Here is a 56,987-nt window from a genome sequence, read left to right as displayed (position 1 = left end):
GCGCTTCCACTCCTTGCGCAGTTCGGAGCGGACGCGCGCGTCGGTCTTGGCGACGATCCGCTGGTTCTCGCGCAGGAGCTTGCGGTAGCTCTCCAGCCGCCGCTCCGGAAGCTCGCCCGAGTCCAGCGCGGCCAGCACCGCGCAGCCCGGTTCGGCCACGTGCGCGCAGTCCAGGAACCGGCAGTCACGGGCCAGTTCCTCGATCTCGGCGAACACCTGCCCGACCCCGCTGCCGGCGTCGAAGAGCCCGACGCCGCGCAGGCCGGGGGTGTCGATCAGGACGCCGCCGCCGGGCAGGACGAGCAGGTTGCGGGTCGTCGTCGTGTGCCGGCCCTTGCCGTCGACGTCGCGGGCCGCCTGCACGGTCAGCACGTCCTCGCCGAGCAGCGCGTTCGCGAGCGTCGACTTGCCCGCGCCCGACTGCCCGAGCAGCACGGACGTACCGCCGGACACGAGGGCGCCGAGCACGTCGAGGCCGTCGCCGTCGGTGGCGCTGACCGGCAGCACCTGGACGCCCGGCGCCGCGGTCTCCACGTCCTGCACGAGGTAGCCGAGGCCCGTCGCGTCCGGTACCAGGTCGGCCTTGGTCAGCACGACCAGCGGCTGCGCCCCGGACTCCCAGGCCAGGGCCAGGAACCGCTCGATGCGGCCGAGGTCGAGCTCCACGGCCAGGGACACCGCGATGATCGCGAAGTCCACGTTGGCGGCGAGGATCTGGCCCTCCGACCTCTTGGAGGAGGTGGACCGCACGAAGGCGGTGCGGCGCGGCAGGTACTCCCGTACGTAGCGGGGGTCCCCGCCGGCGTCGACTACGGCCCAGTCACCGGTGCAGATGACCCGCAGTGGGTCGTTCGGGGTGACGAACTCGGTGTCGACCCGCACGAGTCCGCCGGCGGTGACCACGTCGCACTGCCCGCGGTCGACCCGCACGACCCGCCCCGGTACGAGGCCGCGGTCGAGGTGCGGGGCGAACGCGGCGGCCCACGCCTCGTCCCAGCCGTAGGGCGCGAGCGGATGGGCCGCGGAACCGGCGGCGGAGGCCGGAGAAGCGGAAGGAGAAGCGGAAGGAGACGAAGAGGGAGACGAAGAAGAGAAAGACAAGGGGTGACCCTTCGAAGGGTGGCCCCGGCACCGCGCCCACTGGCGCGGAAGGTGAGAGGTCAGCCGGAGACCACGGAGGTGGATTCGATGAACTTCCGGATGCGGGCAGCGCCCATCTCAAAGACAGCCATCGTTCACACCTCCTGTTCTCGTCCGGCCGACGGCGGGGGCCGACGGGCCACCGCGTGGAGCAGCACTCACCCTAGGGGCGCACGCGTGCGCGTGCCACCGAATATTCAGCGGCCGTGGGCAGCCGCGAGGAACGCGTCGTGGGTGTCGTGCACGCGCGTGGTGACCTCGGTGGGGGTGAGGGGGCGGGGTGCCGTGGTGAACAGGTCCGCGAGGGCCTCGACCGCCCGGTCGGCGCGGGGCCGCCAGGTCGCCACCCAGCCGTCGAGCACGCCGGTCAGGGCCGGTTCCCGTTCGACCGCGTAGCCGGTCAGGGCGCGGGTCCACTCCCGGCTGCGGCGGGCGTCCCTGCCGAACTCGGTGCACAGCTCGGTGAGGAAGCCGTCCCCGTTGGCCTCGGCCAGGTGGCCGAACACCTCGTCGACGAGGACGTCAAGCGCGGGTTTGACCGCGAGGTTGAGCGCGGTGAACGCCTCGCCCCAGTCGTAGGCGATCAGGAGGTTCTCCAGGGCCCGGCGCAGCGGCTGCCAGGCGGGGCCGTCCTCCCAGGCGCCGCGGGCGGTGGCGGTCCGGGCCAGGTCCTCGCCGTGGGCGTCGGCCAGCACCCTGGTCCAGTAGGCGATCCGCTGGATGCGGCGCAGCTCGTCGGCGGCCTGGAAGTGGGCGCAGTTGGTGATGTAGGAGGAGGGGGCCATCTGCCCGACGTACAGGGCGGTCATCTGCAGGACGTGCAGCGGGAAGCGCAGGGGGACGAACAGCGTCCGCAGCGTGTCCACCCAGCCGGGGTCGAGCGCGGCCGCGGACCCGCTCTCCTCGTGCCGGTCGACGAGGGCGTCCAGGTAGACCTCGCGGTCGTGCTGGAGCGCCACGTAGTCGCGGTAGGTCAGTGCGGCGGGGTCGCGGAAGTCCTCCCAGTCGGCCACCTGGAAGGGCGATCCCTCGCGGTGCGCGAGGTACCACTTGTTCAGCGTCCACTCGGGGTCCATCTCGAACGGGACCGGATCGCGCCGGAAGTGGTAGTGGAACCCGCCGGTGACCACCTCGTAGGGGGTCGGCCTGCGCCGTACGTCGCCGAACCTGCTCCAGGTCCTGCGGCCGCGCCCGCCCGATGCGTTCGTCACGGCTCAGTCCCGCCTCTCCAGGTACCAGACCCACTGCTCCTCGGTCTGCCGCAGGCGTCCGGCGAACGACGCCAGCGCGGGCTCCAGCGCGCTCAGCCGGAACTCCCGGCCCAGCTCCTCCTCCAGGCTGCCGCGCGTCAGCACGCAGCGCCGCGGGACGGCGATCCGCACGTAGCCGCCCTGGTCGTCGACGACGACCTGCGCGTCCGGGTTGTCCCTCTCGATCGCCGCGGCCACCGCATCGGCGAGCTCTCCGTCGGTGCCGCGCATCACGGGTCCCACCGCCCTTCCGGTGCCTGCGCCCGTGCCCACCCCTGCGCCCGTGTCCGCCCTTGTGCTTGCTCCTGTGCCTGTGCCGGGTGCGGTCATCGTCTCGTCCTCACAGTCCTCGGCAGCGGTTGTGGTGGGTCCCGCCGTCCTGCGGGATCCCGATCCGCACCGTGCCGTCGTCGATGGCCCGGACCGGGTACCGGTAGAGCCGGCAGCCGGCCGGATTGACGCCCGTGCCGGAGTCCAGGTCGAACCGCCAGCCGTGTCCGGAGCAGGTCAGCGTGGCCTCCTCCTCGTCCCACACGCCGTCGGCCAGCGGGAACTCCTGGTGCGGGCACATCCCCTGGTACGCGGCGAAGGACCCGTCGAGGCGGTGCACGACCAGCACCCGCTCCCCGGCGACCTCCGCGTCGACGAGATCGCCCTCCCACAGCCCCGCCGCCTCCGGCACGTCGAACCACCGCACCGGGGCGTCGCTCACGGCACGTACCCCACTTCCACCACGTCCAGCGGCCGCATGCCCGCGCTCACCGCGGTGGCGTCGCCGGGCAGGGTCCTGCCGTCGTGCCGGACCCGCAGCGGCCGGTCCTGCGCGGCCACCCGGTGGCCGACCACGTGGTGGGCCACCTTGTCCGCGACCACGGTCATCGGGTCCGTGTCGTCCACCGGCACCAGCAGCACCACCAGGTCCCCGTCGAACACGGCCTGCAGGGGGAACAGCGCCATCGTCGGGCCTTCCTTCCGTCCGGTTCGTCGGTCGCGGTCAGTCGCGGGGACCCGTGCGCCCGTGCGGCGCGGCGTGCGCCCAGGCGTAGCCGGTGGCGTCCTGGCCCGTCTCCTCGGGCGACAGCCCCATGTAGGCCAGCGCGCCCTCCATCGTCGGGGGCTGGACCTGCCCGCCGAGGAACCGGTCGATGAGGGTGGTGTGCCCCTGGAACCGCCGGGGGGCCTGTTCGAAGACCCACCGGCAGGGCGCGGAGCAGAAGACGTAGCGGCGGCCGTTCCGGTCCAGGACGTACGGCCGCGGGCTTGCGAGCCTGCCCGCCAGGTATCCGGCGGGGGCCACCACCGGGATGTGGCACAGGTGGCAGATCATGGGGAACGTCTCGGGCAGCGTGGCCTCCGGGCGGCCCGCCCGGAGGTTGGCGGCGACGACGTCCCAGTACCCGCCGAAGGTGTCGTTCCAGCCGGGGTACTTCCGCTCCAGCCACTCCCGTTCCTCGGGGGCCACGCCCGCGTCGGGGTTCCACCACACGGTCGGGCGCCAGTACCAGATGCCGAGCTGCAGGGCGTGGTGGTACCAGTCGAGCTCGGGCAGGAAGTGCTCGTCCCAGTACCAGGGCTTCTCCAGGCCGAAGTCGCGGAACTGGTCGAGGAACTGCTTGCAGATCCACTCCCGCATGAACTCCGCGAAGGAGCGGCCGCGGTGCTCCAGCGGTGTGTAGTAGTCCATCGACAGCCCGGTCAGCAGCGCGAAGAGCCGCCACGAGCGCCAGAACATGTGGTCCACCAGCCGCTGCGCGACGTCCGCGCGGCCGTGCTCCACCAGGAGCCCGATGGTCGGTTCGCCCTGCTGGGAGTGGCGGGCCTCGTCGGTCTGGATCGAGGAGATCAGCGCCCCGAAGTCCACGTCCCCGACCTTCATCGCGTCCGCGGCCATGCCGAGGAACTGCAGGTTGGTGAACCCGGTCTCGAAGGTGAAGGTCAGCTGGACGGCCATGGACACCGCGTCGTTCGCGGTGAACATGTCGTCGAACAGGCTGCGGGCGGCGATCACGCCCCACTCGTTCGTGTGCAGGGCCTTGTGCGCCCAGTCCGCGCGCGGCTCCTGGGGCAGGAGCCCGTACGGGAAGTAGGTCTGGATCTGGCCGTGGCGCAGCTCGTCGAGGGCGCCGAAGGTCGCCATGTTCCGCCACGCCGCCGCGCGTCCGAACCGGCCCATCCGGGACTCCCCGAGGGAGGCCAGGTACTCGGGGACCGCGATCACGCCGTAGTGCGCGAGGATCGCCGACTTCCACCCCGGGTCCAGCCGCTCGTACATCCGCGACCGTCCGACGACCGCGTTGACGGCGTAGACGCTCGCGTCCTTGCCGTACTGGTTGTGCACGTACTCCGGGTACGTGACCTTGTACGGCTCGTCCCACGCCCACCAGGCCTCGGCCGGCAGCCCGAAGCCGTCGGAGAGCTCGGCGGGCCAGGCCTCCTCCTCCTTGACGTAGGAGAGGGTCCAGTTCATGTCGCGGGTCAGGTCGTACCACTCGGAACGGGCAAGACGCGGCACTTGTCGTCTCCCTCCGCTGGTGGGCGAAGCGCCGGTGCTGCGGGTGACGTGGAGCCGGCCGTGTCCGGTCCGGCCGTCGCCCGGCGACGTGCTTCATGGCTATCACCGCGACGGTGCCCGCGCCATATGCGGACCGGCCCCCGCTCCCGGCGGGCCGGCCGGGGGCTCAACCCGAGTGCGTACAGGTGCGCCCGTTGAGCGTGAAGTCCACCGGGGTCGAGTTGGCGTCGTGCCACGAGGCCAGGAAGCCCACCGCGAGCGAACCGCCCGCGGCGACGGACTTGTTGTAGTCGGCGGCGCTCGCGGTCAGGCGCGAGCCCTTCTGCTCGAAGCTCCCGTCCCACATCTGGGTCACCTTCTGGCCGTCGCGGAAGGTCCAGCCGACGCGCCAGGTGTCGAGGGCGTAGTCGGAGCTGACGGTGACGGTGGCCTGGAACCCGTCGGGCCACTCGCTGACCAGGTCGTACCTGGCGTGACAGACGGCGGGCTCGCTCGGGTCGGGCCGGGCGGCCGCGTCCTGTCCGGCGTCGGAGGAGGCGTCGCCCTGGGGCTCCTTCTGCGAGCTCTGCGCGCCGCGGCCCGCGTCCGCGCTCGACTTCGGGGTGCGCGGGGCCGAGGTGGACGAGGCCGATCCGCCCGCCGATCCGGAACCGGATCCGGACGGCAGGGCGTCGAACGACGGCACCTCGTCGCCCACGGGCTGCCGTCCCGCCGTCTCGGCGGTGGCCTCGGAGCCGTCGGAGCCGTCGTCGGAGCCGAAGGGCACCAGCGTGACGGCGAGCGCCAGCAGCGAGACGCCGGCCGCCGCGGCCAGCAGTCCGGCGCGTCCGATCCGGACCCTGCCGCCGCTCCCCTGCGCAGGGCCGGCCGTCCCGTACGGGTCGTCGTCGGCGCTGCGGCTGAGCCCCGACTCGACGGCGCGGCGCCGCCGCTCCAAGTAGGCGAGCCCGCCCCAGCCGATCACCCCGCCCGCGAGCGCTCCGGGCAGTCCGCCCCCGGCGTGCCGGAGGRAGGCGGCGGCCTCCGCGCACTGGACGCAGCGCGCCAGGTGCCGCGACAGGTCCTCGGGCACGTCGGCGGCGGGCGAGCGGGTGACCGCGTCGAGCAGCCGCGCGTAGCTGCGGCACTCCTCGGCGAGCGGGGTGTCGAGGTGGTTGCGGTGGCAGCGGTCGCGGAACACCCCGCGCACCTGCTGCAGTTCGTCGGTGACGCCCGCCGGGTCGAGGCCGAGCCGCCGGGCCACGGCGGCCGCCGGCATGGCCTCCACCTCGGCCAGCCAGAGCAGCGCGGCGTCCGGTTCCTGCATGTCCCGCAGCCCGCGCAGGGCCAGCGGCCGGTGCAGGGGCGGACCGGAGAAGCGCTCGGCGGCGTCGGAGTGGAGCCACAGGCGCAGGTCGGGGTCGAGGCGGCCGCCCTGTCCCTTCGCCTCCCAGTCGGCGGCCGTGCGGCGCACGGCGGTCAGCAGGAGCGGTATGCGGGGCAGCCGGGGCGTGCGCGACCGGCGGCCGAAGTGCCTGCCCCCGGTTCCGGCCTCCGCGGCACGTGCTTCGCGGATGCCGCGGGAGAAGGCCTCGGAGGCCAGCGGGCGGGCGTCGGCGGAGCCGGCGGTGCAGAGGTCGGCGTAGGAGAGGACCGCGTCCCAGCACTCCGAGAACAGTGTGGCCTCGGCCGCGTCCTGAGGGGTCGGCAGGTCTGGCATGGGTGGGGGGTTCACCTGCATCCACAAGGGGGGTCAACTCACCTTTTGAATACGGGAGTTGCGGGGGATGTCTCACGACGGGGCGAGCTTTTCACGAGCCCTGCACAACTGACAAGCGGCACCGTCAAATCCGGTTGCCGCCTGCCGCTCGCCCCACCGGGCCCACCAGCCCCACCCGTCCCGGACTCACCGGGCCCGGCCTCACCGAGCTCGGGCCTCTCAGCCCACGGAGACCTTCCCCTTACCCTCTTCCTCCGTGCCCGACCCCTCCTGCGCCGGGAGGCTGTCCATGAACGAGCTCACCGAGAAGACGGCGTTGCCCGGTCCGGGCGGGCCGTAGCCGGGGGGCGAGGAGAGCCCGAAGTCCTCCATCGTCTGCCGGTACGCCTGGAGCAGCCGGATGTGGTACTCCAGCGGCGCGCCGTCCGGATTGGTCTTGCCCAGCGGGGTCGTCGGCTCCGGGCACCAGGTGGTGAAGCGGGGCGTGATGCCGTGCGACATGAAGAACCGCAGCCCCTCCGTGGTGGACGCGATGGCCTCGTCGACCGTCTTGAAGCCGAAGGGCTCGGCCATCTCGACGCCTGCGACGAAGTTGGGGATCACGTTGCGCGCGCCGAAGACCTCGGCGGAGTCGAGGATGCGCCTGTGCCACTCGTCGCGGCCGACGTAGCGCTCCTTGCCGGGGCAGTACATCTTGAACAGGTACTCGTCCCACACCTCGTAGTTGGGGTGGTAGATCTGCACGCCGTAGTCCTTGAAGCGCTGCACGTCGTCGCGGGGCAGCGCCTGGGCGACGACCTTGCCGATCCACCGGCCGGGGAAGTGCTCCTCGATGGCCTTGGCGTACATCCCGTAGAAGTCGGCCTCGTCGCGGCCCTGCAGCTTGGAGGTGATCGCGCCGCCGGTCAGCGTGTAGGCGGTGGACGCCTTCGCCGTGTCGTAGCGGTCGATGATCTCCAGCGCCTCCAGGACCTCGTCGACGTCCTTCACCCCGGTGTAGGGGCGGCCGGCCGCCTTGTGCTGGCGCCAGTTGTGGTTGATGTCGCAGTACTGGCACTCCTCCTTGGCGCCGAAGTACTGGCAGACCCGGAAGACCGTGAGGTAGATGAGGTAGCCCCACTGGATCGTCGGGGCCACCTCCATGACGGACTTCCCGTTGGAGAGCTTGTGCCGGTAGTACTCCGGCATCGGCGGCACCCCGACGTCCGAGATCCGCTTCCCGTCGAGGTACAGCCCGAGCAGGCCGTCCGGGCCCGCGGCGACCCGGTAGGGCGAGGACGGATTGACGCGTACGGAGACCACGGTGCGCCGCAGGTCGTACGGGCCGCCGGTGAGGATGATCTCCTCGGGCGGCCGGCGCAGGGCGGCCTCGCCCAGCTCGGGCAGGGTGCCGTGGTCGAAGGAGAAGATGAAGTACGACTTCGGCTTGACGTCGCCGCCCTCGTTGTCGCTGAGCGCGGAGTCGTCGAAGGCCACGCCTCCGCGCAGGAGGTCCTCCTTGAAGACCGCCTCCCGCGGTACCTGCGGGAACCTTTCCATCAGGTCCTCGACCAGCGCGGTTCGGCTGCCCATCCCGTCCTCCTCGCTCCCGGCGACTGCTCGTGCGGTGCTTGTGCGGTGCTCGTGCGGTGCTCGTGTTCGACTCCTCACGGTATGCCCCGCCTCCGACAGGGGTGGGGGCGGGGCCCCTGATCAGGGGCGAGGTAGGTTCCCCCTGATCAGGGGCGAGGTAGGTTCCGGAGGGGCCGTCCGTCCTGGGCACGGCACCGTCGGGAGGGATGAGGGATGGGCGAGGGTCTGAGGAACTGGGCGGGGAACGTCACCTACTCCGTGGCGGAGCTGGAGCGGCCCGGCTCGCTCGGCGCGCTCCGGGAGCTGGTGGCGCGCAGCCGGCGGGTGCGGGTGCTCGGCAGCGGGCACTCCTTCAACCTGATAGCCGACCCGGGCGACGGGGGCGTGCTGCTCTCGCTGACCGCGCTGCCGCCGTCGGTCGAGGTCGACACCGCGGCCCGTACGGTCCGGGTGGCGGGCGGGGTGCGGTACGCGGAGCTGGCGCGGGCGGTGCACGAGCGGGGGTTCGCCCTGCCGAACATGGCCTCGCTCCCGCACATCTCGGTCGCCGGGTCGGTGGCGACCGGCACCCACGGCTCGGGCAACGCGAACGGCTCGCTGGCGTCCCCGGTACGGGAGGTCGAGCTGGTCCTCGCCGACGGGTCCGCGCTGACCGTCGGCCGCGGCGACCCCCGCTTCGACGGGGCCGTGACCTCGCTGGGCGCGCTCGGCGTGGTCACCGCGCTCACCCTCGACCTGGAGCCGGCCTTCGAGGTCGCCCAGCACGTGTTCGGGCGGCTGCCGCTGGCCGGGCTGGACTTCGAGGCGGTGTCGGCGTCGGCGTACAGCGTCAGCATGTTCACCGACTGGCGGCAGCCGGGGTTCGTGCACACCTGGGTCAAGCGGCGCACCGACGCGGCGTGGGACGGGTTCCCGTGGGCGGAGCCGGCCGCGGTGGCGGTGCACCCGGTGCCGGGGATGCCGGCCGTGAACTGCACGCAGCAGTTCGGGGTGCCCGGGCCCTGGCACGAGCGGCTGCCGCACTTCCGTCCCGAGTTCACGCCGAGCAGCGGCTCCGAGATCCAGTCGGAGTACCTGCTCCCCCGGTCGTACGCCGCCGACGCGCTGGCGGCCCTGGACGCCGTGCGCGACACGATCGCGCCGGTGCTGCAGATCTGCGAGGTGCGGACGGTGGCCGCCGACCGGCAGTGGCTGAGCCCCGCGTACGGGCGGGACACGGTGGCGCTCCACTTCACCTGGGTGGACGACGCGCAGGCGGTGCTGCCCGTGGTGCGGCGGATCGAGGAGGCGCTGGCGCCCTTCGGTGCGCGGCCGCACTGGGGGAAGGTGTTCGCGGTCCCGGCGGGGGCGCTGCGCTCGCTGTATCCGCGGCTGGGTGAGTTCGCGGCGCTGGCCGGGGAGCTGGATCCCGAGGGGACGTTCCGGAACGCGTTCGTGGACGAGGTGCTGGGCGGGTAGCGGTGTCCCTGCGGAGGTGATGTCGGGTGCGGGTCCGTGGGGGCTGGTCGCGCAGTTCCCCGCGCCCCTAAAAGACTGCGCCGTTGCCCGCAGCCCTGAAGACTGCGGCGTTCCGGGGTCCTTCGGTGGTTTCACCTGGCGTCTGTTCCGGCAGTACTTTCTGGGGTTCCTCGAAGGACTCCGCCGTGTCCGTCCTGTCTCCGGTACAGGGAGTCGCGCGGGCCGGCGTCAAGGGCTGAGCTAGGAGAACGATGTCTTTCCGCACCACCGGTTCCGTCGGTGTCGGCTACGTCGAGGACGTCTCGCCCGGGAGCGGCGCGCTGCCGCCCCGTGCGTGGTACGCGTCCTCGGACGCCGCCTCCCTCTCCCTGAACGGCAGCTGGCGGTTCCGGCTGTCCCCGACGGCCGACGCCGAGGACGACGCGTTCGCCGGGCCTGGGTACGACTGCGCGGACTGGGCGGAGGTGACGGTGCCCGGACACTGGGTCCTCCAGCAGGACGGACGCTTCGGCACCCCGGTCTACACCAACCACCGCTACCCGTTCCCGGTCGATCCGCCGCGGGTCCCGACGGAGAACCCGACCGGCGACCACCTGCGGTTCTTCGACCTGCCGGACGACTGGCCCACGCTCCTGGCGAAGGGCGCGGACGCGGACGCCGGCGGGAGCGACAGCGCGGTCCTGCGCTTCGACGGCGTCGAGTCGTGCGCCCGGGTGTGGCTGAACGGGACGGAGCTCGGCGACTTCAAGGGCTCCCGGCTGCCGCACGAGTTCGCGGTCGGGCACCTGCTGCGGCCCGCCGGGAACGTCCTGGCCGTGCGGGTCCACCAGTGGTCGGCGGGCTCGTACCTGGAGGACCAGGACCAGTGGTGGCTGCCCGGCATCTTCCGGGACGTCACGCTGCTGCACCGGCCGGCGGGCGGCGTCCGCGACTTCTTCGTGCACGCCTCCTACGACCACCGCGCGGGCACCGGGACCCTGCGCGTCGACTCCGAGGTGGAGGGCCGCGTCCTCGTACCGGCCCTGGACATCGACGTGGAGACCGGGCAGGTCATCACCGTGCCGGTGCGGCCCTGGACAGCCGAGACGCCGTACCTGTACGACGCCGTGCTTGCCACGCCCGGCGAGCGGGTCCCGCTGCGCATCGGCTTCCGCACGGTCGTGCTGGAGGACGGCCTGATCAAGGTCAACGGCAGGCCGGTGCTCTTCAAGGGGGTCAACCGACACGAGTGGCACTCGGAGCACGGCCGCGCGCTGGATGCGGGGACCATGCGCGAGGACGTGCTGCTGATGAAGCGGCACAACGTGAACGCGGTGCGCACCTCGCACTACCCGCCGCACCCGGCCTTCCTCGACCTGTGCGACGAGTACGGGCTCTGGGTGATCGACGAGTGCGACCTGGAGACCCACGGCTTCACCGAACAGGACTGGCGCGACAACCCGGTGGACGACGACCGCTGGACCCCGGCGCTCCTGGACCGGGCGGCCCGCATGGTCGAGCGCGACAAGAACCACCCCTCGGTCGTCATCTGGTCGCTGGGCAACGAGGCGGGCACCGGGCGCGGCCTGACCGCGATGGCCGGGTGGATCCGCGGCCGGGACGGATCGCGGCTCATCCACTACGAGGGTGACTGGAACTGCCGTGACACGGACGTGTATTCGCGGATGTACGCGGACCACGCGGAGGTCGACCGGATCGGCCGGGGCCTGGACGGCGGTCCCGCCAAGCGCCGCGAACTCCCCTTCATCCAGTGCGAGTACGCGCACGCCATGGGCAACGGGCCGGGCGGACTCGCCGACTACCAGCGGATCTTCGAGGCGCACGACCGCATCCAGGGCGGGTTCGTCTGGGAGTGGATCGACCACGGCATCAGGGACGAGCGGTACGGCTTCGCGTACGGCGGCGACTTCGGCGAGGAGCTGCACGACGGGAACTTCGTCTGCGACGGGCTGCTCTTCCCGGACCGCACCCCCTCCCCCGGCCTCCTGGAGTACAAGAAGGTCGTCGAGCCGGTCCGCATGGAGGGCGACGGCGTCGACGGCGTGGTCCGGATCACCAACGGGTACGACTTCGCGGACCTGTCGGGGCTGGCCCTCCGGTGGTCGTACGACGTCGACGGCGAGGCGGTGGGGACGGGCACCCTGACCGTGCCCGCGCTCGCCCCGGGCGAGTCCGCCGACGTGAAGCTGCCGGAGCCCCCGGTGGAGGCGGGGTCGGCCGCGCGGGGGACGGAGGACAGGTGGACGGTCCGGGCGGTGCTCGCCGGGGACACGGCCTGGGCCCCGCGGGGCCATGTGGTGGCGTGGATACAACTGCCGATCTCACCGAGGCAGTTGTTCGGCGTCACGGCGCGCAGCCGTCCCGTCGCCGACGGGCGGGGAGGCATCGCGCTCGGTCCGGCCGTCTTCGACGCCCGGACGGGAGAGCCGGTGAGCATCGGCGGGATCGACGTCACCGGCCTGAGGCTGGACGTGTGGCGGGCCCCCACCGACAACGACGAGGGCGCGCCCTGGCAGCCGGACACCCGCCTCGGCCCGCTCTGGCGCCGCCTCGGCCTGCACCGGATGCGGCACCGGGTCGACGCGGTGGAGCCGGGCGAGGACGCGCTGACGGTACGCACCCGGGTGGCGCCGGCCGCCACCGACCTGGCGCTGCGCACGGTCCACCGCTGGACCTCCGACGGGCCGAGGCTGAAGCTGAGCGTGTCCGTGACGCCGGAGGGCGACTGGCAGCGGGTGCCGCTGCCACGGCTCGGCATCCGCTTCGGTCTGGCCGCCGGCGACCGGGCACGGGTGCGGTGGTACGGCGGCGGCCCCGGCGAGGCGTACCCCGACACCGGCTCCGCAGCGATGCTGGGGCGCTGGGAGTCCACGGTGGACGACCTGCAGACGCCGTACGTCCGGCCGCAGGAGAACGGCGCCCGCGCCGACGTCCGCCGGGCCGAGATCAGCCGGGGGCCGGGCCTGCCGGTCCTGCACGTCGAGAGCGGGCGGCCGTTCTGGTTCACGGCCCGCCGCTGGACGACCGAGCAGCTGGACGCGGCCGGGCACCTGACGGACCTGACGCCCGGCGACACGGTGTGGGTCAACCTCGACCACGCCCAGCAGGGCATCGGCTCCCAGTCCTGCGGCCCGGGCCCGCTGCCGCAGTACCACCTACCGGTACGCCAGACGGAGTTCTCGTTCGTGTTCTGGGTCCCGGAGCAGGGGGACGGCTCCTAGAAGCCGCCCGGCCGGACACGGTCCCCGTCCGACCTGAGAGGACGGCGGCCGTCCCTGCCCGGGCGGCCGACGCGGGGCTGCCCGCCGTGGGTCTGCCCCGCCAGGAGGCCATCCCGCCGGGGCTGCTCCGCCAGACGGCTGCCCCGCCGGGGACAGCTGTGGGAGCGCGGGGTCGCGAGCGCAGACATCATGCCCGCCCCGCGCCCGACCGCTGGGACCCCGGCGGCCCCGGCGCCACCGGCACCGCGCGCGAGCCCGGCCACGGGCGAGTGCGTCAGCGGGCGATGAGTCTGCGTGCCGCTTCCTTCATCGAGTCGCGCAGCCGCTTGGCGTCCGCGTCCTCGCCGCCGACGAGGATGCGGGCCATCTGCGGCACGAAGGACGCCCAGTTGGCCATCGCGACCAGCAGGAACAGCAGGTCGGGGGCCGGGATCGCGCTGCCGACGACGCCTCGCTCCTGGCCGTCGCGCAGGGCGGCGACCTTGCGGGAGTAGTGCTCCTGGCGCTGCTGCTCGTGGGGCAGCTCGGAGGTGCCGTACTCAAGCCCCTCCCAGAAGAGCAGGCGCAGCAGCTCGGGGTGCGCGGCGTGGTAGTCCATCAGCCGGTCCAGCCAGCCCTCTATGTCGTCGGGGTCGACGGGGACGGCCGCGGCGAGGTCGACCATCGACCGCTCCAGGACGTGCGCGAAGAGCTCCGCCTTGTTGCCGAAGTAGGCGTAGATCAGCTGCTTGTTGGCCTTGGCCGACGCCGCGATCCGGTCCACACGGGCGCCCGCGATGCCGTGGTCGGCGAACTCGGCGGTCGCCGCCTCGAAGATCCGGGCCTTGGTGGCCTCGGGGTCCTTTGCTGCCATGGGTACAGCGTAGCCCCACCGCCCACAACCAACTAGTTGGTTGACAGATTTCCGCAGGTGGTCGCATACTCGCTACGCCAACCAACTGGTTAGTTGATACACAAGGAGTCACCTCAGTGATGCCGCCAGCCACCCCCGTACGGGAGGCTCGGGCCGTGAGCCGGGAGACGGCCGGCCCTGTCTCGCGCCTCTTCCTGCCCCTGATCGCCCTGTGCACCGCCGTCACCGTCGCCAACGTCTACCTCGCGGCGTCACTGCTCCCCCTCATCGCCGAGGACTTCGGCTCCACGGCCTCGGGCGTCGCGTGGATCGCCTCCGTCGCCCAGCTCGGCTACGCGCTCGGCCTCCTCTTCTTCGCACCGCTCGGCGACAGCTTCAGCCGGCGCCGGATGGTGGGCGTGCTGTCGCTGGTCACCGGCGCCGCGCTGTTCGTGGGCGCCGTGTCCGGCGGGACGCACGTCCTCGCCGCGGCGGTGCTCGTCGCCTCGGCCGTCACCGTCGTCCCGCAGCTGCTCGTGCCGCTCGTGGCCGAGCGCGCCCCCGCCCACCACCGGGCCCGGCACGTCGCCGCCGTGGTCGCGGGCCTGTTCCTGGGCATCGTCGCGGCCCGGGTCCTGGGCGGCGTGCTCGGCCAGGCCTTCGGCTGGCGGGCGGTGTTCGCGGGCGCGGCGGTGCTGACGGCCCTGACGGGTGTCGTCACCTCGTTCGTGCTGCCCGTCGAGCGGCGCCGCCGCGAGGGCCCGCTGTTCGCGGGGCTCGCCGCGATGCCCGGTCTGGTGCGCCGCTCCCCCGGCCTGTGGCGCGCCTGCGTCCGGCAGGCCGGCATGTACGGCGCGTGGAGCGCGATATGGACCTCGCTGGCCCTGCTGCTGACGAACTCCTCCTACGGCCTGTCCACCGCGACGGCCGGCCTCTTCGGCCTGTTCGGTCTGACGGCCAGCGCGGTGGCCCCGCTCGCGGGCGGGCTGGTGGACCGCTTCGGCGCGGCGAAGGTCGTCGCCGTCTCGTACCTGCTCGCGGCGGTGTCCGTGCTGCTGTTCTGGCTGGGCGGACACGCGATGGCGGCGCTGTGCGCGGCGGCCGTCCTGGTCCACGCTGCGCTGGTGGCCTCCCAGGTGGCCAACCAGACGCAGGTCCTGACCACCACCACGGCCCCGGCGACCGCGAACACCGCGTACGTCGTCTCGGCCTTCGCGGGCGGCGCCCTCGCCTCCGCGGCGGCCGGGCCCGCCTACGGCCACGGCGGCTGGGGCGCGGTGTGCGCCGTGGCGGGGGCATGGCTGCTCCTGTGCTGGACGGCGACAGCGGTACGCCGCCGCGCTTCGGCGGGGGCCGTGCCGCAGGTCTGACGGCGCCCGGTCGGCCGACACCACCGGCCGGCTGACCGCCACCGGGTTTGGTGCGGCGCGGACCGATCCGGTTTGCACCGGTCCGCGCCGCACCGACCCACACCGAGCCGGGCTCCGCCGGGCCGGACCTGGACGGGCTGCGGCGCCCGGTAAGCCGACGGCCACCGGTCCGGCTGCCCGCCGCCGGGACTGGTCCGCCGCGGACCAGTCCGGTTCACACCGGCCCGCACCGCACTGAGCCTGACTGGGCCGGACCTGGACGGGCCGGGCCCAGCCGGGCTGCGGCGTCCGGCCGGACCTCGCCTCGCCCGGCCGGGCATGGCCGGCGCCGACCGGTCGGCGGGGCGCTGCCCGCGCCGGGCGTCCGGATGTCGGTCGCGCCGGTTGGCGGGCGGAGCCGCCCGCACCATCTGCTCAGCTCAGCGCAGCGCACCGCACCGCGTAGAGTGCGGCGCCGTGTCTGACGTATCGGCCCGCCGCGGCCTCTGGAACGACCCGCAGTTCCTGCTGCTCGCCTCGGCGCGGACCGTCTCCGTCCTGGGCAACGGATTCGCCCGCGTGGCCCTCGGGTTCGCCGTGCTGGCGCTGCCCGGCGCGACCCCGGGCCGGCTGTCGCTGGTGCTGGCCTGCCAGGCGCTGCCCCAGCTGGTGTTCGTCCTGCTGGGCGGGGTGATCGCGGACCGGCTGCCCCGGGCCCGGCTGATGGTGGCCGCCGATTCGGCCGGCGCCGCCGCCTACGCCGGGCTGGCCGCCCTGGTGCTGTCCGGGCACGCGCCCCTGGCCGCGCTGTGCGCGCTGGCAGTGGTGGCGGGCACCGCGACCGCGCTGTTCTCACCGGCGATGGACGGCCTGGTGCCGCTCGTCGTCCCGGCGGACAGGCTCCAGCAGGCCAACGGGCTGCTGCGGGTCGTGACCAACACCTCGCTCCTGCTCGGCCTGTCCCTCTCCGGGGTCGTCGTGGCCTGGCTCGGGGCCGGCTGGGCACTGGCCGTCAACGCCGCATCCTTCGTCGTCAGCGCGGCCCTCACCGCCCGTCTGCGCGTCACCGCACGGCCCCGGACCAAGGCGTCGTCGGGATGGGAGGACCTGAAGGAGGGCTGGCGCGAGTTCGCCTCCCGGCAGTGGCTGTGGGTCGTCGTCGCGCACTCCGCGGTGGTGGTCGCCGGCCTCAACGCGACCGTCGGCGTCCTGGGCCCGCTGGCCGCGCAGGAGCACCTGGGCGGCGCGCGGGCCTGGTCGCTGATCGTGGCGGCGCAGGCGCTGGGTACCGTCGCCGGTGCGGCTCTCGCGGTACGGGTCCGGGTGGAGCGGCCCGTACGGACGGCGGTGCTGGCCACGTTCCCGGCGGCGCTGCCGATCGCCCTGCTCGCCGCGTCCGCCCCACCCTGGGCGACCGCCGCCGCGATGTGCTGCTCGGGCGTCACGACGGCGGTCGGCGCGGTGCTCTGGTCCACGGCACTGCAACGGGCCGTCCCCGAGGAGGCCCTGTCCCGCGTCAGCTCGTACGGCTGGTTCGGCGCCCTGGGCTTCGCCCCGCTGGGGCTGCTCGCGGCGGGGCCGGTGGCCGGGGCGCTGGGCGTCCGCGGGGCACTGGCGTGCTGCGCGGCCCTGGTGGCGCTGGCCGCGGCCGGGGCACTGCTGTCACCGCAGGTGCGCGAGGGCGCCCCGACGGCCGGACCGCCCGCCACCGAACCCTCGGCGGCGGAGCGGAAGACGGCCTGACCGGGCCGGTCCGGCAGGACGTGCGACCCGGCAGGACGTGCGGCCGGTGCCGAGGTCACAGCAGCTTGGCCTGCACGGCCAGGGTGTGCGCCTTGTTGCCGCCGGGTTCCAGGTTGGTGAGCGAGTTGTCGAGGAGTGCCGGCAGGAGGCTGTCACGCAGCTCCTGGAACTGCTGGAAGTCGCCCTTCATCGTCAGCACCTGGGGCTCCAGGTCCTTCGGAACGTGGTACGGGCGGGTGTAGTTGGACTTCCAGCTGCTCATACCGGCCTGTGCGGCGCCCGTGCTCTGCGCCACGATCAGGCCGGGGTGGCCCACACCGACCTCGATGGTGTGGAGCGTGTGCGGGGTGCCGTCCAGTTCCGCCCGGTCGAGGCTCAGTTCGACGGTCGTGCCGTTCTCCAGCTCGAAGGAGCACTTCGTCCGCTTCGACTTCAGGACGAGGACCGGACGCAGGCGCGCGGCCTTGAGGTCGGCGACCTTCACCTCCGCGTTCTCCAGGGCATTGCAGAGAATGCGTCCGAAGGCGTTGTCGGTCGAGTCGTCCAGGCAGAAGGCGGTGACCTCGGACGCCGTCAGGATCGCGGCTACTTGCCGGAGCGTCAGTCTGCTCGTGGCGTCTATGCGCGTCAATGCGGAATTACCCCGCGAAAACACTGCGCGGATTGTACCGACCCCCTCTCCTCACCCCGGCCCACCCGGCGCACCGCCGGGACACCGGATGGCGCTGGGGCGGTGCGGCATCGAGTGCCGGGGACCGCGTCGTTCTCGGTAGGGTGCGTCGATGTCGTCGATCAGGCAGTTCCAGGTCACCTTCGACTGCGCGGAACCCGAGCGCCTCGCCCGCTTCTGGTGCGAGGTGCTGGGGTACGTCGTGCCACCGCCCCCGGAGGGATTCGCCACCTGGGACGAGCACAAGCGCTCCCTGCCCGCCGAGCGGCAGGACGCGTGGTTCGCGTGTGTCGATCCCTCAGGGGTCGGTCCGCGTCTGTTCTTCCAGCGCGTCCCCGAAGGGAAGGCCGCGAAGAACCGGCTGCACCTCGACGTGCGGGTCGCCACCGGACTCGTGGGCGAGGAGCGCCTCGCCGCCCTGGAGGCCGAGTGCGCCCGGCTGGTCCCGCTCGGCGCGGTGCACGTGCGCACCCTGTACGACGGCGAGGACGCGTGCATCCCGATGCTGGACATCGAGGACAACGAGTTCTGTCTCGACTGAGCGCCTTCCGACGGGTACGTCGATCTCCGCCCACACCGTCTTGTACGCGTCCCCCGGGCAGGAGACCGTCCCCCAGCGGGCCGCCAGCGCGGTGACCAGCAGCAGGCCCCGGCCGCCCTCGTCGTCCTCGCCGGGCGACTCCTTCGGTACGGGCAGGCGGTCGGTCGCCCCGTCGGCGACCTCCACCCGCACGGTGTCCTCGCCGGTCCGCATCAGCAGCCGTACGCGGAAGTCGCGGCCCCTGACCCGGCCGTGCCGCACCGCGTTGGCCGCGAGCTCGGCGACGACCAGGGTCACCGTCTCGCTCGCCGCGCTGTCGTACGCGTACCCCCACGCGTCCATCCGGTTCGCGACCAGGCGCCTCGCCAGGCGGGCCCCGCGCGGGGTGCAGCTGAAGAGCTGGGTGAACGTACGTACGGTGACGGGGACTTGGACCCCGGTTTCTCCTCGCATGGGTCAAAGGTCCCGGGTGGCACGGCCGTCGACCAGGCCCGACACCCGTACGCCCCATCCCGTACGAGTTCACTCCGTGGACAGTCGGAGTGACTTTCCGTGACGATGGCTCCATGACCAACAGCACGGCGAACGAGCCCGAACCGTCGGACAGTCTGAAGACGTTCGGTCTGGTCCACAAGGCGTTCCGCAAGCGGGCGGGTCTGACGCAGGAGGAGTTCGCACCGCTGGTGCGGTACCAGCCGGCGACGGTGGCGTCGATCGAACAGGGGAGACGGCTGCCGCCCCGGGTGTACGTGGAGCGGGCGGAGGAGGTGCTGGACGCGTTCGGGGTACTCCGGGCGGCCGCGAAGTACGCGACGCGGCAGCCGGGATTGGCTTCCTGGTTCAGGAGATGGGCGGATCTGGAAGGGCAGGCGATCACCCTCTGCACGTTCGAGAACCGGTTGGTGCCAGGACTCCTCCAGACCGAGGCGTACGCCTACACCTTGTTCAACGAACGGCTGCCCGTGCTCACCGATGCGCAGATCGACGCCCAGCTCGCGGCTCGCGCCGACCGCCAGCACCTGCTGACCGAACTGCCCAACACGGCGTTCAGCTTCATCGTCGAAGAGCACGTCATCCGGCGCGGGACCGGCGGTCCGGACGTCACTCGCGAGTTGATCGACCGCCTGCTGGAGGTCACACAACTACGGAACGTGGAAGTGCAGTTGATGCCATCGGCCCGGAACGTGCACGCCGGGCTCGACGGACCCATCCAGCTACTGGAGACCCCTGAGAACGAGTGGTTCGGCTACTGCGAAGGACAGGAGAGCGGCCAGTTCATCGCCAGCCCACAAACGATCAGTGTGCTGCAGCTCCGCTATGCGAAACTGCGATCACAGGCTCTCACCCCGGACGATTCCCGGAGCCTGCTGGAGCAGACGCGAGGAGCGCTATGACCACCAGCGAGCTGAACTGGTTCAAGAGCAGCTACAGCAGCGGCAGCTCGGGCGACTGCGTCGAGGTCGCCGCCCACCCCGCCGGAGGCGGCCCCTCGACCATCCACGTCCGTGACTCCAAGAACGCGCGCGGAGCGCAACTCACCCTCTCCCCCGGCGCCTGGGCGCACTTCGTGCTCGGCGTCAGTGGTCCGCGCAGCACGGCGTAGGGTCCGGGACCTCGAAGGGGACCAGGGTGCCCCCGACCGCCGGCATCGCGGACAGGACCAGCCCGCCGTCCTGCCACAGCGGACGGACGTGCTCGCGCGTCACCAACCGCGCCTCCGGCGCGGGGTCGCCGCCGCCCAGGACCGTCACCCGGTCGATCGCGGAGCGCGCGAGCACCTCGGCGACCGTCACGGTGCCGGTCAGGGCGGCGACGCCCGGATAGAGCACCGCCCGGCCCACGGCGTCCGGGAGGCCGGGCGACACGGCGTGGCCGCCGGCCGTGAGCCGCTCCCGGGCGAGGCCCAGGAGCGGCTCCGACGGGAAGGCGAACGACAGGACGACCCGCGGCCGGTCGTCGCGCACCAGGTGCGTGCAGCCGAACGCGTCCTCGGGGAGGTCGAGTTCGGCCGCCAGTGCGTGCAGCAGGTGATCGGCCGCGCGCAGGTCTCTGACCTGCGCGCCGGCGTCCACGGTGAGGGCGTGCGTCACGAGGGCAGGACCCACACCGGGTTCGCGTAGAACCACAGGTCCTTCCACGGGTCGGCGTCGCCGACGACGTCGATGGCGGGGCCCGCCGGGTCGACGGCCGCACCCCGCGCGCCGACGGCGGAACGGTTGCCGTCGGTGCCGCGCAGACGGACGTAGACCGGGTGGTCGACGCGGCCGAGGTCGTAGGTGAGCCGCACCGTGCCGGTGGACTTGCTGACGTCGTACGACCTGGTCACCCGGGCCGTCGGGGCGGTGAAGGTGTCCTTGTCCTGCACCAGGCCGGTGACGTCGCCCTGGATGACGTCGACGCGGGCGAGCTTCGGCTGGAAGCCGGCCCAGTTGGGGCCGCCGGCCGGGGTGACGTCCACGGTCAGCGTGACCCGGGTGCCCTTCTTGACGTGCAGGGCGCCGCCGAGGGTCGCCCAGCGGCCGCCGCCGGAGACCCGTACGTCCAGGGCGTCGACGAGCTGGCCGTGGTCCACCCAGATGCGGCCCGCGCGGATGCCGTCCATGACGGCGGCGTAGGAGAAGCCGTCGGAGCCGACGTGGGTGCGGCTGTACTGGCCCGGGAAGAAGTCTCCCTGGGTGATGTCGATCTTGCCGCCGTAGACCGGGTCGTCGTACCGGCCGTTGGCGTTGAAGTCACCGCCGCCGCGGACCGCGGTGTCGGCGTAGACCTGGTGGGAGTCGGAGTTGGCGGTGATCCACCAGGGCCGGCCCTCGGCGAGGAGGCTGTCCCAGAGGCCGCCGACGGTGGCGGTCATCCAGTCGAAGCCGCCCCAGGTGCGGTAGCTCTCCAGCGGGTAGGCCGCGAAGGAGTCGGCGCCGGGGCTGTTGTCGTAGATGCCGCGGGCGCCGCCCGCGCCGAGCGGTGCGGGCAGACCGGCGGCCTGGTGGCCGGGGGCGCCCTCGAAGCCGACGGCGATCCGGTGGCTCGCGGGGGTCGCGTCGCGCCAGGCGCGGATCTCGTGCGGGGAGTCGATGCCCTTGCGCGCCGGGTGGTTGGCGAGCATCAGCGCGTCCTTGACCTTGCGGCGCTTCACCTGGTCGGAGAGGAAGGCGAGACCGGCGACGGCGAGCGCCTCGTTGGCCGGGGAGGAGCCCGAGGCGTTCTTGACGCTGCCGTCGTAGCCGTTCTCGAACTGCTTGAGGACGGCGACCTCGTTGCTGCCGGGGTGCACGAAGACGGTGCCGTGCTCGGCGGCCGGGATGTTCCACTCCAGGCCCTGGAAGACGAGGGTGTCCGCGTGGGCGGCGCGGGCTTTCTTGATGTCCGGGTTGACCTTCTCGACGCCGATCTTGGCGTGCGCGGCGCTGCCGTGGTCGGTGATGACCAGCCAGTCCATGCCGTTGCGGGCGCCCTGGCGGACCTGGTCGACGACGCGGTACTTGCCGTCGCTGCTGTACTGGGTGTGGATGTGGTGGTCGCCGGCCAGCCAGAGGAAGCCCTTGCCCTTGCGGCCGGCGGAGGAGCTCCGCGCGCCGGACGGGGTCTGCGCGGCGGCCGTCCCGCCCGCCATGCCGCCGAGCACGCTCGCCGAGGCCAGACCCGCGCCGAGCAGGCCCGCGCGGCGCAGCATGGACCGGCGCGAGCGCTGATCGGGGCTCAGGGCCTCGTCGGGCACGGAGGTGTCGAAGGCGGCGGGGAGAGGGGCGCTCCCGTGGTCGTGGTCGTGACCGTGGTGGTGGTCCCCGTGACCGTGCCCGTGTCCGTGGCTGTGCCCGTGCCCATGACTGTGTCCGTGCCCCATGTCGGTCTCCTGTGTCCGGCGCCGCCGGTGCGGTCGCGCGCTATGGAGACTCGATGCGGGACATGAACACCGGACGACATAGGGGTGATCTCCGGACGACTCCGGCACGGCGGATCGTCCCTGCTCTCACAGTTTTCTCAACTGGCCTGATAGAGCAGACTAGTTGACTCGCACCTCCGCTGTTCTCCCCGTCACCCGGAGGCACCCCCACCATGAGAAGACTCATCGGCACCCTGCTGGCCGGCACGCTGGCGGTCACCGGACTCACCGCGACCACGGCCGCCGCCGACGTCGGCATCGCTGCGGATACGGTGACCGCCGCGCCCTCCTCCGGCACCTTCGACGTCCTCACGTACAACGTCGCGGGGCTGCCCGACGGGCTCAGCTCCGGCAACCCGTCGGTGAACACCCCGCTGATCTCCCCGCGGCTCGGCGCGTACGACATCGTGAACGTCCAGGAGGACTTCAACTACCACGCGGCCCTGTACGCGGGCGACGATCACCCGTACCGCACGGCGACCAGCGGCGGCGTCCCCTTCGGCGACGGTCTGAACACCCTGTCCGACCATCCCTTCGAGGACTTCGAGCGGGTGCGGTGGAACGACTGCACGGGCACCAACTGCCTGACGCCGAAGGGGTTCTCGCTCGCCCGGGTGCGGCTCGCGGAGGGCGTCTTCGTCGACCTCTACAACGTGCACACGAACGCCGACGACACGGCCGACGCCCTCGCCGCGCGCCGTGCCAACATCCAGCAGCTCTCGGACTTCGTGCGGGCGAACTCGGCCGGCAACGCGGTGATCGTCATGGGCGACACCAACACGCGGTACACCCGCGCGGGCGACAACATCCGCACCCTCGTGAGCGAGAACGGGCTGACCGACGTCTGGGTCCGGCTGGTGCGGGGCGGCAGCGCGCCCGCGCAGGGCGGCGACGCGCTGGTCTGCCCCACCAGCGCGCCGCCGGACACCTGCGAGGTGGTGGACAAGATCCTGTACCAGGGCAGCAGGCTGGTGGACCTCTCGGCGACCCGGTACGCGGACGAGTGGGCGGCGTTCCTGGACGCGGCGGGCGGCAACCTGTCCGACCACTTCCCGCACACCGCCGACTTCTCCTGGACCCTGCCCCCGGACCTCCGGGCCAGCGACTTCTTCGGCGGTCCGCACGGCACGGCGTTCAACGACGCGGACGACCTCCCGGCGGCGCCGTCGCCCCGCACGCTCACCCTGCGCGGCGGCTCCCGCCTGGACGGGGTGTCGCTCGCACTCGACGGCGGTACGTCCCTGACGCACGGCGGCACGGGCGGCACGGGCGGCACGGCCGCCTCGCTGACCCTCGCGGCCGGGGAACACCTGACCTCGGTGAAGCTCACCCGGGGCCAGAAGGACGGGCGCACCCGGATCTTCTCGGCGGCCTTCACCACCGACAGGTCCCGCACGCTGTCGGCCGGTTCGCCCACGGGGGACGCCGTGACGTACACGGCCCCGGCCGGACGGCAGATCACGGGCTTCACGGGCCGCGCGGGCACGGAGATCGACAAACTGGGGGTGCTGTACGCACCGATCACCTGATCCGGCCCGGCGGAAACAGCCCCTCCGCCCACCGCCCCACACGTCCCGCGGACCACTTAGACTGGAAGCTTCGCAGGTGCCACGTGCCGCCCTGGGGGGAGGGAGCGGGCCATGTCCCAACCGCAATTACGGCGCGGCCCGTCCAGGCCCGACCCCGAACCGCACGTACCGCACGGACCGCGTCCGGCACGCCTCGTGCGCTGGCTGGGCGGGTTCGGTGCCGCGGCCGCGGGCTACGCGGTGTTCCAGTCGGTGTTCGGCCTCCTGCCGGACAACCTCGGCGGCCAGTCCGCCCGTTACGCCGTCGCCCTGGTGGGCGGGCTCGGCACGGCCGTCGCCGTGTGGCTCTCCGCCGCGCTGCTGCGGGCGCGCAGCGAGCACAACTCGGCCACGGGGAGCGGGCAGTTGCCGGTCCCGGGCGGTACCGGACCGGACGGCCCCGGGCCGCTGCCCGACCTCTTCTCCGCCGCCTACCGCGCCCTCGCCGAGAACATCTGCGTCGTCGACGACCCCGTACGCGGACGCCTCACCGGCTGGCCGCACTCCCTCGGGGAGAGCGGCCCCGGCCGGCCCACCTCGGTCGGCACCGCGTACGGGCTGCACATCATGCTCGACCTCGGCATGCCCGAGGGGCGCGTCGGCGCGGGGGACCTGGTGGACACGCTGTGGCGGCTGCGCCTGCCGGACGGCGGCTGGTCGGCGCGGTCGCAGGGCTCCGAGGCCCGCCCCGAGGTCACCGCGCACGTACTGGGCGCCCTGGCCCGGGCCGGGGCGTCCCGGGAGCGGCTCGCCGAGGAGGTGGCGATCTGCGAGGCCCGGTTCACGACGGAACTCGACCGCACCGGGCGGGAGTTGACGCACGTCGTGACGACCGTGCTGCGCGGCCTGCTGCGCGCGGCGCCCGACTCGGCGGCGCTGCCGCTCCTGCGCGACCACCTCGTCGAGGGCGCGGTCACCGACCCGCGGCGCCGGCACCTCCGCTGCTGGGGCTACCGGCTCGCGCCCCCGCACGGCCCGCCGTCGCCCCTGCACACGGCCCAGGCCGTGGTCGCGCTCGACCGCGTGGCCCGCGTCCTGGGCGGTGAGAGCGGCAACGCCCGCGCGGCCCGCGAGGACGGCGTGCGCTGGCTGCTGGCCTGCCCGGACGCCCCGCACGACACCTGCCTGGACCTGTCCAACCTCCGCGAGGAGGTACGCCGGCCGCGCACCGACGACCCGACCCGCCACGAGGTGCTGAACGTACGGCACTTCACCGCCTCCTGGATCGTCCGCGCCCTGCTCACCCCCGGCGCCCGCGCCCTCGCCCGCGAGGACGGCGTCGAGGAGGAGTGGCGCGAGCTGCTGAACGGCGCGGCGAGCGCCGTCCTGGCCGGTCAGACGGACGGCGTGTGGACGTGGATGCGCGACGACAGCAGCGAGCTGCGCCGGCCCATGTGGATGACCTATCAAGGTCTTTCCGCACTGCGGTCGCATGCCGTATGGATGTACCAGCCGTCGACGCGGCAACCGAATGGCTGAACCGGTGGACCGGGAGGTACGTGCATGGGTGGCCGACAGGTCGTGGCGGCACGGCAGTTGCTGGCCGATACGCTGGACGGCGAACTGCCCGAGCACGAACAGCTGGCGGCGGCCCGCGCGGTCGTGGCCGAATTGGGCACCCCCGAGCGGCTGTTGGAGCTGACCGCCGAACTGGCCTCCGGCGAGGGCGATCCGCACGGCTGCGCCCGGCTCTCGTACCGCCACGTCCTCGGCTTCGACAAGCTGCTGCTCATCGACGACGGCCCCCGCCACATGCTGCGCGCCCACCTGTGGCATCCGGGCCGGGGCGCGATCGGCAAGGAGGACATCCACAACCACCGCTCCCCGCTGGCCTCCTCCGTCGTACGGGGACGGCTGGCGATGGAGCTGTACGCGCCCCTGGACGACGGGGGGATCGCGGCGGACCGGTACCGGGAGTCCCTGGCGGACGGCTCGGCGGACTGGCTGCTGGAGCCGACGGGGCCGGCCCGGCTGCGGCTGACGCAGGTCGCCGAGTACGCGGCCGGCAGCACCTACGCCCTGCCCGCGCACACCCTGCACCGGGCGTGGTGCGACACGGCCGAGCCGACCGTGACGCTCTTCCTGGAGACGGGGAACGGGCGGCGTCGGCACACCGACGTGTTCACGGCGGCGGGGCCCCACCCGGGGGCCGTACCGAAGGTGGCGCTGGAGACGGAGGACTACCTGAGCGAGCTCGACGCGCTCGCGGAGCTGCTCAGAAGCGCGTGAAGGTCAGAAGGCCGCGAGGGGCAGAAGCGCTGAAGGTCAGAAGCGCGTGAGGGTCAGAAGTGCGTGAGGGAGTCCGTCAGGGCCTGGCGCACGATGTCCAGGTTGTACTCGTCGATGTCGACGGTGTGCAGCTCGTCCGGCCTCAGCCAACAGTGGGCCTGGTCCGGCAGGGGGAGGGTCACCTGCCGGGAGAGCGGGTTGACCAGGAAGTTCTCCTGCCAGTTCTTGGTCTCCTGACCGCGGTACTCGCTCACGAAGGACGACTCGCCGACCTTGCGGACGACCTCGCCGAGCAGCCCGGTCTCCTCCTTGAGCTCCCGCAGCACGCCGTCCTCGGCGCTCTCGCCGGGCTCCAGCTTCCCGCAGGGCACGCCCCACACCCGGGGCAGGAACCGCTCGGTCTCACTGCGGCGCACCAGCAGGACGAGGCCCTTGCGCATCACGACGGCCGCGGCCAGTCGCTTCGTACCGGGGATGTCCATGATTCCTGGGTCCCTCACCGGTCGGAGTCCACAGAGTCTTCTACCCACGAAAACATCAACGCTACCAGGATGCCCCGACATGCGGGATGCTTCCCGGCGGACCGTCCCCCTCCGTTCACGTCAGCGCCTGTACGTCGTCAGCGCCTGTACGTCGTCGTACGTGGGCGTCGCCCCCTCCAGGGGCCGGCCCGCGCGGATCAGGTCCGCCGTCTCCAGGGCCGCGCCCAGGGCGCGCCGGTAGAGGAGCGAGCCGAGGCTGACGCGGCCGACCCCGAGGTCGGCGAGGGCCGGGACCGGCGGGCCCGTGGGGGCGTAGAGGATGTTGAGGGGGACGTCGAGGGCCGCCAGCAGGGCGGTGATGCGGGAGGGGTCGCTCAGGCCGGGGACGAACACGCCGTCCGCGCCCGCCTGCCGGTACGCGTCGAGGCGGCGGATCGTCTCGCGCGGTCCGGTGCCGCCGTGGCCGCCACCGCCGCCGTCCCGGAGCCAGTGGGTGTCCGTGCGGGCGTTGACGAACAGGTCCGGTACGGCCGCCTTCACCGCGGCGATCTTCGCCGCGTGGAGCTCGACGGGGGCCAGGGTGCCGTCCGCGCGGCCGTCCTCCAGGTTGATGCCGGCCACGCCGGCCGCGGCGAGCGCGCGGGCCGTCCCGGCGACCTCCTCGGGGTCGTCACTGAAGCCGTTCTCGGCGTCGACCGAGAGGTGGAAGGGGCCGCCGCCGAGCGAGCGGGCGAGCGCCAGTGAGGCGTCCCGCGTCGCCGCGCGGCCGTCGGGGAGGCCGGCGGCCGCGGCCACGCCCAGGCTGGTCGTGCCGACCGCGGCGAAGCCCCGCGCCGCCAGGGCCGCCGCCGAGGCGTGGTCCCAGGCGTTGGGGAGGAGGAGCGGGGATCCGGGGGTGTGGTGGGCGTCATCGGCACCGTATGAACCTGCGGGAGCGTTTCGGTTGCCCGCGCCGTTCCCCGCGCCCCTTACAGGGCGCGTCATCGGCACCGTATGAACCTGCGGGAGCGTTTCGGTTGCCCGCGCCGTTCCCCGCGCCCCTTACAGGGCGCGTCATCGGCACCGTATGAACCTGCGGGAGCGTTTCGGTTGCCCGCGCCGTTCCCCGCGCCCCTTACAGGGCGCGTCATCGGCACCGTATGAACCTGCGGAGCGTTTCGGTTGCTCGCGCCGTTCCCCGTGCCCCTTATGGGGCTCGGTCGAGCAGTGGGCCCAGTGGGGTTCCCGTCAGGTTCTTCACCTCTCTTGCGAAGTGGGCCTGGTCCGCGTAGCCCGTCGTCGTGGCCACCTCGGCCGCGGGGAGGCCCGAGCGTGCCAGTGTCAGGGCCCGTTGCAGGCGCAGGATCCGGGCCAGGGTCTTGGGGCCGTATCCGAACGCGTCCAGGGCCCGCCGGTGCAGCTGCCGGGCGCTCCAGCCCACCTCGTCGGCCGTCGGGGCGACCGCGCGTCCCGCCGCGAGGGCCGCGACGACGGCCATGAGGCGCGGGTCGGGCGGCCCGGCGTCGGCGGCCCGCCGCACGGCCACCGCTTCGAGCGCCGCGACGGGGTCCCCCGCCGCGTCCACCCGCTCCGTCAGCCGCCGCGCCGCGGCCCCGCCCCACAGGTCGGCGAGGTCCACGCGCCGGTCGCGCAGCTCGTGGGCGGGTACGCCCAGGTAGGAGGGCGCGGTGCCGGGGTGGAACCGGACCCCCGCGTACCGCACCGGGCCGGGAGCGGGACCGGAGCCGGGGCTGGAGCCGGGACCGGGGCCGGAGTGGTCGTCGCTCACGTACGCGCGGGTGTCGGGGCCCGCGACGAACAGCCGGCCCTCGGTCCACAGCAGGTCCATGCACCCGTCGGGCAGTACCGGGGAGGCGTCGCCGGGCAGGGCGGTGCGGGTCCACACGACCGCGCCGGTGAGCCGCGACGCCCGTTCCCGGTACGCCGCCGGCGACGTCTCGGCGTACGGCTCGGCCACGGTCAGGAGGCTACGCCTCCCGGGGACCGCGCCGCCCGCGTCCGGTGCTCCTGCGGACTGATCCCGTACACCCGTTTGAAGGCGCTGGACAGGGCGAAGGCGCTGCCGTAGCCGACCCGGCGGGCGATCGCCTCCAGGGTGTCGCCGGTGTCGCACAGCCGGTCCGCGGCGAGGGCGAGGCGCCAGCCGGTCAGGTACGTCATCGGGGGTTCGCCGACCAGTTCGCTGAAGCGGCGGGCGAGCGCGGCCCGCGACACATCGGCCTTCGCGGCGAGGGAGGCGACCGTCCAGGGGTGCGCCGGGTCGTCCTGCAGGAGCCGCAGCACCCGGCCGACGACGGGGTCGGCGAGCGCCCCGTACCAGGCGGGCGGCGCGGCCTCCGGGCGGGCGAACCAGGTCCGCAGCGCGGTGATGACCAGCAGGTCGAGCAGCCGGTCCAGGACGACCTCCTGGCCGGGCCCGTCGCGCACGATCTCCTCGGTGAACATGGGCGTCAGCGGGCACTCCCACACGTCCGAGGGCAGGGTGAGGAGGGGTGGCAGGGCGTCGAGCAGCCGTCCGCTCACCTCGCCGCGCACCGGGTACGTACCGATCAGCATCGTCATGGAACCGTCGAGCCGCTGTCCCCAGGTGCGCACGCCCAGGTCCATGTGGCCGCGCATCGGGCGCCCGTCCGGGTACACGCACTCCTGGCCCGGCAGGATCACCGCGAGGGGCGGGGTCGCGGGGTCGTCGGCGCAGGTGTACGGGTCGGGGCCGCGGGCGATGGCGAGGTCGCCGGCGCGCAGCCGCACGGGGTCCCCCGTGTCGGGCGTGATCCAGGACTCGCCGCGGATCATCAGCATCACGGTGAGGGGGGCGCGGTCCTCGATCCGCAGCGACCAGGGCGGTTCGAAGCAGGCGCGGATCATGAAGGCGCCCCGTGCGCGTGGACCCTCCAGGAGCCCTGCGAGTGCGTCCATGGGCCCAGCGTAGACGCGCTCTTATGGGAACGAGGGGTTCAGCGATGTCCCCTTCCCGGCGGGGGCCGTTGACTGGGCGCATGACGGAGAACACGCGGTACGGGACGGTGTTGGTGACGGGCGCCACGGGGAAGACGGGGCGTCAGGTGGCGGAGGCGGCGGGCGCCGCGGGCCTGCGGGTGCGGGCCGCCTCGCGCGGTGGCGAGGTGCGCTTCGACTGGTACGACCCCTCGACGTGGGACGGGGCGCTGCGCGAGTTGCCTCCGGCGGTGAGCGGTTCGTCGGGTGCGGGCCGGTGAGGGCTGAGCGCGCAGTTCCCCGCGCCCCTAAAAGCAGGCCGGGCCCCGTAAGGGGCGCGGGGAACTGCGCGACAAGCCCCCACCGGCCCGCACGTGCACACGGACAGACGGGAGCGCCCCTTCGGGGAGGGCGCGGCGGCGGGCCGGGAGATCCGGTACGTGCCGGTGCCGACGAAGGAGTACGGCGCGATCCTGGCGGGGTTCGGGCTGCCGGCCGAGGAGGTCGCGTTCATGGAGGAGGTCTTCGACGGGCTGCTCGACGGGCGCGGCGCGCGGACGACGGACGTCGTGCGGGAGGTGCTGGGCCGCGCGCCCCGCGATTTCACGGACTTCGCGCGGGAGCACGCGGCGGCCGGGGTCTGGAAGGTCTGAGGGCGGCCGGGGCCGCTGCCCACACAGGGCGCGCCCCGGGCCGTGAGGCCTCACGGCGCCCCCCGTCACGTCACCGCTGCGGAGGCGGCCCCTCGTCTCCCTGTTTGGGGGTCGCCTTCGCGTGGGTTCGTAGGCGGGACGTCACGTCCTCCGGGGGGAGGAAGCGGGACCAGCGTTCCGGGAACTCCGAGGGCATGTCCGGGTCGTCGGGGTCGTCGAGCTGCGCGGCCCGGGCCGCGGCCGCGCGGGCCACCAGGTCGGCGGCCTGTTCGGCGCGCAGCCGCTCGTTGACGGCGCGGGCCGCGGCGGTGGCGGCGGCCGGCCAGACGCGGTCGATGGCGGCGTTGACCGCGGCGCCCACCAGCACGGCGAAGGCGGAGACGCCGATCCACAGGAGGACGGCGACGGGCGCGGCGAGGGAGCCGTAGATGGTGGGGCCCTCGACGGTGTTGGTCAGGTAGATGCGCAGCAGGAAGCTGCCCAGCACCCACATGGTGAGGGCGACGAGGGCGCCGGGGACGTCCTCGATCCACGGTGAGCGCACCGGTACTGACACGTGGTACAGCGTGGTCAGGAAGACGACGGACAGGACGATGACGACGGGCCAGTAGAGCACCTGGACCACGGTCGTCGACCACGGCACGACGTTCACCACGGCGTCCGGGCCCGCGACCATCAGCGGCAGGGCGATCGAGCCGATCAGCAGGGCCACGAGGAAGAGCAGGAAGGCCATCAGCCGGGTCCGGACGATGCCGCGCACCCCGTCGAGGCCGTACATGACGGTGATGGTGTCGATGAAGACGTTCACCGCGCGCGAGCCGGACCACAGGGCGAACAGGAAGCCCAGGGAGATGACGTCGGGGCGGCCGCCCTCCATCACGTCGTGCAGGAGCGGCTGGGCGATCTGGGTGACGCCCTTGTCGGTCAGGACCGTGCGGGAGGCCTCCAGGAGGCTCCGCTCCAGGCTGGCGATGGTGTCGGCGCCGGTCCAGTCGTCGACGTAGCCGAGCAGGCCGATCATGCTGAGCAGCAGCGGCGGCACGGACAGCAGGGTGAAGAACGCCGCCTCCGCCGCGAGTCCGAGGATGCGGTACTCGATGCACGAGTTCACGGTGTCCTTGAGCAGCAGCCAGGCGGTCCTGCGTTTGGAGACGTTCCGGTAGAGGGCGCGCGCCCGGTGGAGGCGACCGGACGTCCTCTGGAGGGGTTCACTTGCTGGCTGCACGTCCTAAAGGTATCCGCCGTGCGAGGTCCCACTCATCCCCCGGTGCCACCTTCCCGGCGGCGGGGCTCCGGCGCGGCGGGCGTCCGGCCTGCGGAGCCGTGCCTCCCTCCGGTTCCGTCACGCGGCGGAAAAGCGGCAGCAATTCCGCGGCAATCGTCAAGGGAAATCGAACCTGCTTTTTGTCATGCCCCCGTGGCCGGATAGTTGACGCTTCATAAGTGGAAGAGTCAATCACATATGCACTGCACACGGGTGAGTTCCCCGGCAGCGGGTGCGGACGGAATCATTCAGGGGTCCGCCGATCAATGTCCGCAACGGCGATAAGGAGCCATAGGCCGAAACGCCCTTGACCCGTTCATGGGCCCGCCGAAACAATTCGGATTGCATTCCAACCGGGCACGTGGGGACGGCCCGGTCGCACCACGACACGGGGGGACTCCGCAGGGCCAGGACCGGGCCCCGCACAGCCGCGCCACCCGTGACCCGCAGGGAAACCGTGCGGGTCGCGCCGTGCTGCTCCGCACGCCTCCACGCGGCCGCTCCCGTCACCTCACCATCTCACGCACCATACCGCCCGGCCGTCCTGTGCCGCCCTCCTTCTCCCCTGGGCGCATTCGCTCCCGTGCGCACACGACTTCCCCACGGAACAGGAATTCCGCGGGGACCACATCCACCGTCCGGCACACCGGAGTCCCACTGGAATCACTCGGTTCACCCGAAAACCTTTCGGCACCAATTCCGGCGCGCATTGAAACTGCGGGCGGGAATCCTTCGTATACCCCTCCGAGGAACAAACACTCCGAATGGTCCACAAGTAGCAGCAATCGCCAGCAAGGAGATCAAGTGGTGGGAAATCCCGGTGAGGTCACGGCCGTCGCCCCGGCGCCGCCGTCGGCCACCCGCGACCCGGTGAACGGGACCGAACGTGTCCTCGCGGAGGTGCTCGCCGGTGTCGTACGCGTCGAGCAGGTCCCCGTCGACAGTCACTTCTTCGACGACCTCGGCGCCAATTCCCTGGTCATGGCGCACTTCTGCGCCCGGGTCAGGAAGCACCCCGACCTGCCGGCCGTGTCGATGCGCGACGTGTACGGGCACCCTACGATCCGCGGCCTGGCGGCGGCGCTCGCCGACGTCCCCGTGGAGGCGCCCGCACCGCCCCCGGCACCGGCCGCGCCGCCCCCGCGGGGCAGCGGCGCACGGTACGTGCTGTGCGGGGCGCTGCAGTTCCTGACGTTCGCGCTGTACTGCCTGGTCTCCGGGCTCGTCACCGCACAGGGGTACGACTGGGTCTCGGCCGGCGACGGCCTCGTGGACGTCTACCTGCGGTCGGCCCTCTTCGGGGGCGGTGTCCTCGTCGGCCTGTGCACGGTGCCGGTGGTCGCCAAGTGGGTGCTGGTCGGCCGGTGGAAGGAGACCGAGTTCCCGGTCTGGGGCATGGCCTACTTCCGCTTCTGGACCGTCAAGGTGCTGCTGCACGCGAACCCGATGGTGCTGTTCGTCGGCAACCCGCTCTACGTGCTCTACCTGCGGGCCCTCGGCGCGAGGATCGGCCGCGGCGTCACGATCCTCTCCCACACGGTCCCGGTCTGCACCGACCTGTTCACCGTCGGCGCGAACACGGTGATCCGCAAGGACGCGCACTTCCTCTGCTACCAGGCGCACGCCGGGCGCATCCGCACCGGCCCCGTCACGCTGGGCCGGGACGTGTTCGTGGGCGAGAACACCGTCCTGGACATCGGCACCACCATGGAGGACGGGACCCAGCTGGGGCACGCCTCCTCCCTGTACGGCGGCGCCACGGTGCCGGCCGGGCAGCACTGGCACGGCTCGCCCGCCCGGCGCACGGACACGGAGTACGTCCGGGTCGACCCGGCGCACGGCAGCACCGCACGCCGGTTCGGCTACGGCCTGGCCACCGTGCTCCAGACGCTCCTGGTCACCATGCCGCTGCTCGTCGGGGGCGCGTACATGCTGCTCACGGTGGCACCGTCGCTGGACGTGCTGCTGGACCGGGAGACGCTGCACCTCACGTCGGGACGGTTCTACGCCGAGGCGCTCGCCCTGTCGCTCGCGCTCTTCGCGGGGTTCGTCGTGGTCGGCTTCGCCGTCGTGACCGTCGTCCCGCGGCTGCTCGACCGGTTCCTGGAGCCGGACCGGGTCTATCCGCTGCACGGCTTCCACTACTCGGTGCAGCGGTCGATCGCCCGGCTGTCGAACGCCAACTTCTTCAAATGGCTCTGCGGGGACAGCTCCTACATCGTCCACTACCTGCGCGCCCTGGGGTACGACCTCTCGCACGTCGAGCAGACCGGCTCCAACTTCGGTACGGCGGTGGCGCACGAGACGCCGTTCCTGGCCTCCGTCGGCCGCGGCACGATGGTCGCCGACGGCCTGTCGATCATGAACGCCGAGTTCTCCAGCACGTCGTTCAAGGTTTCGCGCGCGACGATCGGCGCGAACAGCTTCCTGGGCAACCACATCGCCTACCCGGCGGGCGGACGCACGGGCGAGAACGTCCTGCTCGCCACGAAGGTCATGGTGCCGCTGGACGGGGAGGTCCGCGAGGGGGTCGGCCTGCTGGGCTCGCCGCCCTTCGAGATCCCGCGGACCGTGGAGCGCGACACGCGCTTCGACCACCTGCGGGAGGGCGACGAGCTGCGCCGCCGGCTCGCCGCGAAGAACCGCCACAACCTGCGCACGATGGGCCTGTTCCTGTTCATCCGGTGGTTCGACTGGTTCGCGCTGACGGTCCTCGGATTCGCCGCCCTGGACCTGTACGGGGAACACGACGCCGTCGGCGGCCTGCTGATCGGGGCGTCCCTGGTCGCCGGTCTCGTCTTCACCACCGGCTACTACGTGCTGGTGGAGCGGCTGATCCTGCGGTTCCGTCCGCTGGAGCCGCGGCTGCACTCGATCTACGACCCGCTCTTCTGGCGCCAGGAACGGCTCTGGAAGCTTCCCGACCGGCACATCGCCGTGTTCAACGGCACCCCGTTCAAGAACCTGGTCTGGCGGCTCCTCGGGGTCCGCCTCGGCCGACGGGTCTTCGACGACGGCGCCTACATCACCGAGCGCACGCTCACCGCCGTCGGGGACGACTGCACGCTCGGCGCGCACAGCAAGGTGCAGTCGCACTCGCAGGAGGACGGCACCTTCAAGTCCGACCACATCGTGATCGGGGCCGGCGTCACGCTCGGCACCGGCGCGCTCGTCCACTACGGCGCGTCGATGGGGGACGCCGCCGTGCTCGCCGCCGACTCCTTCCTGATGAAGGGCGAGGAGGTGCCGCCGGGGGCGCACTGGGGCGGGAACCCGGCGGTCGCACCGCGGCGCGCCTGACAGGCACCACAACACCACAGCTCCACAGCTCCACAGCTCTTACGGAACACAGGGGGGAAAGAAGAAATGGACACCATCCCGAGGTGGGCGCCCCACCCGGTGCCGGGCACGGCGCGGTACGAGGTCCCGCTGCCCGACCACCTGGTGACGGAGCCGTCCGCGCTCCTGGCCGCGCACGCCAAGGTCCTCGCGGCCCTGTCCGGTGAGCGCGAGGTCGTCACCGGCTACGTCGCCGCGCAGGGCGCGGCTCCGGTGCGCCGCCGGCTGACCGTCGGCCCCGGTTCGTGGCTCGACCTGCTCGCCCAGGCGGTCCCGGCGGTGCGGGAGGCCGCCGGGACGCCCGCCGTGCGGGAGGCGGACCGCGCACCGGGCGCCTTCGAGACCGTGCTCGACCCGTTCGGCGGCGACGTCCCCGAGGACACCTCGCTGCTGGTGCGCGTCGAGGGCCGCACGCTGCGGCTGCGTTACCGCACCGACGTCCTGGACGCCGGTGCCGCCGCCCGGATCGCCGGCTACCACCTGACCGCGCTCGCCCGGCTCGGCGCCGACCCGGAGGCCGCGCACGACCGGCAGGGTCTGCTCGGCGACGACGAACTGCGCTTGCAGCTCAACAGTCTCGCCGGACCGCACCGCGAGCTGCCGGACCGCCGCGTCCACGAGCTCTTCGAGGAGCGGGTGGCGGCGCACCCCGACAGGGTGGCCGCCGTGTGCGGCGACGAGGAGTGGACGTACCGCGAGCTCAACGCGCGGGCCAACCGGATCGGGCGGGCGCTGCTCGCCCACGGGCTGCGGCCCGAGGAGGTCGTCGCGGTCGTCATGGAGCGCGGCCCGGACTGGCTGGCCGCCGTGCTGGCCGTCCTCAAGGCGGGCGGCGTCTACCTGCCCGTCGAGCCGCACTTCCCGGCCGGGCGCATCGAGGCCACGCTGCGGCGCGCGCGGTGCGGGCTCGTGCTGACCGAGCGCGGCAGCACCCGCACGCTCGACCGGGCCGACACCGGCGCCCGCGTCCTGCACGTGGACACCGCCTACGCGGAGGGCCACGCCGACGGCGACCTCGGCGTGCCCGTCGGCGCGGACCGGCTCGCGTACATCTACTTCACCTCGGGCTCCACGGGTGAGCCCAAGGGCGCGATGTGCGAGCACGCCGGATTCCTCAACCACGTCCTCGCCAAGATCGAGGACCTGGGCGTCGGCGAGGGGCGGACCGTCGCGCAGACGGCGCCCCAGTGCTTCGACATCTCGCTGTGGCAGCTGGTCTCCGCGCTCCTGGTCGGCGGCCGCACCCTGCTGGTCCCGCAGGAGGTGATCCTGGACGTGCCCCGGTTCGTGGACACGGTCGAGGCGGGCGGGGTAAATGTGCTCCAGGTCGTCCCGTCGTACCTGGAGGCGGTGCTGGCCGAGCTGGAGCAGCGCCCGCGCGCGCTGCCCGACCTGCACTGCGTGTCGGTGACCGGGGAGGCCGTCAAGAAGGAGCTCGTCCAGCGCTGGTTCGCGGCGGAGCCCGGCATCCGGCTGGCCAACGCCTACGGGCTGACCGAGACCTGCGACGACACCAACCACGAGGTCATGTCCCGGGTCCCGGACCAGGACCGGGTCCCGCTCGGCCGGCCGGTCGCCAACGTGCGGGTGTACGTGGTCGACGAGCACCTGTCGCCCGTACCGCTCGGCGCGCCCGGCGAGATCGTCTTCTCCGGCGTCTGCGTCGGCCGCGGGTACGTCAACGACCCCGAGCGCACGAAGGCGGCGTTCACCACGGACCCGTACCGGCCGGGCGAGCGGCTGTACCGCAGCGGGGACCACGGCCGGTGGCTGCCCGACGGGAAGCTGGAGTTCCTGGGCCGGCGGGACAGCCAGGTGAAGATCCGCGGCTTCCGCATCGAGATCGGCGAGATCGAGAACGCCCTGCTGCGGGTGGCCGGGGTCCGGGACGGTGCCGTGGTGGTCGCGGGCGGCACCCGGCTGGTGGCGTTCTGCACCGGCCCCGGCGTCGCGCCCGCGGCCGTGCTGGAGCAGCTGGCCGCCTCGCTGCCCGCGTACATGGTGCCGTCCGCCGTGCATCGGCGCGAGGGGCTGCCGCTGACCGCCAACGGCAAGACCGACCGCAAGAAGCTGACCGCGCTCGCGCAGGAGCTCGACGCGGGCGGGGCGGCGGACGGCGCGGTCGCGGACGCGCCGGGCACGCCGGGCGAGCGGCGCCTGGCGGCGGCCTGGGCCGGGGTGCTGGGCGTCCCGGTGGAGCGGGTCGGCCGCCTCGACCACTTCTTTGACCGCGGCGGCACCTCGCTCGCGGCGGTGAAGCTCGCGGTCGCCCTGGACCGGGCGGTCACCCTCAAGGACGTCACGCGCCACCCGGTCCTCGCGGACCTGGCGCGACTGCTCGACGGCGCACGTCAGGAGGCCTCGTGAAGTGGACAGGGCGCCGGGGCCGGACCCCGGCCGCGGAACGCACCGAAGACCACCCGCGGGAGCACCCGCACACCCGCGCGCCGGAGGACCGGCGCACGACCGAAGGGAACCACCCGATGACGTCCACGTCCCGGACGCAGCTGCCCGACCTCGACCTGCGCCCCGGCAGCCCGCCCGTCCTGCGCACCGACGCGGTGCGGGACGCGCGGGCCTGGACGGGCGAGCACCGCGACGCGCTGCGCGCCGTGGTCGCCGGACACGGCAGCGTGCTGGTGCGCGGGCTGGGCCTGGCCGACCCGGACACCACCGCGGACGTCTTCCGGCTGCTGGCCGACGACCTGATGCCCGACCGGGAGTCCTTCGCGCCCCGGCGCACGTACGCGGACGGCGTGTACTCCTCGTCGAAGTGGCCGCCCAACCAGCAGATGTGCATGCACCACGAGTTGAGCTACGCGCTGGAGTTCCCCGCCCTGATGCTGTTCGCGTGCCTCGACGCACCGGCCGGGGGCGGCGCCACCGCGGTCGCCGACGCCGTCGACGTGCTGGGCGCGCTGCCCGGCGCGCTCACCGAGCGGTTCGCGCGGGAGGGCTGGCTGCTCACCCGCACCTACAACGACGAGATCGGGGCGACCCTCGCCGAGTCCTTCGGCACCGAGGACCGGGACGCCGTCGAGCGCTACTGCCGGGCCCACGCGATCGAGACGTCCTGGCAGGACGACGGCTCGCTGCACACCCGCCAGCGCCGGTCCGCGGTGGTGCGCCACCCGGTCACCGGACAGCCCTGCTGGTTCAACCAGATCGCCTTCCTCAACGAGTGGACGATGGACCCCGAGGTGCGGGAGTACCTGGTGGACGTCTACGGGCCCGACGGCCTGCCCTTCAACACCCGCCACGGCAACGGCGACCCGATCGGCGAGGACGTCGTGCGGGAGATCAACGCCGTGTACGAGGCGCACACCGTGCGCGAGCCCTGGCGCTCCGGCGACCTGCTGCTGGTCGACAACATCCGCACCGCGCACAGCAGGGAGCCCTTCGAGGGCCCGCGCGAGGTGCTCGCCGCCCTGGCCGACCCGGTACGGCCGGCCGCCCCCGCACCCCTGACCGACACGACCGGGACGAGGACCGCATGACCGGCACGGACACCACCGCGCACACGACCGCACCGTCCGCCCCCGGGACCGGGGCGCTCACCGCTCCGCCCTTCACCGTCGTCTCCGGCGCCGAGGTCCAGCAGGTCCTGGAGGGACGGGAGCGCGAGATCGCGGACCTCGTCGAGCAGGTGTACCGGCTGCACGGGGCGGGCGACTCGGTGAACCCGCCGTCGTACTTCCTGCGCTTCCCGGACCGCCCGTCGTCGCGGATCATCGCGCTGCCGGCGTCGATCGGCGGGGACGTGCGGGTGGACGGCATCAAGTGGGTCTCCAGCTTCCCCGCGAACACGGCGTCCGGGCTGCCGCGCGCCTCGGCGGTGCTGATCCTCAACGACCACGACACGGGCTACCCGTTCGCCTGCCTGGAGAGCTCGATCATCAGCGCCACCCGGACGGCGTCCTCCGCGGCGCTGGCGGCCGACCGGCTCAGCCGCGGCCGCGCCCGGCCGGTGCGGGTCGGGTTCGTCGGCACGGGGCTGATCGCCCGCTACATCCACACCCATCTCGCCGCCACCGGCTGGTCGTTCGAGGAGACCGGCGTGTACGACCTGTCCGCGGACAGCGCGGCCGGCTTCCGCGGGTACCTGGAGCGGTCGGGGGCCAAGGGGCGGATCTCCGTCCACGACAGCGCCGAGTCGCTGGTGCGCTCCAGCGACCTGCTGGTGTTCGCGACCGTCGCGGGCGAGCCGCACGTCCACGACGTCGGCTGGTTCGACCACGCGCCGCTGGTGCTGCACGTGTCGCTGCGCGACCTGGCGCCCGAGATCCTGCTCGCCTCGGCCAACTTCGTGGACGACGTCGAGCACTGCCTGAAGGCGGAGACCTCGCCGCACCTGGCCGAACGCCTCACCGGCGGCCGGGACTTCATCGACGGCACGCTGGACGACGTGCTGTCCGGGCGGGTGGGCGCACCGGCCGACCGGACGGTGGTCTTCTCGCCCTTCGGCCTCGGGGTCCTGGACCTCGCGGTCGGCAAGTTCGTCCACGACGAGGTGGTCCGCAGGGGCGCGCCGCACGTCGTGGACGGGTTCTTCCACGAACTGCGCCGGCACGGCTGACCGGCGGGCGCCGTGCCGCACGGGACGCGGGCACGGCGCCGCACACGGGCCGCATGAACGAGGGGGACTCATGCCTGTCATTTCCGATCCTTCGGAATTCAACGAGAACGAGCTCTACGTCGACCTGCGAGCGGCGATGGAGCTGCCGCTCTTCCTGAAGTGCGAGGGGTTCAACTTCGCCGGGTCGATCAAGATGAAGGCGGCCACCGAGATGGTGGACGCCGCCGAGCGCAGCGGCGCCCTGCGGCCGGGCTCCGTCCTGGTCGAGTCGTCGTCAGGGAACCTGGGCGTGGCGCTGAGCGTGATCGCCGCGAGCCGCGGCTACGGGTTCCGGTGCGTGACCGACGCGCGCTGCAATCCGGCCACCCGGCGGATGATGGAGGCGCTGGGCAGCGTGGTCCACGTCGTGGACGAACCGGCCCTGCACGGCGGCTTCCTGGGCGCCCGGATCGCGTACGTACGGGCGCTGTGCGCCTCGGACGACCGGTACGTGTGGCTCAACCAGTACGCCAACGACAGCAACTGGCGGGCGCACTACCGCACCACGGCGCCGGCCATCGCCCGCCGCTTCCCGGACCTGGACGTGCTGTTCGTGGGCGCCGGCACGACCGGCACCCTGATGGGCTGCGCGCGCTGGTTCTGGCAGTGGCGGCGCCGGGTGCGGATCGTCGCGGTGGACAGCGTCGGCTCGGTGACCTTCGGCGGGCCCGCGCGCCCCCGGCTGATCCCCGGGCTCGGCATGGGCGTGCGTCCGCCCATGCTCGACGAGTCGTACGTCGACGACGTGGTGCACGTGGAGGAGGCGGACACCGTCCGCGTCTGCCGCCGGCTGGCCGCCCGGGGGTTCCTCTTCGGCGGGTCCACCGGCACGGTGGTGAGCGGGGCGGCCACCTGGCTGGACCGGCACGGGCGGCGCGACCTGACCTCGGTGGCCATCGCCCCCGACCTCGGCGAGCGCTACCTGGACACCGTCCACAGCCCGGGCTGGTCGGTGGACCAGTCCGGCGAGGAGACGCTCGGCTCCGGCGACCTGGCCGCGCTCTCGCGCCCGGCCTGACGGGCGGGCCGGGCCGGTACCGGCGCGGCGGCACGGGGGTGCGGCGGGAGGTTGGTGACGATCGCCGCACCACGGGTAGGTTCGCGTCATGGCAGCCAGTACCCACACCGTGACCAACCAGGCTCCGCCGCTGGTCGCGTACGACCTCTTCGCCGCCGACCGGGCCCTCGCGGAGGCCGTCGAGCGGCACCTCGATCCCGCGCTGCTCGACGACGCGCGCGCCGAACTGTCGGCCCTCGGGCGCACCTCCGGCTCCGCCCAGGTGCAGAAGTGGGGCGCGCTGGCCAACGAGAACCCGCCCAAGCTGCTCACCCACGACCGCTACGGCGAGCGCGTCGACGAGGTCGAGTTCCACCCGTCCTGGCACCGGCTGCTCGGCAAGGGCGTCTCGGCCGGGCTGACGGCCGCCTGGGCGCGCCCCGGCGGCCATGTGCGGCGCGCGGCCGGCTTCCTGGTCTGGAGCCAGGTCGAGGCGGGCAACGGCTGCCCGCTGTCGATGACGCACGCGGCGGTGCCCGCGCTGCGCGCCGACCCGGCGCTGGCGGCCGAGTGGGAGCCCCGGCTCACCTCCACGGTCTACGACCAGGACCTGCGCCCCGCCGCCCGGAAGGCGGGCGCGCTGTTCGGGATGGGCATGACGGAGAAGCAGGGCGGCAGCGACGTCCGGGCCAACACGACGCTCGCGCGGCCGCTCGCCGAGGACGGCACGTACGAACTGACGGGCCACAAGTGGTTCTGCTCGGCGCCCATGTCGGACGGCTTCCTGGTGCTGGCGCAGGCGGGCGCCGCCGGCGAGGGCGGCCTGACCTGCTTCCTGGTGCCGCGCGTGCTGGCGGACGGCACCCGCAACGTGTTCCGCATCCAGCGCCTCAAGGACAAGCTGGGCAACCGGTCGAACGCCTCCGCCGAGGTCGAGTTCGACGGGACCTGGGCGCGCCGGGTCGGCGAGGAGGGGCGCGGGGTGCGCACCATCATCGGGATGGTCGCGGCGACCCGCCTGGACTGCGTGCTCGGCTCGGCGGGGCTGATGCGGCAGGCCGTCGCGCAGGCCGTGCACCACTGCGAGTACCGCGAGGCGTTCGGCGGCCGGCTGATCGACAAGCCGCTGATGCGCAACGTGCTGGCGGACCTGGCGCTTGAGTCCGAGGCGGCGACGACGCTGGCGCTGCGCCTGGCCGCCGCCTACGACGACGGCGGCGAGCAGGAGCGGGCCTTCCTGCGGCTGGCGGTGCCGGCGGCCAAGTACTGGGTGACCAAGCGGTGCACCCCGGTCGTGGCGGAGGCCCTGGAGTGCCTGGGCGGCAACGGGTACGTGGAGGAGTCCGGCATGCCGCGGCTGCTGCGCGAGTCGCCGCTCAACTCCGTCTGGGAGGGCGCAGGCAACGTCCAGGCCCTCGACGTGCTGCGGGCCCTGCAGCGCGAGCCGGCCGCGCTGAACGCGTACCTCCAGGAGGTCGGTCTGGCGCGCGGCGCCGACCACCGGCTGGACGGGGCGATCAAGGACCTGCTGACCGAACTCGCCGACCTGGACGGCATGGAGGGGCGGGCCCGGCGGCTGGTCGAACGGATCGCCGTGGTGCTGCAGGGTTCGCTGCTGGTGCGCTTCGCGCCGCCGGAGGTCGCCGACGCGTTCTGCGCGTCCCGCCTGGGCGGGGACCGGGGGGCGTCGTTCGGGACGCTGCCGCACACCCTGGACCTGGCCGCGGTGGTGGAGCGGGCCCGCCCGGTCTCCTGACCGGGGACGGCCGCGACGGGGCTGACACGGGGACGGTGCCGCGCCGACACGGCACCGCCTCCGTGCGTGGCTCAGTGTCGGTACCGCACCGGGGGGCGCACCAGGGTTGCGGAGGGTTGCATCGCCTCCCCGCCATGCCCTTATCCTGCACAGGATCCGCACAGCGTGTCCGGACTGTCGCTCTGCGCGACGGACACCCGGCACCGTGAACAGGCACTGCGAACAGGCACCGTGAGCACGCATCCGACCATGCATCGTGACCAGGACGGCAGTTGTCCGTCCAGGCTCCCCCGGGAGGACACCGTGGCGCTCTCCCCGTCGGACGTGGCACGGCTGACCGCCGTGGACGCGGCGCGGGCGGCGCGCGTGCTGGGCGAGGTGCGCGACGCCACGCTGTCCGGGCACCCCGGACCGCTCGGCCCGCGGCCGGTCATCGGCGAGTCCTGGGGGCGGATGCTGCGCAGCGGCGTCGACCCCGACCACGACTTCCGGGCCGGGCTGCTGGACCGCGAGGAGGTCGAGCGGCGGCGGCGCGAGTCGCCGCTGCGGCACGTCCTGCCGGTGCTGCGCGAGGGGCTGCTGTCGGTCGCGGACGTCGTCCACCACATCATGGTCGTGGCGGACCCCGAGGGCCGGGTGCTGTGGCGCGAGGGCAGCCGGCCCGTGCTGCGCAAGGCCGACGGGTTCGGTTTCGGGATCGGCGCGGACTGGAGCGAGGAGGTCGTCGGCACGAACGGCATCGGCACCCCCGCCGTCGCGCGCCGGCCCGTCCAGGTCTTCGCCGCCGAGCACTTCGTGCGCACCCACGCCACCTGGACCTGCACGGGCGCGCCGATCACCGATCCGCGGGACGGCCGGCTGATCGGCGTGGTGGACATCAGCGGCCCCTGGGAGACCACGCACCCCGCGATGCTGGCGTGGGTCGACTCGGTGGCCAAGCTCGCCGAGGCGCGGCTGCGCGAGCGGCATCTGGCCTCGCTGGAGCGGCTGCGTTCGGTGGCCGCGCCCGTCCTCGCCCGGATCACCGGCCGCGCGCTCGTCGTCGACCGGGACGGCTGGACCGCCGCGGTCACCGGCATGCCCCACCTGGACCGGCTCGCGCTGCCCGCGGTGATCGGCGCCGGCCCGGTCCGGACGGCGCCCCTCGGCCCGTGCTCGGTGGAACCGCTGCCCGGCGGCTGGCTGGTGCGCCCCGCGCAGGGGCACCGCGCGCCGCGCGGCCCCGCCCGGGTCGAGCTGGACCTCTCGCAGCCGCACCACTGGTCGGTGGGCGTGGCGGACGCGGCCGGCGCCTGGACCCACGAACTGAGCCCCCGGCACGCCGAACTGCTGTACCTGCTGGCCGTGCACCGCTCCGGCCGCAGCGCCGCGGCCCTGGCCGGGGACCTGTTCGGCGACCCGGCCCGCACGGTGACCGTACGGGCCGAGATGTCGCGCGTACGCAAGTACCTGGGGGCCGTCCTGGACCACCGGCCCTACCGGTTCCGCGAGGACGCCGAGGTGCAGGTGGTGCTGCCCGGGCCGCCGCTCGTCCCGCTGCCGGACTCGACGGCTCCGGGGGTGCTCAGGGCCCGCGCCGAGCACCGGACGGCGTAGGCCCGCGCCCCCGGCCGGGGCCGACGCGCGAAGGTCATCCCCACCTATTACGGGGTATTCGGCCTGGCTCGCCGCCCTCTGCCGTACCATCCCTCTCACGGCCCCCCACATCCGTCTCCTCCGGCCCAACCGTCGGATCGAAGGAGGCAGTTGGCCGCCGACGGGAGGACGCATGACGTACCGAGGCAGACACCGCCGCCGGAAGAAGGGGCGTGTCCTGCGGGGCGCCCTGTCCGCAGCCGCCCTCGGCCTCACCGCCGCCGCGACCATCATCACCACCTCGCAGGCCGCCGGCAGCGACAACCCCGGCCCCCTGAAGCCCCTCACCTCGGCCGCCGAGACGAACAAGCTCCAGCTGCGCGAGAACCTGGTCGCCGGGTCGACGCTGGACACCCTGCAGAGCGGCATGGGCGGCGCCGTCGGTGTGCACGACGTCCTCAAGAGCGCCAACCACCCGATGCGCGGCAAGGCGCAGTGCGCCGCCACCGAGTCGGCCGCCCTGCCGGTGGAGCCGGCCGCCTCCCGCGCCTACTGCTGGGACAGCGGGGACGCCACCACGCAGAAGTGGCTGCCGCAGTCCGTGACCACCTCGGGCGACGCCGACAACGACGGCAGGTGGGGCCCCGACCGGGTCATCCTGGCCGGCTGGACCCACAACGACCACAAGGCGGACGAGCCCGCGGCCGACAAGGGGCTGGCCCGGGTCGCCTTCATCGACGCGAACGACCCGAAGAACCTCAAGTACCGCTGGGTCCTGCTGGTCGCCCCGCTGTCCGGCGGCAAGGACTTCGGCGCCGTGCGCTCGCACATCGGCGGCATGGTCTGGTACCAGGACAAGCTGATCGTCACCGCGAAGAACGGCGCCGACCACCACAACGCCCTGTTCGTCTTCGACATGAACCGCATCCTGCGGGCCGACGTGAACAGCGACGCCGTCGGCAGGGTCGACGGCGGCTGGTCGGCGCGCGGCTACCAGTACGTCCTGCCGGCCATGGGCTCGTACAGCCTCACCGGCGGGGCCTGCGACGCGCGGACGAACGACGGGCGCCCCTGTTTCGCCTCGGTCTCCCTGGACCGCACCTCGACCCCGGACAGCCTCGTCGCGAACGAGTGGTTCAGCTCGGGCGGCACCGAACCGGCCCGCGTCTGGCGCTACCACTACAGCACCGCGAGCGACCGCACCGGCCTGCTCGACACCGGGCCGGGGGGCCTCGCCGACGCGGACGAGGCGTACGAGACGGAGGCCGTCGGGCTGCAGGGCGTCCTGTCGCACCGGCCGGACGGGGCGGAGAAGGCCCACTGGTACACCGGCTACGCGCCGGGCAGCCGCGACCGGCACGGCACCCTGTGGCGGCAGGACGAGAGCGCCGCGAAGGCCGCGCAGTGCGGGTCCGGCGGCACCTCGTACGCCTGCTGGGGGCAGCACACCGAGTCGCTGTCGTACTGGCAGGAGACCGGCGAGCTGTGGACGCTCACCGAGTGGGCGGCGAACGAGGACAACGAGTGGAAGCCGCCCGCGATCCCGGAGCGGGTGCTGTACGCGGTCCCGCTGTCGGCGGTCGACGACGCGGTGCAGTGACCGTCCCGGCGGTGCGGTGCAGGTGGCGATGACTAGGTGACCTCCGCGCGGAGGCGGCCCCGGCGTGGAGCGGGGGCCGCCCGCGTGGTTCGCTGAGGCGCATGAGCATCACCGTGACCACCTGGTCCCTGGAGCAGACCTCCCCGGCCGACCTGCTGCCCGCCGCCGCCCCCGACGGCGACGTCCGGATCGTCCGCGCCGAGGTGCCCTCCCCCGAGTTCAGCCGCTTCCTCTACGCCTCCGTCGGGGGCGACATCCGCTGGACGGACCGGCTCGGCTGGACGTACGCGCAGTGGCGCGAGGAGCTGGAGCGCCCCGGCACCGAGACCTGGGTGGCGTACGACCGCGGGACCCCTGCCGGGTACGTGCAGCTGGCGGCGGAGGACGACGGGGTCGTGGAGATCGTCTACTTCGGGCTGATCCCCGCCTTCCGCGGCCGGCGCATCGGCGGGCACCTCCTCTCGTACGGGGCCGCGCGGGCCTGGGACCTGGCCCTGCGCTGGCCCGGACGGGCCCCGACACGGCGCGTCTGGTTGCATACGTGCAGCAAGGACGGGGAGCACGCGATGGACAACTACCTGCGCCGCGGCTTCCGGCTCTTCGACACCGAGGTGAAGGAGGAGCCCGAGGTGGCCACGCCGGGGCCCTGGCCGGGGGCACAGGCGGGCTGACCTGCCGGGACGCGGCCCGGACACGGAGCGGACGCGGTCCGGGCCGCGCGCTGTGACGGACAGCACCCCTGTCTCACGGAACGGGACAAGCGTGTCCACATCATGGATGAAGCTGGACTGTGTCCAGATCGCCGTGACACGCTTCCGTCATGTCCGGAACTGGAATTGCCTTGGTGAGTCGGCGCCACGTCGACCTCGGCCGCATGTCCAGCGCCATCTGTCCGGCCCGCTGATCCACCGCGTCAGGGGCACGTGACCCCGCGCCCAGCACCGCCGACATTCCCCGCCACGCCCTGCGCGACGACGCGCACGTGGGCGCGCCTGCGCCCGTACGTGCTCGTATGTTTTCGTATGCGCAGGTCGAAGCCGTTATCCGCCGGTCCCGAAGGACGTAGAACCATGACCGACACCCCACAGCAACCCGCTGCCGCCGCGCCCCGCCGCAAGGTGAGCCGTCACCGCGGCGAGGGTCAGTGGGCCGTGGGTCACTTCACCCCCCTCAACGGCAACGAGCAGTTCAAGAAGGACGACGACGGTCTCAACGTGCGGACACGCATTGAGACGATCTACTCCAAGCGGGGCTTCGACTCGATCGATCCCAACGACCTGCGCGGCCGGATGCGCTGGTGGGGCCTCTACACCCAGCGCAAGCCCGGGATCGACGGCGGCAAGACCGCGGTCCTGGAGCCGGAGGAGCTGGACGACAAGTACTTCATGCTGCGGGTGCGGATCGACGGCGGGCGCCTCACCACCGAGCAGCTGCGCGTCATCGGCGAGGTCTCGCAGGAGTTCGCGCGCGGCACCGCCGACGTCACGGACCGGCAGAACATCCAGCTGCACTGGATCCGCATCGAGGACGTGCCGGAGATCTGGAACCGGCTGGAGGCCGTCGGGCTGTCCACGACCGAGGCCTGCGGCGACACGCCCCGCGTCATCATCGGCTCGCCCGTCGCGGGCATCGCCGAGGACGAGATCATCGACGGCACCACGGCCATCGACGAGATCCACCGCAGGTACATCGGCAGCAAGGAGTTCTCCAACCTGCCCCGCAAGTTCAAGACGGCGATCTCCGGCTCGCCGCTCCTGGACGTGGCCCACGAGATCAACGACGTCGCCTTCGTCGGGGTCGAGCACCCCGAGCACGGCCCCGGTTTCGACCTGTGGGTCGGCGGCGGGCTGTCCACCAACCCGAAGATCGGCGTACGGCTGGGCGCCTGGGTCCCGCTCGACGAGGTGCCCGACGTCTGGGCGGGCGTCATCGGCATCTTCCGCGACTACGGCTACCGGCGGCTGCGCACCCGGGCCCGCCTGAAGTTCCTGGTCGCCGACTGGGGGCCGGAGAAGTTCCGGCAGATCCTCCAGGACGAGTACCTCAAGCGCGAGCTCGTCGACGGGCCCGCGCCGGCCCAGCCCGTGCAGCGGTGGCGCGACCACGTCGGGGTGCACCGGCAGAAGGACGGCCGCTTCTACGTGGGGTTCGCGCCGCGCGTGGGCCGCGTCGACGGCACCACGCTCACGAAGATCGCCGAACTCGCCGAGGCGCACGGCTCGGGCCGGGTCCGCACCACCGTCGAGCAGAAGATGATCGTGCTCGACGTCGCGGAGCCGCAGGTCGAGTCGCTGGTGGCGGCGCTGGAGGCGCTGGACCTGACCGCCCGGCCCTCCCCGTTCCGGCGCGGCACGATGGCCTGCACCGGCATCGAGTACTGCAAGCTCGCCATCGTCGAGACCAAGGCGCGCGGCGCCGCGCTCATCGACGAACTGGAGCGCCGCATCCCCGAGTTCGACGAGCCGATCACCATCAACCTCAACGGCTGCCCGAACGCCTGCGCCCGTATCCAGGTCGCGGACATCGGTCTCAAGGGTCAGCTGGTGCTCGACGCGAAGGGCGAGCAGGTCGAGGGCTACCAGGTGCACCTGGGCGGCGCGCTCGGACTCGCGGCCGGCTTCGGCCGCAAGGTCCGCGGCCTGAAGGTCACGTCGGAGGAACTGCCCGACTACATCGAGCGGGTCCTGAAGCGCTTCGAGGAGGAGCGCGAGGACGGCGAGCGCTTCGCGGCCTGGGCGACCCGCGCCTCCGAGGAGTCGCTGACATGAGCCGGGCGAGTGAGCCGAAGGGGCGCGCCTCCGTCGAAAGGGTGCGCGCGCGGAGGCCGCGAGGAACGAGTGGTCGAGCACGGGCGACCGTCGACGGAGGCTTCAGCGCCCCGGAGGCGAACCGAGCCCGTAAAAAGAGGAGGTCGCTGGCATGAGTGAGCGGGCGGCGCCCTTCTACTGTCCCTACTGCGGTGACGAGGATCTGCGTCCGGGCGAGCAGGGGCACGGCGCGTGGGAATGCGCGGCGTGCAATCGAGCCTTCCAGCTGAAGTTCCTCGGGCTGCTGGCCCGCGGGGTTCGGCGCAACGACGGTGGAGGGGACGAGATATGACGACCGTTCGGACCGGTACCGACACGGACACCGACACCGACGCACAGCTCAAGGAGCTCGCCGAGCAGGCGGGCCGCGACCTGGAGGACGCGTCCGCCCAGGAGATCCTGCAGTGGGCCGCGGACACGTTCGGCCGGCGGTTCTGCGTGACCTCCTCGATGGAGGACGCGGTGGTCGCCCACCTCGCGTCCCGCGCCCTGCCCGGCGTGGACGTCGTGTTCCTCGACACCGGCTACCACTTCCCCGAGACCATCGGCACCCGGGACGCCGTCGAGGCCGTGATGGACGTCAACGTCATCACGCTCACCCCGCGGCAGACCGTGGCCGAGCAGGACGCCGAGTACGGGCCGAAACTGCACGACCGCAACCCCGACCTGTGCTGCGCGCTGCGGAAGGTCGCCCCGCTGGAGCAGGGCCTGACCGCGTACCGCGCCTGGGCCACGGGCCTGCGCCGCGACGAGTCCCCCACCCGCGCGAACACCCCGGTCGTCGGCTGGGACGCGAAGCGCCGCAAGGTCAAGGTCTCGCCGATCGCCCGCTGGACGCAGGACGACGTGGACGCGTACGTGAGCGAACACGGCGTCCTCACCAACCCGCTGCTCATGGACGGCTACCCGTCCGTCGGCTGCGCCCCCTGCACCCGCCGCGTGCTGGAGGGCGAGGACGCCCGCGCCGGCCGCTGGGCGGGCAGCGCGAAGACCGAGTGCGGACTGCACGGCTGACCATGGCAGCGACCCCGATGAACCAGGAGAACCACGTGACCGGAGCCACCATCTGGCTCACGGGTCTGCCGAGCGCCGGCAAGACCACCATCGCGTACGAGCTGGCCGGACGGCTGCGCGAGGAGGGCCACCGCGTCGAGGTGCTCGACGGCGACGAGATCCGTACGTTCCTGACGGCGGGCCTCGGCTTCAGCCGCGAGGACCGGCACACCAACGTCCAGCGCATCGGCTTCCTCGCCGACCTGCTCTCCCGCAACGGCGTCAAGACGCTGGTGCCGGTCATCGCCCCGTACGCCGACAGCCGCGAGGCGGTGCGCAAGCGCCACCAGGCCGGCGGCACCGCGTACCTGGAGGTGCACGTCGCCACCCCGGTCGAGGTGTGCAGCGAGCGGGACGTGAAGGGCCTGTACGCCAAGCAGGCGGCGGGCGAGATCTCCGGGCTCACCGGGGTCGACGACCCGTACGAGGAGCCCGAGTCGCCGGACCTGCGCATCGAGTCGCACACCCAGTCCGTACAGGAGTCCGCGGCGGCGCTGTACGCGCTGCTCGCCGAGAGGGGTCTCGCATGACGACCGTCGCCGACGTCTCCGAGGAGACCGGCAGTCCGTACGCGCTCTCGCACCTGGACGCCCTGGAGTCCGAGGCGGTGCACATCTTCCGCGAGGTGGCGGGCGAGTTCGAGCGGCCGGTGATCCTCTTCTCCGGCGGCAAGGACTCCATCGTCATGCTGCACCTGGCGCTGAAGGCGTTCGCACCCGCCGCGGTGCCGTTCTCGCTGCTGCACGTGGACACCGGCCACAACTTCCCCGAGGTCCTGGAGTACCGCGACCGCACGGTCGAGCGGCACGGCCTGCGCCTGCACGTGGCCTCGGTGCAGGACTACATCGACCGCGGCGTCCTGCGCGAGCGCCCCGACGGGACGCGCAACCCGCTGCAGACCCTGCCGCTGACGGAGAAGATCCAGGCGGAGCGGTTCGACGCGGTCTTCGGCGGCGGGCGCCGCGACGAGGAGAAGGCCCGCGCCAAGGAGCGGGTGTTCTCGCTGCGCGACGAGTTCTCCCAGTGGGACCCGCGCCGCCAGCGCCCCGAGCTGTGGAACCTCTACAACGGACGGCACGCCCCCGGCGAGCACGTGCGCGTCTTCCCGCTCTCCAACTGGACCGAGCTGGACGTGTGGCAGTACATCGCCCGCGAGGGCATCGAGCTGCCGGAGATCTACTTCGCCCACGAGCGCGAGGTCTTCCGGCGGGCCGGCATGTGGCTGACCGCGGGCGAGTGGGGCGGCCCCAAGGACGGCGAGGACACCGAGACCCGGCTGGTGCGCTACCGCACGGTCGGCGACATGTCCTGCACGGGTGCCGTGGACTCCGACGCCACCACCCTGGACGCGGTGATCGCCGAGATCGCCGCCTCCCGGCTCACCGAGCGGGGCGCCACCCGCGCCGACGACAAGATGTCCGAGGCCGCGATGGAAGACCGCAAGCGCGAGGGGTACTTCTAGCCATGACGAGCACCACCGAGCCCTCCGGGCGCACCGAGCCGCTGTCGGTCGAGGAGCTGTCCGCGACGACGCTGCTGCGGTTCGCGACCGCCGGTTCCGTCGACGACGGCAAGTCCACCCTCGTGGGACGCCTGCTGCACGACTCCAAGTCGGTCCTCACCGACCAGCTGGAGGCCGTCGAGCACGCCTCCCGCAACCGCGGCCAGGAGACCCCCGACCTCGCCCTGCTCACCGACGGCCTGCGCGCCGAACGCGAACAGGGCATCACCATCGACGTGGCCTACCGCTACTTCGCCACGGCCCGGCGGCGGTTCATCCTCGCCGACACCCCGGGGCACGTGCAGTACACGCGCAACATGGTCACCGGCGCCTCCACCGCCGAGCTGACGGTGGTCCTGGTCGACGCGCGCAACGGCGTCGTCGAGCAGACCCGCCGGCACGCCGCGATCGCCGCGCTGCTGCGCGTCCCGCACGTCGTGCTCGCCGTCAACAAGATGGACCTGGTCGACTACCGGGAGCCCGTCTTCGCCGCCATCGCCGAGGAGTTCACGGCGTACGCCTCCGAGCTGGGCGTCCCGGAGATCACCGCGATCCCGATCTCCGCGCTCGCCGGGGACAACGTGGTGGACCCTTCCGCGAACATGGACTGGTACGGCGGGCCCACCTTCCTGGAGCACCTGGAGACCCTGCCGGTCAGCCACGACCTGGCGACCTGCCACGCGCGCCTGCCCGTGCAGTACGTGATCCGCCCGCAGACCGCCGAGCACCCGGACTACCGCGGGTACGCGGGCCAGATCGCGGCCGGCGCGTTCCGGGTCGGCGAGCAGGTCACCGTGCTGCCCTCGGGCCGCACCTCGCGGATCGCCTCCATCGACCTGCTGGGCGAGCCGGTCGACGTGGCCTGGACGACGCAGTCGGTGACAGTTCTCCTGGAGGACGACATCGACGTCTCGCGCGGCGACCTGATCGTGCCTACCCAGGACGCGCCCGCGACCACGCAGGACATCGAGGCGACCGTCTGCCACGTGGCCGACGCGCCGCTGACCGTCGGCCACCGCGTGCTGCTCAAGCACGGCACCCGCACGGTCAAGGCGCTCGTCAAGGACATCCCCTCGCGGCTGACCCTGGACGACCTGTCCCTGCACCCGCACCCGGGCCACCTGGTCGCCAACGACATCGGCCGCGTGAAGATCCGCACCGCCGAGCCGCTGCCGGTGGACTCCTACGCCGACTCCCGGCGCACCGGCTCGTTCATCCTCATCGACCCCGCCGACGGCACCACGCTCACCGCGGGCATGGTCGGCGAGTCCTTCGCCTCGCCGGAGCCGGTGAAGGCCGAGGCGGACGACGACGGGTGGGACTTCTGACATGACTCCCACCGACTTCTACTCCACGTTCGCGAAGGAGGGCGGCCGCGTCGGCAGCGGCGCCCTCGGCAGCGGGCAGGGCGGAGTGGCGCGATGTGCGTGCTGACGTACGCGCACTGCCTGCGCGCCCCGTCCCCCCGCCCGCCGTCGCGGATACGACGAAGACCTGCCGACCTCCCGGCCACGACCTGAAGAACCGTGACCGCCGGGCCGACGAGAGGACACCCCTCCCGTGCCTGCCAAAAGCTCCGCACTGCTCCGCCGCGGCCTCGCCGTGGCCGCCGCTCTCCCCCTCCTGACCCTCGCCGCGTGCGGCTACGGTTCCGACTCCGAGGACGAGGACACCTCGAAGGTCGCCGCGAAGGGCGAGAAGCTCTCCGCCGACACCGTACGGATCGGCTACTTCCCGAACCTCACCCACGCCACCGCGCTCGTGGGTGACCAGGAGGGGCTGCTGCAGAAGGAGCTCGGGGGCACGAAGGCCTCGTACTCCCAGTTCAACGCGGGTCCCTCCGAGATCGAGGCGCTGAACTCCGGGTCGATCGACATCGGCTGGATCGGCCCCTCCCCCGCCATCAACGGCTACACCACGACCGACGGCAAGGGCCTGCGGATCATCGGCGGTTCGGCCTCCGGCGGCGTGAAGCTCGTCGTGAACCCGAAGAAGATCACGTCCCTGAAGGACGTCAAGGGCAAGAAGATCGCCACCCCGCAGCTGGGCAACACGCAGGACGTGGCGTTCCTCAACTGGATAGCCGAGCAGGGCTGGAAGGTGGACGCCCAGAGCGGCAAGGGCGACGTCTCCGTGGTCCGCACGGACAACAAGATCACCCCGGACGCCTACAAGTCGGGCTCCGTGGACGGCGCGTGGGTGCCGGAGCCGACCGCGTCCAAGCTGGTCGCCGAGGGCGCGAAGGTGCTGCTCGACGAGGCCGACCTGTGGCCGGACAAGAAGTTCGTGATCACGAACATCATCGTGTCGCAGAAGTTCCTGAAGGCGCACCCGGACGTCGTCGAGGCCGTGCTGCGCGGCTCGGTGAAGACCAACAAGTGGATCAACGCCAACCCGGACGAGGCGAAGGCCGCCGCCAACACCAAGCTCAAGGAGCTGTCCGGCAAGGAGCTGCCCGCCGAGGTCATCGACCCGGCGTGGAAGTCGATCCAGTTCACCGACGACCCGCTGGCCTCGACCCTCGACGCCGAGGCCGAGCACGCGGTGAAGGCCGGTCTGCTGGAGAAGCCGAGGCTCGACGGCATCTACGACCTCACGACGCTGAACAAGGTCCTGAAGGCCGAGGGCGCGCAAGCGGTCGACGACGCCGGCCTCGGCGTCAAGTAGCCCCGTACGTCCATGAGTTCCCAGGAGGTGACGACCATGGCAACCGCCCTCGCCAAAAGCGCCGACGCCGGCTCCGGTACGTCGGTGGAGTACGCCGCCCGGATCGAGCACGTCTCGAAGTCCTTCGCCGGCCCCGCCGGGCAGCAGCTCGTCCTGGACGACATCACGCTCGATGTCCGGCCGGGAGAGTTCGTCACCCTCCTGGGAGCCTCCGGGTGCGGCAAGTCGACGCTGCTGAACCTGGTCGCCGGGCTGGACGAGCCGTCCGCGGGCGGCATCAGCACCGACGGCCGCCCGGCCCTGATGTTCCAGGAGCACGCCCTCTTCCCGTGGCTGACCGCGGGCAAGAACATCGAACTGGCCCTGCGCCTGCGGGGCCTGCCCAAGGCCGAGCGCCGCGGCAGGGCGGAGGAGCTCCTGGAGCTCGTCCGCCTGAAGGGCGCGTACGGCAAGCGGGTGCACGAGCTGTCCGGCGGCATGCGCCAGCGCGTCGCGCTGGCGCGCGCGCTCGCCCAGGACAGCCGGCTGCTGCTGATGGACGAGCCGTTCGCGGCCCTGGACGCCATCACCCGGGACGTGCTGCACGACGAGCTGACCCGGATCTGGCGCGAGACGAACCTGTCGGTGCTGTTCGTGACGCACAACGTGCGCGAGGCGGTGCGGCTCGCCGAGCGCGTGGTGCTGCTGTCCTCGCGCCCGGGGCGCATCGCGCGGGAGTGGACGGTCGGCATCCCGCAGCCGCGCCGGATCGAGGACACCGAGGTCGCGGAGCTGTCCGTCGAGATCACCGAACAACTGCGTGGGGAGATCCGCCGCCATGGCCAGCACTGAGACGAGCCTCGTCAAGGAGGACGGCGGCGCTCCCGCGGGCAAGGACGGCGGGGGCGACCTCGCCGGACTCGAAGCGGGCCTCGACGCGCTGGAGACGACGGCGCAGACCCGGCGCACCCCGTTCCGCAGGACCTTCATGGAGAAGGTCTTCCCGCCGGTCGTCGCCGTGGCGCTGGTCCTGGTGGTCTGGCAGGTCCTGGTGTGGGCGGAGGTCACCGACAGCTACAAGCTGCCGGCGCCGTCCGCGGTCTGGGACGAGGTCCAGGAGGCCTGGCTCCAGGGCACCCTCCTCGAATACATCTGGACCAGCGTCTCGCGCGGCCTGCTGGGCTTCCTGATGGCCCTCGTGATCGGCACGCCGCTCGGCCTGCTGGTCGCGCGGGTGAAGTTCGTCCGCGCGGCGATCGGCCCGATCCTGTCCGGCCTCCAGTCGCTGCCGTCGGTGGCGTGGGTGCCGCCGGCCGTCCTGTGGCTGGGGCTCAACGACTCGATGATGTACGCCGTCATCCTGCTCGGCGCGGTCCCCTCGATCGCCAACGGGCTGGTCTCCGGTGTCGACCAGGTGCCGCCGCTGTTCCTGCGGGCGGGCCGGACCCTGGGCGCGACGGGGCTGCGGGGCACCTGGCACATCGTGGTCCCGGCCGCGCTGCCCGGCTACCTCGCGGGGCTCAAGCAGGGCTGGGCGTTCTCGTGGCGTTCCCTGATGGCCGCCGAGATCATCGCGTCCTCGCCCGACCTGGGCATCGGCCTCGGCCAGCTGCTGGAGAACGGCCGTACGGCCAACAGCATGCCCATGGTGTTCCTCGCCATCCTCCTCATCCTGATCGTCGGCATCGCCATCGACCTGCTGATCTTCAGCCCGCTGGAGCGGTGGGTCCTGCGCAGCCGCGGTCTCCTCGTGAAGAGCTGACGCCCGTGCCGCGCCCGGTCCTCCTCGTCGTCGCCCACGGCAGCCGCGATCCGCGCCATGCCGCGACCGTGCACGCCCTGGTGCGCCGGGTGCGGGCGCGGCGGCCCGGGGTGCGCGTGGAGACCGGCTTCCTGGACTTCGACGTCCCGTCGGTGGCGGGGGTGCTGGAGTCGCTGGCGGCGGAGGGCGTACGGGACGTGGTGGCGCTCCCCCTGCTCCTGACCCGGGCCTTCCACGCGAAGTCCGACATCCCGGCGGTGCTGGACGCGGCGCCCGCGCGGCTGCGGATCCGGCAGGCCGAGGTGCTCGGCCCCTCGCCGCTGTTGACGGCCGCGCTCGAACGCCGCCTGTACGAGGCGGGGGTGTCCCCCGCCGACAGGTCCTCGACCGGGGTCGTGCTGGCGTCGGCGGGGTCCACGGACCCGGAGGCGCTCGCGGTGATCGAGGGGATCGTGCGGGAGTGGCGGCGGGCCGGCTGGCGCGCCGTGCGGCCCGCGTTCGCCTCGGCGGCGCTGCCCCGGACGGAGGAGGCGGTGGAGGCGCTGCGCGCGGCGGGGTGTGCGCGGGTGGCTGTCGCGCCGTACGTCCTGGCGCCCGGCTTCCTGCCGGACCGGATCGCGCGGGGCGCCGCCGGGGCGGACGTCCTGGCGGACGTCCTGGGCCCGGCGCCGGAGGTGGTCCAGGTGGTGCTCACGCGCTACGACAGGGCGGCCTCGCCCGCGCTCTCCGCGACGGGGGCCTGAGCTCCTCGCCCCCGCCACGGTGCCGGCACACCTCGGCATCCACCGCCACCTGCCCGGACGCCGGCTGTCACTTCACGGGCACTTTCATTCCGAACAGTTTCTCCGCATTCCGGAACGCAATCTTCTCCTTGTCCTCGCGCGGCAGATCGACTCCGCGGAACCAGTCGGTCTGCTCCTTTATGTTCGCGAACGGGTAGTCGGTTGCGAACATCACTCGATCCACGCTTATGTACTTCAGCAGGAGATGGAGCAGTTCGGTCTGGGGGAATGCGCTGGTCGTGATCCAGAAGTTGTCCTTGAAGTACTGTCCGACAGGCTTTTCGAGCGAGTCCTCGGTCGGCTCGCCCATGTCATTGACGATCCGCTCGTAGTAGAAGGGAAGACCTTCACCCATGTGACCGATGATGATTTTCAGCTTGGGGAACCTGTCGAAGACCCCGTAGGTGATCATCCGAACGCACTGGGTCAACACCTCCTGGTGCCAGCCGTATCCGGACCCGCTGAAAATGTAGTCCTGGAACTCTTTCGTGTACTCGGACCGTGTGGTGCTGTAGTAGATCTTGAAGACCTCGTCGGCCGGATAGCCGGGATGCAGGTAGATCGGCACATCGAGAGCAACGGCACGTTCCAGCACGGGCTCGAAGTCGGGATGATCGAGATACTTCTTCGTGATGTGCCCGTTGGTCAGCGCACCCAGGAAGCCATCCTCCCGGACCGAGCGTTCCAGTTCGTCCGCCGCCGCCTCCGGGCTCTGCAGGGGCAGGGTGGCGAAGGCCTTGAAGCGGCCCGGATACTTGGCGATCGGCCCGTCCACGAGTTGCCGGTTGAGGCGATGGGCGAGGTCGATGCCCCGCTGCCCAGGGACGTTTTGCACGGAGGGCGTATGGGCGGAAAGGATCTGGACGTCGAGTCCCCCCGCGTCCATGTCACCGATGCGGCGTTTGCCCAGATCCGAAAGACCGATTTCCTCCAGGAACGCTATGTGGTCCTGATTGATGGAGTTCAGCTTCAGCAACGTGGGGGTCGAGAAGGTCTCCTCCGTGCCGATGAAAGGAAGGTCCCGGTCCCGCAAGGCAATGTCCGCGGTCTTGTCCGGATCCTTGCCCGGAGTCCTGTCCTCGTCCGCTGCCGAAACAGCGGCATAGGCGGACAGGCCGGCACCGGCGCCGAGTGCCGTGGAAGCGGCCAGAAAGCCGCGACGTCCCATACGCTTCATGTCAGTCTCTCTTCAGCTGTTTGTGGGTGCGGTATCCGCACGGCATCCGTCTGCGAGATGCTTCAGTGCGACCCTTTACCGGCGTGCGACCCGCGGGCGGCGCTTTCCCTGACGGCGTCACATCGACGACCATCAACGCCTCCTGCACACGATTCGCCTCGCTCGTCCAATGCCGAATTGGTACCAAGCGAAGCTGAGACGACTGTTAGAACACGCTCTCCCGACCAACACACGCCCCAGGCCGCGTCGCGGTCGACCCGGCGGTGCTCGTGGCCTCTGATCCGACCGCGCGGCCGTCCCTGGGGGCTGCGCCCCCAGACCCCCCTGTCGCGCTGCGCGCTCCTGCGCAGTTCCCCGCGCCCCTAGGTACCTAGGGG

50 protein-coding genes and 1 pseudogene (1 of these 51 cut by a window edge) are annotated in these 56,987 nt (G+C 72.6%); 32 read left to right on the top strand and 19 right to left on the bottom strand.

Annotated elements, in window-relative coordinates; translation table 11 throughout:
- From rsgA to FGF04_RS05945, 8 genes are all read right to left on the bottom strand, one after another.
- Window positions 1–1,101: the 5' portion of a ribosome small subunit-dependent GTPase A gene (gene rsgA / locus FGF04_RS05980; protein ID WP_149510169.1), read on the bottom strand. 60 nt of this gene lie to the left of the window's left edge; 1,101 of the gene's 1,161 nt are visible here — the first part of the coding sequence; the start codon lies at window positions 1,099–1,101; its stop codon lies beyond the left edge, outside the window.
- A 236-nt stretch (window positions 1,102–1,337) separates the two neighbouring features.
- Window positions 1,338–2,351 (bottom strand): ferritin family protein, encoded by a 1,014-nt coding sequence (locus tag FGF04_RS05975; RefSeq protein ID WP_149510168.1) that lies wholly within the window; start codon window positions 2,349–2,351, stop codon window positions 1,338–1,340.
- A gap of 3 nt (window positions 2,352–2,354) precedes the next feature.
- Window positions 2,355–2,720, bottom strand: a complete 366-nt coding sequence (locus FGF04_RS05970) for an MmoB/DmpM family protein (RefSeq protein WP_149510167.1) — start codon at window positions 2,718–2,720, stop codon at window positions 2,355–2,357.
- Between the two features lie 10 nt (window positions 2,721–2,730).
- Window positions 2,731–3,102 (bottom strand): Rieske 2Fe-2S domain-containing protein, encoded by a 372-nt coding sequence (locus tag FGF04_RS05965; protein ID WP_149510166.1) that lies wholly within the window; start codon window positions 3,100–3,102, stop codon window positions 2,731–2,733.
- Complete coding sequence (locus FGF04_RS05960) at window positions 3,099–3,347, bottom strand: toluene-4-monooxygenase system B family protein (protein ID WP_149510165.1); 249 nt, start codon at window positions 3,345–3,347, stop codon at window positions 3,099–3,101. The genes FGF04_RS05965 and FGF04_RS05960 overlap by 4 nt, the downstream gene beginning before the upstream one ends.
- 37 nt (window positions 3,348–3,384) lie before the next feature.
- Window positions 3,385–4,902 (bottom strand): ferritin family protein, encoded by a 1,518-nt coding sequence (locus FGF04_RS05955; RefSeq protein WP_149510164.1) that lies wholly within the window; start codon window positions 4,900–4,902, stop codon window positions 3,385–3,387.
- Between the two features lie 166 nt (window positions 4,903–5,068).
- Entirely contained in the window at window positions 5,069–6,601 is a 1,533-nt protein-coding gene (locus tag FGF04_RS05950) for a cellulose-binding domain-containing protein (RefSeq protein ID WP_149510163.1), read from the bottom strand.
- 219 nt (window positions 6,602–6,820) lie between these two features.
- Window positions 6,821–8,173, bottom strand: coding sequence for a radical SAM protein (locus FGF04_RS05945; protein ID WP_149510162.1), 1,353 nt, complete (start codon window positions 8,171–8,173; stop codon window positions 6,821–6,823).
- A 213-nt stretch (window positions 8,174–8,386) separates the two neighbouring features.
- Here FGF04_RS05945 and FGF04_RS05940 point away from each other — a divergent pair, with 213 nt between their 5' ends.
- Complete coding sequence (locus FGF04_RS05940; protein ID WP_149510161.1) at window positions 8,387–9,631, top strand: FAD-binding protein; 1,245 nt, start codon at window positions 8,387–8,389, stop codon at window positions 9,629–9,631.
- 251 nt (window positions 9,632–9,882) lie between these two features.
- A complete protein-coding gene (locus tag FGF04_RS05935; RefSeq protein WP_149510160.1) occupies window positions 9,883–12,852 on the top strand; it encodes a glycoside hydrolase family 2 TIM barrel-domain containing protein in 2,970 nt (989 codons plus the stop codon).
- Window positions 12,853–13,126: 274 nt separating this feature from the next.
- Here the strand turns inward: FGF04_RS05935 and FGF04_RS05930 are convergent, their stop codons facing one another.
- Window positions 13,127–13,705 carry a TetR family transcriptional regulator gene (locus tag FGF04_RS05930; RefSeq protein ID WP_149510159.1) on the bottom strand — a complete coding sequence of 193 codons (579 nt, stop codon included), beginning with the start codon at window positions 13,703–13,705 and terminating at the stop codon, window positions 13,127–13,129.
- Between the two features lie 119 nt (window positions 13,706–13,824).
- Between FGF04_RS05930 and FGF04_RS05925 the strand changes: the two genes are divergently transcribed.
- Both FGF04_RS05925 and FGF04_RS05920 read left to right on the top strand, forming a co-directional pair.
- On the top strand, window positions 13,825–15,054 hold the full coding sequence (locus FGF04_RS05925; RefSeq protein ID WP_149510158.1) for an MFS transporter: 1,230 nt from the start codon (window positions 13,825–13,827) through the stop codon (window positions 15,052–15,054).
- 456 nt (window positions 15,055–15,510) lie between these two features.
- Window positions 15,511–16,776, top strand: a complete 1,266-nt coding sequence (locus FGF04_RS05920; RefSeq protein ID WP_235882200.1) for an MFS transporter — start codon at window positions 15,511–15,513, stop codon at window positions 16,774–16,776.
- 55 nt (window positions 16,777–16,831) lie between these two features.
- Here FGF04_RS05920 and FGF04_RS05915 read toward each other — a convergent pair whose 3' ends face one another.
- Window positions 16,832–17,407 (bottom strand): hypothetical protein, encoded by a 576-nt coding sequence (locus FGF04_RS05915; protein ID WP_149510156.1) that lies wholly within the window; start codon window positions 17,405–17,407, stop codon window positions 16,832–16,834.
- Window positions 17,408–17,558: 151 nt separating this feature from the next.
- Here FGF04_RS05915 and FGF04_RS05910 point away from each other — a divergent pair, with 151 nt between their 5' ends.
- Window positions 17,559–17,987, top strand: a complete 429-nt coding sequence (locus FGF04_RS05910; protein WP_149510155.1) for a VOC family protein — start codon at window positions 17,559–17,561, stop codon at window positions 17,985–17,987.
- A 135-nt stretch (window positions 17,988–18,122) separates the two neighbouring features.
- Here FGF04_RS05910 and FGF04_RS41990 read toward each other — a convergent pair.
- Window positions 18,123–18,329: pseudogene (locus FGF04_RS41990) on the bottom strand (ATP-binding protein); the annotation flags it as partial.
- Between the two features lie 224 nt (window positions 18,330–18,553).
- Here FGF04_RS41990 and FGF04_RS05900 point away from each other — a divergent pair.
- Window positions 18,554–19,381: a helix-turn-helix domain-containing protein gene (locus FGF04_RS05900; protein ID WP_149510154.1), complete on the top strand. Its 828-nt coding sequence runs from the start codon at window positions 18,554–18,556 to the stop codon at window positions 19,379–19,381.
- Window positions 19,378–19,590, top strand: a complete 213-nt coding sequence (locus tag FGF04_RS05895) for a DUF397 domain-containing protein (protein ID WP_149510153.1) — start codon at window positions 19,378–19,380, stop codon at window positions 19,588–19,590. The genes FGF04_RS05900 and FGF04_RS05895 overlap by 4 nt, the downstream gene beginning before the upstream one ends.
- On the opposite strand, the gene FGF04_RS05890 is transcribed toward FGF04_RS05895, so the two are convergent.
- The gene (locus tag FGF04_RS05890; protein WP_149510152.1) at window positions 19,565–20,077 is read right to left on the bottom strand and encodes a hypothetical protein; all 513 of its coding nucleotides are present in this window, start codon (window positions 20,075–20,077) and stop codon (window positions 19,565–19,567) included. The two genes, FGF04_RS05895 and FGF04_RS05890, sit on opposite strands and share 26 nt — an antisense overlap.
- Complete coding sequence (locus FGF04_RS05885; RefSeq protein ID WP_149510151.1) at window positions 20,074–21,828, bottom strand: PHP domain-containing protein; 1,755 nt, start codon at window positions 21,826–21,828, stop codon at window positions 20,074–20,076. Before FGF04_RS05885 ends, FGF04_RS05890 begins: the two co-directional genes overlap by 4 nt.
- 212 nt (window positions 21,829–22,040) lie before the next feature.
- On the opposite strand from FGF04_RS05885, the gene FGF04_RS05880 reads away from it, so the two are divergent.
- The 3 genes from FGF04_RS05880 to FGF04_RS05870 all read left to right on the top strand — a co-directional run bounded on the left by FGF04_RS05880 (window position 22,041) and on the right by FGF04_RS05870 (window position 25,664).
- Window positions 22,041–23,396 (top strand): jacalin-like lectin, encoded by a 1,356-nt coding sequence (locus tag FGF04_RS05880; RefSeq protein ID WP_149510150.1) that lies wholly within the window; start codon window positions 22,041–22,043, stop codon window positions 23,394–23,396.
- A 111-nt stretch (window positions 23,397–23,507) separates the two neighbouring features.
- Window positions 23,508–24,914, top strand: a complete 1,407-nt coding sequence (locus FGF04_RS05875; RefSeq protein WP_149510149.1) for a prenyltransferase/squalene oxidase repeat-containing protein — start codon at window positions 23,508–23,510, stop codon at window positions 24,912–24,914.
- Between the two features lie 24 nt (window positions 24,915–24,938).
- Window positions 24,939–25,664 carry a hypothetical protein gene (locus FGF04_RS05870; RefSeq protein WP_149510148.1) on the top strand — a complete coding sequence of 242 codons (726 nt, stop codon included), beginning with the start codon at window positions 24,939–24,941 and terminating at the stop codon, window positions 25,662–25,664.
- A gap of 53 nt (window positions 25,665–25,717) precedes the next feature.
- Here FGF04_RS05870 and FGF04_RS05865 read toward each other — a convergent pair whose 3' ends face one another.
- From FGF04_RS05865 to FGF04_RS05850, 4 genes are all read right to left on the bottom strand, one after another.
- Complete coding sequence (locus tag FGF04_RS05865; RefSeq protein WP_149510224.1) at window positions 25,718–26,146, bottom strand: NUDIX hydrolase; 429 nt, start codon at window positions 26,144–26,146, stop codon at window positions 25,718–25,720.
- 120 nt (window positions 26,147–26,266) lie between these two features.
- Complete coding sequence (locus FGF04_RS05860; protein ID WP_149510147.1) at window positions 26,267–27,130, bottom strand: isocitrate lyase/PEP mutase family protein; 864 nt, start codon at window positions 27,128–27,130, stop codon at window positions 26,267–26,269.
- A 202-nt stretch (window positions 27,131–27,332) separates the two neighbouring features.
- On the bottom strand, window positions 27,333–28,103 hold the full coding sequence (locus FGF04_RS05855) for a helix-turn-helix transcriptional regulator (RefSeq protein ID WP_149510146.1): 771 nt from the start codon (window positions 28,101–28,103) through the stop codon (window positions 27,333–27,335).
- 2 nt (window positions 28,104–28,105) lie between these two features.
- On the bottom strand, window positions 28,106–29,065 hold the full coding sequence (locus FGF04_RS05850) for an AraC family transcriptional regulator (protein ID WP_149510145.1): 960 nt from the start codon (window positions 29,063–29,065) through the stop codon (window positions 28,106–28,108).
- An 80-nt stretch (window positions 29,066–29,145) separates the two neighbouring features.
- Here FGF04_RS05850 and FGF04_RS05845 point away from each other — a divergent pair, with 80 nt between their 5' ends.
- Window positions 29,146–29,364, top strand: coding sequence for a hypothetical protein (locus FGF04_RS05845; protein WP_408055588.1), 219 nt, complete (start codon window positions 29,146–29,148; stop codon window positions 29,362–29,364).
- A 93-nt stretch (window positions 29,365–29,457) separates the two neighbouring features.
- Complete coding sequence (locus FGF04_RS05840) at window positions 29,458–29,736, top strand: Rossmann-fold NAD(P)-binding domain-containing protein (protein ID WP_188113976.1); 279 nt, start codon at window positions 29,458–29,460, stop codon at window positions 29,734–29,736.
- A 70-nt stretch (window positions 29,737–29,806) separates the two neighbouring features.
- Here FGF04_RS05840 and FGF04_RS05835 read toward each other — a convergent pair whose 3' ends face one another.
- Entirely contained in the window at window positions 29,807–30,961 is a 1,155-nt protein-coding gene (locus FGF04_RS05835) for a YihY/virulence factor BrkB family protein (protein WP_149510144.1), read from the bottom strand.
- Window positions 30,962–31,804: 843 nt separating this feature from the next.
- On the opposite strand from FGF04_RS05835, the gene FGF04_RS05830 reads away from it, so the two are divergent.
- From FGF04_RS05830 to FGF04_RS05735, 20 genes are all read left to right on the top strand, one after another.
- Window positions 31,805–34,300: a Pls/PosA family non-ribosomal peptide synthetase gene (locus FGF04_RS05830; RefSeq protein ID WP_408055587.1), complete on the top strand. Its 2,496-nt coding sequence runs from the start codon at window positions 31,805–31,807 to the stop codon at window positions 34,298–34,300.
- Window positions 34,301–34,366: 66 nt separating this feature from the next.
- On the top strand, window positions 34,367–36,706 hold the full coding sequence (locus FGF04_RS05825) for a non-ribosomal peptide synthetase (RefSeq protein WP_149510142.1): 2,340 nt from the start codon (window positions 34,367–34,369) through the stop codon (window positions 36,704–36,706).
- A 116-nt stretch (window positions 36,707–36,822) separates the two neighbouring features.
- The gene (locus FGF04_RS05820) at window positions 36,823–37,836 is read left to right on the top strand and encodes a TauD/TfdA family dioxygenase (protein ID WP_149510141.1); all 1,014 of its coding nucleotides are present in this window, start codon (window positions 36,823–36,825) and stop codon (window positions 37,834–37,836) included.
- On the top strand, window positions 37,833–38,915 hold the full coding sequence (sbnB, locus tag FGF04_RS05815) for a 2,3-diaminopropionate biosynthesis protein SbnB (protein WP_149510140.1): 1,083 nt from the start codon (window positions 37,833–37,835) through the stop codon (window positions 38,913–38,915). Before FGF04_RS05820 ends, sbnB begins: the two co-directional genes overlap by 4 nt.
- Window positions 38,916–38,985: 70 nt before the next feature.
- Window positions 38,986–39,972 carry a 2,3-diaminopropionate biosynthesis protein SbnA gene (sbnA, locus tag FGF04_RS05810; RefSeq protein ID WP_149510139.1) on the top strand — a complete coding sequence of 329 codons (987 nt, stop codon included), beginning with the start codon at window positions 38,986–38,988 and terminating at the stop codon, window positions 39,970–39,972.
- 88 nt (window positions 39,973–40,060) lie between these two features.
- On the top strand, window positions 40,061–41,707 hold the full coding sequence (locus FGF04_RS05805; RefSeq protein ID WP_149510138.1) for an acyl-CoA dehydrogenase family protein: 1,647 nt from the start codon (window positions 40,061–40,063) through the stop codon (window positions 41,705–41,707).
- 303 nt (window positions 41,708–42,010) lie between these two features.
- Window positions 42,011–43,303, top strand: coding sequence for a GAF domain-containing protein (locus FGF04_RS05800; protein ID WP_235882213.1), 1,293 nt, complete (start codon window positions 42,011–42,013; stop codon window positions 43,301–43,303).
- Between the two features lie 172 nt (window positions 43,304–43,475).
- Window positions 43,476–44,882 carry a hypothetical protein gene (locus tag FGF04_RS05795; RefSeq protein WP_149510136.1) on the top strand — a complete coding sequence of 469 codons (1,407 nt, stop codon included), beginning with the start codon at window positions 43,476–43,478 and terminating at the stop codon, window positions 44,880–44,882.
- A 101-nt stretch (window positions 44,883–44,983) separates the two neighbouring features.
- Entirely contained in the window at window positions 44,984–45,553 is a 570-nt protein-coding gene (locus tag FGF04_RS05790; protein WP_149510135.1) for a GNAT family N-acetyltransferase, read from the top strand.
- A gap of 149 nt (window positions 45,554–45,702) precedes the next feature.
- Window positions 45,703–45,786, top strand: coding sequence for a putative leader peptide (locus tag FGF04_RS41815; protein ID WP_310591794.1), 84 nt, complete (start codon window positions 45,703–45,705; stop codon window positions 45,784–45,786).
- 166 nt (window positions 45,787–45,952) lie between these two features.
- Complete coding sequence (locus FGF04_RS05785) at window positions 45,953–47,650, top strand: nitrite/sulfite reductase (RefSeq protein ID WP_149510134.1); 1,698 nt, start codon at window positions 45,953–45,955, stop codon at window positions 47,648–47,650.
- Between the two features lie 151 nt (window positions 47,651–47,801).
- A complete protein-coding gene (locus tag FGF04_RS05780; protein ID WP_149510133.1) occupies window positions 47,802–47,981 on the top strand; it encodes a hypothetical protein in 180 nt (59 codons plus the stop codon).
- Window positions 47,978–48,703, top strand: a complete 726-nt coding sequence (locus FGF04_RS05775) for a phosphoadenylyl-sulfate reductase (RefSeq protein WP_149510132.1) — start codon at window positions 47,978–47,980, stop codon at window positions 48,701–48,703. Before FGF04_RS05780 ends, FGF04_RS05775 begins: the two co-directional genes overlap by 4 nt.
- Window positions 48,704–48,705: 2 nt before the next feature.
- The gene (cysC, locus tag FGF04_RS05770; protein WP_235882199.1) at window positions 48,706–49,272 is read left to right on the top strand and encodes an adenylyl-sulfate kinase; all 567 of its coding nucleotides are present in this window, start codon (window positions 48,706–48,708) and stop codon (window positions 49,270–49,272) included.
- Entirely contained in the window at window positions 49,269–50,204 is a 936-nt protein-coding gene (cysD, locus tag FGF04_RS05765) for a sulfate adenylyltransferase subunit CysD (protein ID WP_149510131.1), read from the top strand. Before cysC ends, cysD begins: the two co-directional genes overlap by 4 nt.
- A 2-nt stretch (window positions 50,205–50,206) precedes the next feature.
- Window positions 50,207–51,571 (top strand): sulfate adenylyltransferase subunit 1, encoded by a 1,365-nt coding sequence (locus FGF04_RS05760; RefSeq protein ID WP_149510130.1) that lies wholly within the window; start codon window positions 50,207–50,209, stop codon window positions 51,569–51,571.
- Between the two features lie 232 nt (window positions 51,572–51,803).
- A complete protein-coding gene (locus FGF04_RS05750; protein WP_149510128.1) occupies window positions 51,804–52,910 on the top strand; it encodes an aliphatic sulfonate ABC transporter substrate-binding protein in 1,107 nt (368 codons plus the stop codon).
- A gap of 36 nt (window positions 52,911–52,946) precedes the next feature.
- Window positions 52,947–53,741: an ABC transporter ATP-binding protein gene (locus tag FGF04_RS05745; protein WP_149510127.1), complete on the top strand. Its 795-nt coding sequence runs from the start codon at window positions 52,947–52,949 to the stop codon at window positions 53,739–53,741.
- Entirely contained in the window at window positions 53,728–54,651 is a 924-nt protein-coding gene (locus tag FGF04_RS05740; RefSeq protein WP_149510126.1) for an ABC transporter permease, read from the top strand. The genes FGF04_RS05745 and FGF04_RS05740 overlap by 14 nt, the downstream gene beginning before the upstream one ends.
- Window positions 54,652–54,656: 5 nt before the next feature.
- On the top strand, window positions 54,657–55,394 hold the full coding sequence (locus FGF04_RS05735; protein ID WP_188113975.1) for a sirohydrochlorin chelatase: 738 nt from the start codon (window positions 54,657–54,659) through the stop codon (window positions 55,392–55,394).
- 67 nt (window positions 55,395–55,461) lie between these two features.
- Here FGF04_RS05735 and FGF04_RS05730 read toward each other — a convergent pair whose 3' ends face one another.
- Window positions 55,462–56,610 (bottom strand): amidohydrolase family protein, encoded by a 1,149-nt coding sequence (locus FGF04_RS05730; protein ID WP_188113974.1) that lies wholly within the window; start codon window positions 56,608–56,610, stop codon window positions 55,462–55,464.
- Window positions 56,611–56,987: the final 377 nt, after the last annotated feature.

Origin of the sequence: Streptomyces apricus, assembly GCF_008369065.1 — a bacterium.
Classification (GTDB): domain Bacteria; phylum Actinomycetota; class Actinomycetes; order Streptomycetales; family Streptomycetaceae; genus Streptomyces; species Streptomyces apricus.
The sequence above is the reverse complement of the archived record's forward strand: the minus strand, read 5'-3'. Positions and strand labels throughout refer to the sequence as shown.

What these genes read in the sequence shown, in the direction of transcription:
- FGF04_RS05970 (WP_149510167.1), bottom strand. Translation starts at nt 2,720, where the DNA reads ATGACCGCACCCGGCACAGGCACAGGAGCAAGCACAAGGGCGGACACG.
- FGF04_RS05960 (WP_149510165.1), bottom strand. Translation starts at nt 3,347, where the DNA reads ATGGCGCTGTTCCCCCTGCAGGCCGTGTTCGACGGGGACCTGGTGGTG.
- FGF04_RS05945 (WP_149510162.1), bottom strand. Translation starts at nt 8,173, where the DNA reads ATGGGCAGCCGAACCGCGCTGGTCGAGGACCTGATGGAAAGGTTCCCG.
- FGF04_RS05940 (WP_149510161.1), top strand. Translation starts at nt 8,387, where the DNA reads ATGGGCGAGGGTCTGAGGAACTGGGCGGGGAACGTCACCTACTCCGTG.
- FGF04_RS05935 (WP_149510160.1), top strand. Translation starts at nt 9,883, where the DNA reads ATGTCTTTCCGCACCACCGGTTCCGTCGGTGTCGGCTACGTCGAGGAC.
- FGF04_RS05930 (WP_149510159.1), bottom strand. Translation starts at nt 13,705, where the DNA reads ATGGCAGCAAAGGACCCCGAGGCCACCAAGGCCCGGATCTTCGAGGCG.
- FGF04_RS05925 (WP_149510158.1), top strand. Translation starts at nt 13,825, where the DNA reads ATGCCGCCAGCCACCCCCGTACGGGAGGCTCGGGCCGTGAGCCGGGAG.
- FGF04_RS05910 (WP_149510155.1), top strand. Translation starts at nt 17,559, where the DNA reads ATGTCGTCGATCAGGCAGTTCCAGGTCACCTTCGACTGCGCGGAACCC.
- FGF04_RS05900 (WP_149510154.1), top strand. Translation starts at nt 18,554, where the DNA reads ATGACCAACAGCACGGCGAACGAGCCCGAACCGTCGGACAGTCTGAAG.
- FGF04_RS05895 (WP_149510153.1), top strand. Translation starts at nt 19,378, where the DNA reads ATGACCACCAGCGAGCTGAACTGGTTCAAGAGCAGCTACAGCAGCGGC.
- FGF04_RS05885 (WP_149510151.1), bottom strand. Translation starts at nt 21,828, where the DNA reads ATGGGGCACGGACACAGTCATGGGCACGGGCACAGCCACGGACACGGG.
- FGF04_RS05880 (WP_149510150.1), top strand. Translation starts at nt 22,041, where the DNA reads ATGAGAAGACTCATCGGCACCCTGCTGGCCGGCACGCTGGCGGTCACC.
- FGF04_RS05875 (WP_149510149.1), top strand. Translation starts at nt 23,508, where the DNA reads ATGTCCCAACCGCAATTACGGCGCGGCCCGTCCAGGCCCGACCCCGAA.
- FGF04_RS05870 (WP_149510148.1), top strand. Translation starts at nt 24,939, where the DNA reads ATGGGTGGCCGACAGGTCGTGGCGGCACGGCAGTTGCTGGCCGATACG.
- FGF04_RS05865 (WP_149510224.1), bottom strand. Translation starts at nt 26,146, where the DNA reads ATGGACATCCCCGGTACGAAGCGACTGGCCGCGGCCGTCGTGATGCGC.
- FGF04_RS05860 (WP_149510147.1), bottom strand. Translation starts at nt 27,130, where the DNA reads ATGACGCGCCCTGTAAGGGGCGCGGGGAACGGCGCGGGCAACCGAAAC.
- FGF04_RS05850 (WP_149510145.1), bottom strand. Translation starts at nt 29,065, where the DNA reads ATGGACGCACTCGCAGGGCTCCTGGAGGGTCCACGCGCACGGGGCGCC.
- FGF04_RS05845 (WP_408055588.1), top strand. Translation starts at nt 29,146, where the DNA reads ATGACGGAGAACACGCGGTACGGGACGGTGTTGGTGACGGGCGCCACG.
- FGF04_RS05825 (WP_149510142.1), top strand. Translation starts at nt 34,367, where the DNA reads ATGGACACCATCCCGAGGTGGGCGCCCCACCCGGTGCCGGGCACGGCG.
- FGF04_RS05820 (WP_149510141.1), top strand. Translation starts at nt 36,823, where the DNA reads ATGACGTCCACGTCCCGGACGCAGCTGCCCGACCTCGACCTGCGCCCC.
- sbnB (WP_149510140.1), top strand. Translation starts at nt 37,833, where the DNA reads ATGACCGGCACGGACACCACCGCGCACACGACCGCACCGTCCGCCCCC.
- sbnA (WP_149510139.1), top strand. Translation starts at nt 38,986, where the DNA reads ATGCCTGTCATTTCCGATCCTTCGGAATTCAACGAGAACGAGCTCTAC.
- FGF04_RS05805 (WP_149510138.1), top strand. Translation starts at nt 40,061, where the DNA reads ATGGCAGCCAGTACCCACACCGTGACCAACCAGGCTCCGCCGCTGGTC.
- FGF04_RS05795 (WP_149510136.1), top strand. Translation starts at nt 43,476, where the DNA reads ATGACGTACCGAGGCAGACACCGCCGCCGGAAGAAGGGGCGTGTCCTG.
- FGF04_RS05790 (WP_149510135.1), top strand. Translation starts at nt 44,984, where the DNA reads ATGAGCATCACCGTGACCACCTGGTCCCTGGAGCAGACCTCCCCGGCC.
- FGF04_RS41815 (WP_310591794.1), top strand. Translation starts at nt 45,703, where the DNA reads ATGTCCGGAACTGGAATTGCCTTGGTGAGTCGGCGCCACGTCGACCTC.
- FGF04_RS05785 (WP_149510134.1), top strand. Translation starts at nt 45,953, where the DNA reads ATGACCGACACCCCACAGCAACCCGCTGCCGCCGCGCCCCGCCGCAAG.
- FGF04_RS05780 (WP_149510133.1), top strand. Translation starts at nt 47,802, where the DNA reads ATGAGTGAGCGGGCGGCGCCCTTCTACTGTCCCTACTGCGGTGACGAG.
- FGF04_RS05775 (WP_149510132.1), top strand. Translation starts at nt 47,978, where the DNA reads ATGACGACCGTTCGGACCGGTACCGACACGGACACCGACACCGACGCA.
- cysC (WP_235882199.1), top strand. Translation starts at nt 48,706, where the DNA reads ATGGCAGCGACCCCGATGAACCAGGAGAACCACGTGACCGGAGCCACC.
- cysD (WP_149510131.1), top strand. Translation starts at nt 49,269, where the DNA reads ATGACGACCGTCGCCGACGTCTCCGAGGAGACCGGCAGTCCGTACGCG.
- FGF04_RS05760 (WP_149510130.1), top strand. Translation starts at nt 50,207, where the DNA reads ATGACGAGCACCACCGAGCCCTCCGGGCGCACCGAGCCGCTGTCGGTC.
- FGF04_RS05745 (WP_149510127.1), top strand. Translation starts at nt 52,947, where the DNA reads ATGGCAACCGCCCTCGCCAAAAGCGCCGACGCCGGCTCCGGTACGTCG.
- FGF04_RS05740 (WP_149510126.1), top strand. Translation starts at nt 53,728, where the DNA reads ATGGCCAGCACTGAGACGAGCCTCGTCAAGGAGGACGGCGGCGCTCCC.
- FGF04_RS05730 (WP_188113974.1), bottom strand. Translation starts at nt 56,610, where the DNA reads ATGAAGCGTATGGGACGTCGCGGCTTTCTGGCCGCTTCCACGGCACTC.